Consider the following 57671-nt stretch of genomic DNA (forward strand, 5'->3'; position numbering starts at 1 on the left):
GTCCCATAAGATTCTCCCCCTTTTCTTTCGATTTCCGATAAAAGTAGTTTAACAGAAATCGAATAAAAAGAAAAATTTATTATAAAACGTTGTCGTCAAAATGACGGTGGATAAAAATTGATTTTAGCAACTTATCAAGAATAGTTGTCCACAAAAAATAGCCCAAATTTATTCCTAATAAAGTATTTTAATCAAAATGTAATTAATAGTTCTGTTAGATAAAGGATATTCAAAAAAATGAGGAAGAAACTGTGGATAAGTTCTTCCTCCAAAAAATAAAATTTCTCTGTTTTTTATATTTTAGTTCAGCCGAAGGCTGAACTGTTACTATTTTTATATTTTGTGCATTTTTAATTTTCATTTCCTGCATAATTTTGTATTTTTGCCAAAATACAGAACAAGCGCCTGCAAAATTTGCAAGCGCCTGATTATTTTTATTTAAAATATTTCACTCCAGACTCAAAGATCTTCAGATCCTGTTCTCCGTAAATGTTCATTGCAACGGAACGTCCACGTCTTTCTGAATGGGCCATTTTACCAAATACTCTTCCATCCGGGCTGGTGATACCTTCGATTGCAAGATAGGAACCATTAATGTTCCATGTCTCATCCATAGATACATTTCCCTGTGGGTCGCAGTACTGAGTTGCAACCTGTCCATTTGCGATCAGCTTGTCAAGCCACTCTTTGCTTGCAACAAAACGTCCCTCTCCGTGAGATGCCGGGTTTGTGTAAACTCCGCCAAGCTTTGCTCCGGAAAGCCATGGAGACTTGTTGCTGACTACTTTCGTGTACACCATCTTAGAAATGTGGCGTCCAATTGTATTGTAAGTCAGTGTCGGAGAATCCTCTGTCTGTCCTGTAATTGTTCCATTTGGAACAAGTCCCAGTTTTACAAGAGCCTGGAATCCATTACAGATACCAAGTACCAGTCCGTCACGCTCCCCAAGAAGTTTCTCAACCGCCTCTTTCATCTTCGCATTCTGGAATGCAGTTGCAAAGAATTTCGCAGAACCATCCGGTTCATCACCAGCGCTGAATCCACCTGGGAACATGATCATCTGAGACTGCGCGATTGCTTTTTCAAATACATCGACAGAATCTACAATATCGGAAGCACTCATATTGCGGAATACTTTTACGATTGTTTTTGCTCCTGCTCTCTCAAAGGCTCTCTTACTGTCATACTCACAGTTTGTTCCAGGGAATACCGGAATAAATACAGTCGGCTGAGCGATCTTGTGTTCGCAGATATGTACTTCTTTTGTATCAAAAAGACCTGTGTCGATCTTCTCGTCCTGTCCCTCTGCTTTGGAATTTGTAGCAAATACGCTCTCTAGTGTACTCTCCCATGCTTTTTGGGCATCTGCAAGGGCAATCTTTGTATCTTTGTATTCAAAATTCTGCTCTTCTGTCACTTCACCGATGACTGTGTAATCAATCGTCAGTCCATCCAGCTTGTCAGCCGGAACTTCAGCGATCAGATCTCCAAATGCAGGTGCGAACAAGTCTTTTGCCTCTACGCTCGCATCTAATGTTACACCCATGCGATTACCAAATGCCATCTTGCTGACAGCCGGAACGATTCCGTGTCTGTCAAGTGCATAAGCTGCCACAATCTTGCCGTCATGGATATCAGCAGTAAATTTACCATACTGGTCCATAACTTTTTCATAAACCGGAACATCATACTCGTCTGTCGGAATCTGAAGCCATACAAGCTTATCTCCTGCTTTCTTAAGCTCCGGTGTAATAATATCTTTTTCTGTTGCCACATCCACTGCAAAAGAAACCAGTGTCGGTGGTACATCAATATGCTCAAATGTTCCGGACATACTGTCTTTTCCACCGATAGAAGGAAGACCAAATCCAAGCTGTGCACTGTAAGCACCAAGAAGTGCTGCGAATGGCTGGCTCCATCTATGTGGATCCTCTGTCATACGGCGGAAGTACTCCTGGAATGTGAAACGGATCTTACTGTAATCTCCTCCTGCTGCCACAATTTTTGCTACAGACTCTGTCACTGCGTAAATAGCTCCGTGGTACGGACTCCATGTTGACAGATACGGATCGAATCCGAAACTCATCATTGTAACCGTATCGCAGTCTCCTGTCAGTACAGGAAGCTTTGCAACCATAGCCTGTGTCTCTGTCATCTGATACTGTCCGCCATGCGGCATAAATACAGAAGATGCTCCAATGGAACCGTCAAACATTTCCACAAGACCTTTCTGTGAGCACACATTCAGATCTTTTAATGTCTCCATCCACTTTTCTTTGACATCTGTCACTTCTTCTCTTACGAGGATACTGTCTTTGCGGCTTGGAATATCTACAGCTACTTTTGTCTCCTGATGAGCACCGTTAGTATCTAAAAATGCTCTGGATAAGTCTACGATCTTCTTACCTCTCCAGGATAATACAAGTCTTGGCTCCTCTGTTACGACAGCTACCTTTGTTGCCTCTAAGTTCTCTTCCGCTGCATATCCCATAAATTCATCTACATCCTTCGGGTCTACAACAACAGCCATACGCTCCTGAGACTCAGAAATTGCAATTTCTGTTCCATCAAGTCCTGCGTATTTCTTCGGTACTTTGTCCAGATCTACCTGAAGTCCGTCTGCAAGTTCTCCGATTGCAACAGAAACTCCTCCGGCTCCAAAGTCGTTACATTTCTTAATTAATTTGCTGACTTCCTCTCTGCGGAACAGTCTCTGGATCTTACGCTCTGTCGGCGGATTACCTTTCTGTACCTCTGCTCCACAAGTCTCGATAGACTCCTCTGTATGTACTTTAGAAGATCCGGTTGCTCCACCGCAGCCGTCACGTCCGGTACGTCCACCGAGCAGGATAATGATATCACCAGGATCTGAAGTCTCACGGATTACTGCACGTCTTGGTGCTGCTCCGAGAACAGCTCCGATTTCCATACGTTTTGCCACATAATTCGGGTGATAGATTTCCTTAACTGCACCAGTTGCAAGTCCGATCTGGTTACCATAAGAACTATATCCATGAGCTGCCTCACGAACCAGTTTCTTCTGAGGAAGCTTTCCTTTCATTGTATCTTTGATAGATACAGTCGGATCTGCTGCTCCGGTCACACGCATTGCCTGGTATACATAAGTACGTCCTGATAATGGATCTCGGATTGCTCCGCCAAGACATGTAGCAGCTCCACCAAAAGGCTCAATCTCTGTCGGATGGTTGTGTGTTTCATTTTTAAAGTTCACAAGCCACTCTTCTTCCACGCCATCTACCTTAATCGGTACAACAATACTGCAGGCATTGATCTCATCTGACTCTTCCTGATCCTGAAGCTTGCCTTCTTTTTTCAGCTTTCTCATAGCCATCAATGCAAGATCCATCAGACATACAAATTTGTCCTCACGCCCTTTAAAAATCTCGCTGTGATTGCGAAGGTACTGCTTGTAAGTATCTTCCATCGGTTTTCGATAATCTCCGTCTCCAAAGGAAACTTCTGTAAGTTCTGTTGAAAATGTTGTATGACGGCAATGGTCTGACCAGTAAGTATCCAGTACGCGGATCTCTGTCATGGAAGGATCGCGGTGCTCTTCCCCTTTGAAATGATTCTGGATATGCTGGAAGTCACGGAATGTCATTGCAAGTCCAAGAGAATCATATAATTTCTTAAGCTCTTCCTCTTTCATATCCTTAAATCCGTCAAATACAATAACATCAGCAGGCTCGTCAAATTTTGTCACTAGTGTCTCCGGCTTCTCCTCTGCTGCTTCTCTTGAGTCTACCGGGTTGATGCAGTGTTCCTTAATCTTCTGAAGTTCTTCTTCTGTAATAGCTCCATTCTTACCATGAATAATATAAGTCGTTGCAGTACGGATGACCGGCTGCTCGTCCTCTTTTACGAACTGGATACACTGAACAGCAGAATCTGCTCTCTGATCGAACTGACCCGGAAGAAATTCTACGGAAAACAGACTGTCTCCGGAACCAACAGGAGCCTCCTCGTTCCAAAGGACATCTACCGGCGGTTCAGCAAAGATACCATTGCATGCTCTTTCAAATGTCTCATCTGATACGTTCTCCACATCATAACGATTCAGGATACGCACATACTCTACGTCTTTGATTCCAAGATAATTGCGAATCTCATGTGCAAGTGCCTTCTGCTGGACATCATAGCTGCCCTTTTTCTCAACATACACTCTTCTTACATTACTCATTCGTCTTCCTCCATTGTGTTTATATTTTTATTTGGTAATAGTTCTGTTACTTTAAATCTTCATTATTTATTTCATTGTAACATACCCACCATTATTATTAAAATTAATATATTTAAATCCTTTTATAAGTTTTACTAATTTCTTTCTTTTTTCCATTTCCAGTTGTACACGACCGCTGCAACTCCCGGCACGGCAAGTAATACGATAAATATCACGCCGACCCGGATTACCATGTCCAAGAAAAATCCTTCTGGCAGCATGCGGATCATATAATCTGTCTCCGGGTCAAAGATCCAGAGATTATTTGTAAAAAACAATTTATGAAACAGCGTAAAACAGCTTGTAAAATCAATGCTCATGGCAACTCCCAGAATTGCCGCCAAAATAAGATAAACAAACAGCGCCTGCAAATATCCTAGCGGAACCAGTCTTCGGAAATCTGCTTTTTTTGTCCTAAGAACAATCATTAAAATAGTTGCAAGAATCACCGCATAATTCCGAAGCTTCAAACCTCCCAGAAACAAATTCCTCACATCTGCCATGTGAAGCCTGTCCTGTTCATTGAAGAAATCCTGATGCTCACCGTCCACATCTGTGACAATTGACAGCTTTTCTTCCTTTCCAATCAGATAAGCCATCATATGTTCTGTCACTGCCATCACATTGTCAATCTTCATATTCAGATCGTCCGTGACCCGGTACTTTTCATATTCCTTTTTATAAAATCCGTAATGGCTGTCTCCATAAACTGCAAGCTGAAATCCAGTAATCAGCAATGCAAAGATTACCAGGAGCATCGTAAATGTAATGGTAACTCTGTACCAGATCTTCATGTTATCTTCCTTTTCTTTCCTAAACTACCTGCGCATTTTTTGCGATCCAGGTTTTTATCTCTAGTATTATACCAAGATATCTCATATCTGTATAGAAAAATCACTTCAAAACAAATTCTGCCATTGCATTTTGCATTAATTTACCTTATAATCAAATTAGTATTTATTAGGGAGTCTTATTATGGATATTAATTACGAATTATATAAAGTGTTTTACCACGTAGCAACTACACTAAGTTTTTCGGAAGCTGCGAATAAATTATTTATCTCTCAGTCAGCCGTAAGCCAGTCTATCAAAGCGTTGGAAAAAAAATTAAATCAAAAGCTTTTTATCAGGAGTACCAAAAAGGTACGCCTGACACCGGAAGGCGAACTGCTTCTTCGTCATGTGGAACCAGCTATGAATCTGATTCACCGTGGGGAAATCCAGCTTTTAGAAGCTTCTGAAGGTGTAGGACAACTTCGCATCGGTGCCAGTGACACTATCTGCCGTTATTTTCTTGTTCCTTACCTGGAGCGTTTCCATAAGGAATTTCCGGGAGCTCACATCAAAGTAACAAATGCAACTTCTATCCACTGTGTAGAACTATTAGAAAATGGACAGGTTGACCTGATTGTTGTCAATTCTCCAAATCCATATCTCGGAAACTGTGAAACAAAACATATCCGCTCTTTCCAGGACGTGTTTGTTGCAAATCATTCTTTTGATAAACTTGTCGGAAGATGCTTAAGCTACAAAGAACTTTTAGAACATCCGATTCTGATGCTGGATAAAAAAAGTACAACCAGCGAATTCCTGCATAATCTCTTTTTACAGCACCAGTTAGATCTCGTGCCGGAAATTGAGCTGAGCAGTAATGATCTTCTCATTGACCTTGCAAAAATCGGGCTCGGCATTGCATGTATACCCGATTACTGTGTTACCGGAAAAGATCTGGAAAAATTATTTATTGTTGAGACAAAAGAAAAACTGCCGGTGAGAGAACTGGTCATTGCTTACAATGACCGCGTTCCCATCTCCAAGGCAGCTACAGAATTTCTGAAATATTTTTAGCAGTTCCTTTTAAGGATCCCTGCACCATCTGAGGTTTTCCACCGCCACGGCCCTGGAAAGCCTCATTTAATTTTTTGCTGATCACTCTTACATCTTCAGAATGGCTTCCGATAACATAACGATATCCTTCTTCATCATTTCCTGCAAAAATTGCACAAATCTTTGCACCTCTCTCTAATAGAAGGTTCATTAGTTCTCTCGGTTCATTTCCACTAAGTTCACTGTCAAATACCTTTACCAGTTCCGGAGTAACGTCAATCTCCTTTGCCTGATAAGCCAGTAATTTTTGTTTGAGAGCAGACACCTGATTTTTCAGGTCAAGCTGCTCTTCTTTTAATTTTTCTACAGCTTCGGCAACTTCTGTATCCTTTGCACAGAGCAGTGCGGAAATCTTCTTCACGCTCTCCTCTTTCTGCTGATGATCTGTAAGTGCACGGCTTCCACTTAACATAGTGATGCGTTCGCCGCCTTTGTATGACACCATATCCACCAGTTTGATATTTCCAATCTCCCCAGTTCTATCTACGTGTGGTGCACAGCATGCACAGACATCCACGCCCGGAATATTCACAATACGGACCTGCCCTTCAATTTCAATCTTACTTCTGTAAGTCAGATCTTTCAACTCTTCCTTTGTCGGGTAAAGAATCTCTATATTCAAATTCTTGTAAACGATGCGATTCGCCTCTTCTTCGATTTCTTTCAACTGCTCCTTTGTAATCGGTCCGTCAAAATCCATCGTACAGTAATCAGCTCCAAGATGGAATCCTACATTGTTGTATCCGAATCTTCCATGTACAATTCCTGAAATGATATGCTCGCCGCTATGTTGCTGCATACTTTCGAATCTCTTTTCCCAGTCAATTTCGCCTTTAACGATCTCGCCCGGTGTCAGTGCGCCATCTGTGTAATGATAGATAATTCCATCCTTCTCCTGCGCGTCCAGCACATGAACCCCTCCAAGAATTCCTGTATCTGCATACTGTCCGCCGCCTTCCGGGAAAAATACTGTCTTATCCAAAACTACTTTGTATCCTTCTCCTTCCGGCTCACATGAAATTACCTGTGCCTCAAAATCTCTTCTATGACTACTTTCGTAGTACAACTTGTCTGTCATGTTACCTATAAATCCTTCCTGTAATATATACTACTCTTCATGATACCTTCAGATTGCTCCGTGCTATGCACTCCCACAATCCGACCTTGTTATCATTACATTCTCTCTGGTGCTTCGAATCCAAGAACATCAATGCAGGACTCCAATACTTTCTTTGTCAGTATAAGCAGTGCAATGTATCCCTGTTTCTTTGCTTCGTTTTCCTCTGCCAGAATTTTGGTTTCATGATAAAAATGATTGAATGCATTTGCAAGATCATAAATATACGCACAGATTTTATGTGGTGCAAGTTCTTCGTAAGCATTTTCCATCATCTCGTTATATTTTACCAGCGCAAGCATCAATGCTTTCTCGCTCTCGCCGGACTGCTGATTTACCTTAAGTCCAGTGACCGCTTTTCCTTCTTCCTGGTATTTGTTCAGGATAGATTTGATACGCACGATGGTGTACAGAATATACGGTCCTGTGTTTCCCTCAAAGGAAGTAAATCTGTCTACATCGAAGACATAATCTTTGGAAGCCTGATTGGACAGATCCCCGTACTTGATTGCAGCCATACCTACCGTTTTCGCAGTGTTCTTCGCTTCCTCTTCCTCTACAGTACGGTTGTCTGTGATCTTCTTGTACATTTCCTCCTGAATCTCAGCGATCAGATTCTCCAGACGCATAACACCACCTTCTCTTGTCTTAAATGGTTTGCCGTCTTTTCCATTCATGGTACCGAAACCTAAGAATTTCAGTTCTGTCTCAGAAGGAACGATTCCTGTCTTCTTTGCTGCACGGAATACCTGTACAAAATGTAACTCCTGACGCTTATCTACAACATAAATGACTTTGTCCGGATGGTAATCTTCCACTCGTTGAACCAGCGTTGCAAGGTCTGTCGTTCCGTAGAGAGATGCTCCGTCTGACTTTTGGATCATGCATGGTGGAATTTCCTTTGTGTCTGACTCTTCCTGTACATCAATCACAAGAGCTCCGTCATCGACATGTGCAAATCCTTCTTTTTTCAGCCGCTCAATCATATCCGGAATGTAAGCCTGTGCATCAGACTCACCTTTCCACAGATCAAAGTCCACATTCAGGTTCGCATAGTTCTTCTTCAAATCATTTACAGATACATGCATAATGTGGTTCCAGATTGCTGTATAACCTTTATGTCCGTTCTGGAGTAAATATGTGGCATGCAATGCACGCTCTCTGTACTCCTCATCCTCTTTTGCTTTTCCACTTGCTGTCGGATAGATCTCCTCCAACTCAGATATGGTAAATGGAGCCTCTGCCGGATATTCTCCTTTAAAACTCTCATCAAAATATGGAAGTTCTGGTTTTCTTTCCTTTAATTCCGTAATGATCAGTCCCATCTGATATCCCCAGTCTCCCAAATGGATATCTCCAAGAACATTATGTCCCATTTTTCTTGCAATTCGTTTTACGCTCTCACCAATAATTGCAGAACGAAGATGTCCTACATGAAGCGGTTTTGCCACGTTCGGTCCGCCGTAGTCGATCACGATCATCTTAGGCTTGTCAGTCTTATTCAGTCCGAGGTCTTCATCCGTCTCCATCTCATCCAGATAATCTGCTACAAATCTTTCGTCTAATTTCAGATTGATAAAGCCCGGATTTACTGCCTGAACATCGCAGAAGCAACCACTTCCTTCTAATTTTGCCACAACATCCTGTGCAATCATGATCGGTGCTTTATGATAAGCTTTTGCTCCTGCCATAGCACCATTACACTGATACTCGCAAAGATCCGGGCGGTTCGACAATGTTACTTTTGCATAATTCCTGTCATATCCTGCTGCTTCGAAAGCTGCTGCCAGTTCTTCCGCTATAAAATCTGATATTCTCTTCATGCTCTCTACCTCTTATTTATCGTAATTTTTCATTTACAAAATATGTCACATTGTATTTTAGCACAAGAAAATAAAGCCAACAACCTTAATTCTTTTCACACACAAGATTTTCAACGCTTTTTTAGAAAGTCTGGTTGCTATTCCAGCAAATCTATGCTATTATAATAGTAATAATTACTGTTATTATACAAGATGGGAGGTTACCTATGAACAAAAAAGTACTTCGAAATTTATCTTATGGTGTATATGCCGTTTCGGCACTTGGGGAGAATCGTATGTCCGGCTGCATTGCCAACAGTATTATGCAGATTACTTCTTCCCCTGCAACTTTAGCTGTCAGTATGAATCATGATAATTATACGCATGAATGCATTGAAAAAAGTGGAATGTTCGCAGTTTCCATACTTTCTGAAAAGACTGACCCCAATATCATCAGCCAGCTTGGATTTCAGTCTTCCAGAGATGTGGACAAGTTTATGAATGTTTCTTTTATTACAAAGCATAATATTGCCGTTGTCGATGATGCATGCGGTTATCTTGTCTGTAAGGTCATCGATAAAATGGAAACAAATACCCACACAGTCTTTCTTGGGGAAATCATTGACTGTGATATGTTGAATCAGGAAACACCTATGACCTATGCCTACTATCACAATATCATCAAAGGCAAGAGTCCGAAAAATGCACCGACTTACCAGCCGGAAGATCTGGATACGGTAGATTCTGCTTCTTCTGACTCTTCAATCACTTCCAGTAATTCCTCCGGAAATGGCAAATGGGTGTGTAGTATCTGCGGATATGTCTATGATGGTGATATTCCATTTGAAGAACTTCCAGACACATTTGTCTGTCCAATCTGTAAACAGGGCAAGGATAAATTTAAGCAGCGATAACTTGTCTGACAGACACATTTTATATTAAATTAAAGGTTAGGTTACATCTATGAATTTAAAACTTGGATCTCATGTCAGCATGAGCGGAAAAAGCATGCTCCTTGGCTCTGCAAAAGAAGCTGAATCCTATGGAGCAAATACATTTATGTTCTATACCGGAGCACCACAAAACACCAAAAGAAAAGAGATTTCTGAACTCAATATTGATGCCGCCTGGAACTATATGAACGAAAAAAATATTTCAGATATCGTCGTTCACGCTCCTTATATTATCAATCTTGGTAATACCGTAAAACCTGAGACATATGAACTGGCCGTGGAATTTCTGGCAAAAGAAATTGACCGCGCGGCCGCCTGCAAAAGCCAGACTCTGATTCTGCATCCTGGTGCCCACGTCGGTGCCGGAGTTGAAACCGGACTTCAACAGGTCATAAAGGGGCTCAATGAAGTCTTGACAAAAGACACGCCTCTTCATATTGCACTGGAAACCATGGCGGGAAAAGGATCGGAACTTGGCCGGTCTTTTGAAGAACTTGCAGCAATCTATGACGGCGTAGTCTACAGCGACAAACTGCGTGTCTGTTTTGATACCTGCCACACTCACGACAGTGGTTATGATATCCGTGGTAATTTCGACGGTGTGATCGACGAGTTTGATCATTTGATCGGTAAAGATCAGATTGCGGTCTTTCATATTAACGACAGTAAAAATGTGTGTGGTGCAAAGAAAGACAGGCATGCCAATCTCGGCACTGGAGAAATTGGATTCGATGCCCTCTCCTATATCGTACACCACCCGGATTTTGAACAAATTCCGAAAATCCTTGAAACTCCATATATTCCTTCTCCAACAAAAGAGAAGAAATCTTACGCACCATACAAATATGAGATTGCGATGTTAAGAGCCAGTCAGTTCGATAAGAATTTTCCGGATAATATTATTGCAGAAAATGAAAATTAAAAATATAAGCAGTAAATCTTCATGGTTTGCTGCTTTTTTGTTACTCATTTCCAGCAAACTCTACTGCCAGATTCTTGTAAATGAATCATTTTTCCACAATTGTGCTTGACACTTGCGAGCGTCTGTATTATTGCATTACTCAGATAGTACAATAATACAAAATGAAAGGAGTACATAATATGCCATGGAATTTAGATAGTGACCGTCCCATTTATCTTCAGCTCATGGAACGAATTCAACATGATATTATCTCCGGCACCTATAAACCCGGGGACAAACTTCCTTCTGTTCGCGAACTTGCTATGGAAGCATCCGTAAATCCTAACACAATGCAAAAAGCACTTTCCGAACTGGAGAGAATTGGTCTGGTACACTCCCGCCGTACAAGCGGACGATTTATTACGGAGGACGAAACAATGATAAAACAATTAAAAACAGAGACTGCCACCGAGCATATCCGTGAATTTTTAAAATCAATGGAACATCTTGGATTTACCAGACCGGAAATCCTGGAACTGGTTCAAGATACAATGAAGGAGGAAAAATAATATGAAACCCATTTTAGAATGTAAAGGGCTTTCCAAAAAGTACAATAAAAGTGCCTACGCTCTCCACAATCTGAACCTGACACTGAACCATGGTCAGATCATCGGACTGCTTGGTCCAAACGGTAGCGGGAAAACTACACTGATCAAACTGATCAACGACCTCTTAACACCGACAGAAGGGACTGTTCTTATCGACGGAGAACTTCCTGGTGTCCACAGCAAGAATATCATGTCCTATCTTCCAGACCACAGTTATCTGGACGGTTCCATGAAAATCCAAGATCTGGTTTCTTACTTTGCTGACTTTTATGAAGATTTTTCCAAAATCCGAGCCACTTCGATGCTGAAGGACCTGAACATAGATCAGACAGCACGTTTGAAAACTCTTTCCAAAGGAAATCAGGAAAAAGTAGCACTGATTCTTGTTATGAGCCGTGACGCCAAACTATATATACTTGATGAACCGATCGGAGGTGTTGACCCTGCTGCCAGAGATTACATCTTACACACGATTTTAAATAATTACAATGAACATGCAACGATTTTGATCTCAACACATCTGATTTCCGATATTGAAAATATTTTAGACCGCGTACTCTTTATCCAGAACGGTGAACTCGTATTAAATGCAACCGTCGATGATATCCGGTCAGAACAAAAGAAATCTGTTGACGCATTATTCCGGGAGGTATTCAAATGTTAGGAAAAATCATCAAATACGATATGAAAGCCATGAATCGTTTTTTAATCATCATTCATGCATTTCTGCTTATATATGCATTTTTTATCCGTATACTGATCACAGGCAGACTTACAGCCAACAATGTTCATAACTTGGGTAATACTTACTTCTTAATTCTTGGATTGACTGTTTCTTTTGGTATTATCCTGCTTACCTGTGTTGCTTTTGCAACCTCAATTATCATTGCTGTGCATTTTTATAAGAGTACATACTCTGACGAAGGATATCTGACCCACACCCTGCCGGTCAAAAAAGGAACTCTCCTGTTTGCAAAAGTCATTGCAGGAACAATCTGGTGCATAATCGACATAATTGGACTCTTTGCCGCTATATACATTGCTGCCTGGGTGCCATATGTAAAAGATTCTCTCTCCGTCAATAAAGCTCTCCTAATGGAAATTTTCGGTTTGGAATCCCATCTTGGAGTCTTTGGATCAATTGCCTTTTACATCTTTTTCATGATAGCCGGAACAGTTGCAAATGTTATATTATATTACGCCTGCATCTCTCTGGGACAGATATTTACCGGTCATCGCGTCTTTGGCGCTGTTGCCATGTACTTTATCGTTACATTTGTAGAAAGCATTAGCTGTCTTTTGATTTTTATCCCACTTGGGCTGCTAAACACCCAGACTGTAACTATTGAAACAAGTACAACACTTTATATGTCTACACCATCTCAGTATATGTTCGGTCTTTTGGGAATCTCTCTGGCTTTGATGATTATATGGAGTGTGATTCTTTATATTATTACTTATTATCGTCTGAACCGTAAATTAAATCTGGCATAATCGTTATACAGCAACAGCATTATTCACAACATAGACCAGATGTATATGAATCTGCAAAATCACAGACCGCCTGACGCGAGAAAAACAATGCATCAATATTTATTCTTTTTTCCGGACGGTCTGTGCTTCTTCCTTTTCTTTTTTCCAGAACTCTTCTATCTGCTCTGCCATATTTCCAAGGCTGCAGCTTCTTTGGTTTTCCCATTCTCTTGGAAAAGTCTCCTGATACCGCCTGTCGAAAAAGCGATCATCCAGCAACAATATCACTCCTCTGTCCTCGTCTGTTCTTATGACACGTCCGGCTGCCTGAAGTACCTTATTCATTCCCGGATACAGATAAGCATAGTCAAATCCCCTCTGCCCGTGCTGATTGAAATAATCCTTTAAAATCTCCCGTTCTCGACAAACCTGTGGCAGTCCTGTGCCTACAATCACGGCCCCGATCAGCTTATCCTCCGTCAAATCAATTCCTTCTGAAAAGATACCACCCATGACACAAAATCCAATCAGGCTTTCCTTTCTTTCCTCTTCAAATGTATTCAAAAATTCCTCCCTGCCCTTTTCTGACATAGACTGGGATTGTGTCACACAAGTAATTTGATGATCCAAAGCCGGGAAGGCTTCTAACTCTTCCTTTTCCTGAATCTTTTCAAAAGCTTCATAGACATCTTCCAGAAAACGATAAGACGGAAAGAATACCAGATAGTTTCCTTTCTTTCCATTTGCAAGCTTCCACAGATACCTGGCATATCTCTGATACATCTCTTCATTTCTCCGTGTGTACTTTGTACTTACATCTCCTCCAACCATTAGCAGGCGATGCTCTACATCAAATGGGGATTCTGCATAGATTGCATAATCTTCTTTTCCCGTGGAAAGCAGTTTTTTATAATATGTAATTGGCAATAATGTAGCTGAAAAGAAAATTGTGCTGTTTCCCTTTTGCAGAAATTCTCCCAAATTTCCCGCTGGATTGACACAGAACAGATGTACCCGGAATTTCCCTTCCCCATCCAGTTCACTATAAATCACATAATTCTCATCTAACCGCTCATGTATATCCATAAAGCTTCGAATGTGAAAATAAAACTCCAGAACTTCTTCCCGGATATCTTCTTTCTCACATTCTTCCAGAAAACGTTCCAGTTCTGTCATCAGATTTAAAAGCTTGAGGTAAATATGCGATACACTATTTAGAACTTTATATTCTTCGCATTCCCGTTTCATTGCCAGAAGCCCCCGGTTACAATCTTCCAGTCTCTCTGTTAGCTTCTCATCCTCATACCGGACCTTTTTCTTGATTCCAAGAAAATCTTCTTTGCAGATACTGGCACTGTACATCTGCCTGCCCCGTTCCACCAGATTATGTGCTTCATCAATTAAAAACAGATAATCGCCTTTATTTCCTTCTCCGAAAAATCTGCGCAAATGCGCCTGTGGGTCAAATACATAATTATAATCGCAGATAATTGCATCAACCCAGACCGCCACATCCAAACTCATCTCATACGGACACACCTTCCATTTTCTTGCCTGTTCCTCTAGTATCTCCCGGTTCAGTTCATCAGAAGATGTCAGAAGTTCATAGACTGCATCGTTCACCCGGTCAAAATGTCCTTTCGCATAAGGGCAATGATCTGGATTACAATTTGTCTCTTCACAAAAGCAAATTTTATCTTTTGCTGTCAGAACAATTACTTTCATGCGAAGCGCCTGTTCCCGTAATGTCTCAAATGCCTGCCAGGCTACTGTTCTTGTGATCGTCTTCGCTGTCAGATAAAATATCTTATCACCCAATCCCTCTCCTACTGCTTTCACTGCCGGAAATAATGTTGCGATCGTCTTTCCAACTCCGGTCGGTGCCTGAATAAACAGCTTCTTTTTTCTAAGTATCGTCCGATATACCGATGTTACCAGGTTCTTCTGCCCTTCTCTGTATGCAAATGGAAATTCCACATCCTTGATCGACTTATCTCTCTTTTTCTTCCACTGAATCTGATATCTCGCCCACTTTTCATACTTTCCGATCAGCTCATAAAACCACCGTTCCAAATCTTCGAATATGTAACCACTCTGAAAACGCTTTATCTCCTCTGTCTCCATATTACAGTAAGTCATCTGCACACCAATTTCCGGCAGATTATGAGATGCCGCATAAATATACGCATAACACATTGCCTGTGCAAGATGTACCGGTACCGGCTCTTTAATCTGATTCAGTTCTCTTAACACACCTTTAATTTCATCAATGACAATTCCTTCCGGAAGCTCAATAATTCCATCTGCTCTTCCTTCCAGTTTCAGCGTAAAATCTTTACACGGAATCTCATATTTTAGTGAAATCTCTGCATGATAATCCGGACCCATCTGCTTTTGAATCTTCCTGTGGATTCTGCTTCCAAGCTGCATAGTATCTTTATCTGTCGACGCTATTCGATTGTCTATATCTCCCGCACGAAGTATAAATTCCACCAGATTTCGCACAGAAATGCGAATCACAGGCTGTTCAAGATCCATTGTGTTTCTTCCTTTCCCTGACACTTCTTGTAAACGCCCATATTATAACACATAAATATAAAATATTTTAAAGTAATTTTACACCTCGCCTGCCATCTCAGTCATCTCCGGCCGATATCTGAGTGGAAGATGCTGCATCTGACTTCTTGGATTCTCCCTGGATTCAATAGATATTGTCCTGCAAAAAGCAGTCCACAGACTTGCATACATCTGTTCATTTTCCGATATATGCCCCAGCCTCTCCTCCTGAATCCGTTCATTTTCTACCAATACCCATTCCCTTCCCGCCTCATGCACTGCATACATATGATGTGTCTTATCATGGATCAGCCAGTTTTCCTGTGGAAGCCGGTTAGCAAAATGTGGAGCAATACAAGTCAGTATCCTGTTCTTTGGTGCAATCCCTCCATACAAAATCCCGCCAGACAACTCCCGAAATCTCAAAAATCCTTTATAATTATGGGCTTCACTTCCTACCTTCCTGCTCAGTTCAAATACACGTTCCACTTGTGGGTGGCTCAAATGTTCCATAACCTTTTTACTGTCACGAAGCCTTCTTGCAGCCAGCATTGTCCCATAAATTGCATCTGCCTTATCCCTATCCGAAGCAAGAGATGCATGCCAGATATCAGCATAAGCCTGTCCTCCCAGATGTTTTCGGATCAATCGTTCTACTGCCTGTTCCTTGTGAAGATTCTCCTCCACCAACATGTACTCACAAAAAAGCTCCTGTTCTAACATTCCCTTTATTGCAATCCCACACTCTTTTTCTTCTCTTCCTTCTTTCCATGCATCATAAATTGCAGAAAATATTCCTGTGATCGTATCATTACACACATAAATCTTTTTCATAGAAATTCTCACGGAACCTGACATCATCAAATAATGAAAGCTGTCTGTAACCGAGATTTCTCACCTCCTGTGGCAGTTTTTCTCTGGAATCCAGAAGATTTCTGGCTATGGATTCCTCTTCTATCCTGAGCGGATACATGGTCTTCCCATTACAGGTAATAAAATACACCGCCCGTTTCAGTACTACTCCAAGTTTCTTAAGATCTGCAAAATCCAGCATTCCAAGTCTTCTCGCTTTCACAATTCTTGTTGCTGATTTATATCCAAGACCCGGTACACGGAGCAGCATCTCATAGTCTGCCCTGTTGATCTCCACAGGAAAATACTCCAGATGCTTCAGCGCCCAGTTACACTTCGGATCAAACAGAACATTAAAATTAGGTTCCTCCTCCGACAGTAATTCATCTGCCTGAAAATGATAATAACGAAGCAGCCAGTCTGCCTGATAGAGCCGATGTTCCCGGAGAAGCGGCGGTCCGTCATCTGTCCTTGCCGGAAGTGCTTTATCTTCATTCACATGTACGAATGCAGAATAAAACACTCGTTTCAATTCAAACTTCTTATACAGACTCTCTGTCACCTTCATAATCTGATAATCCGATTCCAAAGTTGCTCCGATAATCATCTGGGTACTCTGCCCTGCCGGTACAAATCTCGGTGCCTGACGGTATAATGACAGTTCACGGCTATTTTCATTCCTCCCTTCTTGGATGAGCCTCATCGGTGCGAGGATATTCTTTCTGGATTTATGCGGTGCCAATAGTTTCAATCCTTCTGCTGTCGGAAGTTCCAGATTCACACTCATTCTGTCCGCCAGAAATCCTGCTTTTTGGATCAGTTCCTGACTTGCTCCCGGAATGGCTTTCACATGGATATATCCCTGAAAATTACACTCTTTTCTCAGCTTATAAAGTGTTGCACAGATTAACTCCATCGTATAATCCGGACTTACCAGAATGCCGGAACTTAAAAATAGTCCTTCAATATAATTTCTCCGATAGAATTCCATTGTAAGCGTACAAACTTCATCAGGTGTAAAAGAAGTCCTCACTACATCATTACTTCTTCTGTTCACGCAGTACTTACAGTCAAAAATGCATTCATTCGTAAACAGGATTTTTAAAAGTGAAATACATCTGCCATCTGCAGAAAAACTGTGGCAGATTCCACACTGTGTACAGTTTCCCATTCCGGAACCATCACCTTTTCTCTTCGTTCCACTGGAAGTACACGCCACATCATACTTTGCTGCATCCGATAAAATATTTAATTTTTCATAGATAGACATGGAATTCTGTATCTTCATATTCTTTCCTGCTTTCCTAATATCATAATGCGAACATCTGTTCTGTTTTTATTATAAGAACATTTGTTCGATTTGTCAATTTATATTTTAACGATGCCAGGGTCAAAAGGTCTTTCATCCACATGAGCTTGCTCATAAGTGGATGAAAGACCTTGGGGCCCGCCCCAATATGAGCCTAAAAGTGGGATGACAATCCCACGATATGCGAATAATTGGGAGGATTGTGGGAGTGCAAAGCACGAAACAATCCGTAGGCATCATAGTTGGAGCTTTTGGTACCAACATTATTTTAATTACATGAAATTAGGATAAAAAAAGAATAACCAACTGATATCTTTCTTCTCACATATCAGTCGGTTACTCTTTCTTTTATTGTTACATGAAGTACATCTCTGCACTCTTATTAGCAAATATTTTTCAAAATATTCCTTGTAATCTTCTTATATTTTATTTACTGCATCTGCCAGGTACTCATTCGAAACTTCATAGAACTTCTCATTCTCTACCATCTCAGAAAGAGCCGGATCAATCGGCATCTTACCAAGAACCGGAATACCTAACTCAGCTGCCACTTCATCGATATGGCTTTCTCCAAATACGGAAATCTTCTTTCCACAATCCGGGCAAGTCAGATAACTGTAATTCTCTACGATTCCGAGCACTGGAATATTCATCTGTCTTACCATCTTGTAAGCTTTCTCTACGATCATACGCACAAGATCCTGTGGAGATGTTACGATCACTGCTCCATTCACCGGAAGAGACTGGAATACTGTAAGTGGAACATCACCAGTTCCAGGCGGCATATCTACAAAGAGATAATCCAGATCTCCCCAGATAACATCTGTCCAGAACTGAGTTACAACACTTGTAATAATCGGTGCTCTCCAGATTACCGGATCCGATTCATTCGGTAAAAGCAGGTTGACAGACATAATCTTTGTTCCGTCTTTTGCAATCTCCGGAAAGATTCCATCATCGCTTCCTTTTGCTGTATCATGGATTCCATACATCTTCGGAATAGACGGTCCTGTAATATCTGCATCCAGAATTCCTACAGAAAATCCTTGTTCTCTCATCATTCTTGCCAATGATGCAGTTACCATCGATTTTCCGACTCCGCCCTTTCCACTGACAACTGCGATCACATTACGAATGTGTGATTTTGCATTCGCCGGTTTATGAAAATCCTGCGGTTTACTGTTACAAGTCCCTGCATGTGCACACCCCTGGCAATCGGATGGTGAGCATCCTTTCTGATTCTCTGACATAACTAAAACTTCCTTTCTGGCCTCTTTTACTCTTCTACTGCTGCGATTACTTCAATCTCGCAGAGTGCTCCCTTAGGGAGATCTTTCACTGCAAAACAGCTTCTTGCCGGTTTTGATGTGAAATATTTTGCATAAACTTCATTGAATGCTCCGAAATCAGCAATGTCAGCCAGGAAACATGTTGTTTTAAGTACATGCTCATAATCTGTACCTGCTGCTTTTAAAATCTCTCCTACATTCTTGCAAGACCACTCAGCCTGCTCTTCGATTGTATCTCCGCCAAGATTTCCTGTCTCAGGATTGATTCCAAGCTGTCCGGATGTATAAAGAACTCCGTTATTAACATATGCCTGTGAATATGGTCCGATTGCTGCCGGTGCTTTTTCTGTTGCGATTACTTTCATAATCCTATACCTCTCTTTCATTATTCTGAAACTGCTCTGTATTTCTGAGCTCTGAATCTATTGTACTACCTTTTCAGGTAATTTATCAACCTTGAATTCCCTTTAATCTTTGCTTTTACCCCCTTTTTCACAGCTTTAAATTTCCAGGTTATTCCTCGTGACATCTTTGAGCCATTTGTAACTGTGGTACCTCTTTAGCGTAAGCGGTAATTTCACCAGCTCATCACTCATCAGAAGTATATAAACGACCGGTACACTTGCGTGTAAGAAAAATGCTGCGACTGCACCCAGCAATATAGAAAATCCCCACATCGTCGACACATCCAGAATTAATCCGAATCTCGTATCTCCTCCTGAACGAAATACACCTACTACCAATGTTGTATTGACTGCCTGTGCAATGACAAAATAAGACATGACGCCAAACATCATATAAAGATATTCTTTTGCCTCAGGCGATAATACAAGAAATGTATTTGCAATCGGAGCACAGATTAAAATTACACATGCACCACAACAACCCATAATAAGTGCCAGCCGAATAAATCTTTTTGCATAAGCCTTCGCATAATCGAATTTGCGCTCCCCGATCGTCTTACCTAGATAGACGGCTGTCGCATTTGCAATTCCAAATACAACGACCTGGGCAAGCTGTCTCGCTACTTGTGCAACTGAATTTGATGCAACCGCCGCACTCCCAAGATGACCGATGACAGCAGTATTCGCAGAGACTCCAAGTCCCCACATCATTTCATTTAACACAACCGGCATGGCATAGATTAGATAATCTTTTGCAAGTACCCTGTCAATCTGTATCATAAATCGAGGACGAATTTTCACATCCCGATTCATGAAATGTGCATAAATAAGCACGATCAATGTCTCTGTCATTCTGGCACATAATGTGCCGATTGCAGCTCCTTGAATTCCAAGTGCCGGAAATCCCAAAAGTCCAAAAATCAAAATTGTATTCATAATTGCATTGACAACCAAAGACATAAAATATACAAAAGTAGCAATCATCACCCGTTCAATACTTCTCATAATATTCAGATAAACCTGCGTTACCGCTATGAAAAGATAAGATATTCCAACAATCCGTAAGTATTTCACTCCCTCTGCAATTACTTCCGGATCCGATGTAAAAATACGCATCAAAGGGCCCGGAATAGTCAAGGCCAATGTCATAAAAATTACCGCAATTGCAAGTGAGATTGTAAGTCCCATACCAAGAATCTTCTCAATAGTTCTGATATCTTTCTTTCCCCAGTACTGCGCTGTCAGTACTGTTGCTCCAGATGTGATGCCGAAAAAAATCAGCATCATAATAAACTGGATCTGTCCTGCCAGCGAAGAACCAGACAACACTTTTTCTCCCACTCTTCCAAGCATCATAACATCAACTGCAGTCACTCCGACGTTGATCAGATTCTGGAGCGCCATTGGAATAATTAAGGCAAATACATTTCTGTAAAATGCATGCCAGTCAATATTTAGATTATCTGTGGTTTGCCTTTTTATAAATCTCATATAACTCTTTTTCCCCCATTTTCTGGAAAGCGCCCACTTTCATGGTATCCCCTGCAGTCGCCTTGCCAGCCATTTCTTTTAATACTTCATCCGGCTGTACACCCATTTTTCATATCTCCCAGACAAGTCGGCATATGCAAAGACCGGAAGAATTCTTCGGTTTTCTCAATCGTTGCCACAGACGTTTTTTCATCATTTTCCTCATCCATGTTCCATACTTTTCTTCCGTAATTTGCAAATCTTGCCTCATCCAGATGATAGACATATCTCGCCCAGCTTCCCCAGACTGCAGATAATGTTGCACCGTGGGCTTCGTCAAATTTTGCACCAAGCTGATGTCCCAGCTTATGGCACAGAAAATCCTTTGGTCTTCCAAGTCCGGTAATTCCGTTATAGGAAATACTTCCGCACCACATGATTTCACTCATAGCATCATAATCTTCTTCCAGAACTCCCAAATATCTGTGCCCGGATTTGCAGCACCTATCGCAATTCCTTTTGCTGTATCGATTGCACTTCCACCGCCATATACAAGAAATACCTTCGTTATCCCAAATTCACTGACCAGCTTTCCAGCTTCCTTCTGTGTGGCTTTTCCAAATACAACTTTCGTTGGGGTATACTGTACAAAACTCTGCATCATCAATTTCTCCTTCTTTTTTTCTATATTTTTCATCCACAGCTGCAATTCTGATATTGCCAATGATTTTATGTGCAATTTCTGAGATAAAAAACTGCAAGCTGTGTACGGTCTCTTAAATTCAATTTATCCAAAATCCCACTGATATAATTTCGGATCGTTCCCTCGCTTAAAAACATTTCCCCTGCAATTTCTTTATTGCTCTTTCCGTCTGCCACAAGCTTCATAACAGCGCGTTCTTTTTCTGTAATCTCATAAGTCTCATAATCAAAAGCACTCTTTCGCTCTAAAAGTTCCGGCAGTCTGGATATGATCTGAGTTCCGAACACCGTCTGCCCCGTGCACACTGCCCGGATTGCCGGCAGAATACTTGCATAATCCTGTTTTAAAAGATATCCTTTCACACCACATTTCAACGCTTTTACAATATACTCGTCATCAGAAAATGTTGTAAGGAGCAATATCTTTGCCTCTGGTTTTTCTTTTAAAATCTCTTCCGATGCCTCCAGACCGCTCATTGGACTCATGCGGATATCCATCAGCAACACATCCGGCTCATATTTCCGGTAAAGTTCTATAGCTTCCTTCCCATTTGAGGCAATGCCCTGAACTTCTATATCCTGATCTTTTTCCAGAATCGTCCTAAGTGCCCCTGATACAAGCATATCATCATCTGCAATCACGATTCTCATTTTAAGATACCTCCTTGGGAATCGTAATAAAAATACGAAATCCCTCTTTTCTTACAATTTGCATCATGCCTCCAAGCATCCGGACGCGGTCGCTCATATTGCGAAGTCCCATACCCTGTCCAGACTGATATTCTCTGGATACAGCTTTTACTCCGCCACTTTGTATTGGTTCTTTCACAGTCCCATTATCCTCCACGATCAGCTGATAAAGCGCTGGGTGCTCCCGCATGACTATCTTCACTTTACTTGCATCACTGTGCCTTACAATATTGTGAAGTGCCTCTTTTACAATTGCGATAAAGCCGTATTTAATCTCTCTTGGAACATCATATCCCATATCATAAGATAAATCTACCGGGCAAAATGTAAACTCTCCCACCAGTTCTTCCGTCACTTCTCTCAGATTCACAGAATCATCATGAAGGTCATGGACACTCTCCCGCACACTGGTCATGGCTGTATTCAACGACTCCTCCAATTGTTCAATGGAAGAGGACAGTTTTTTGTCTTCATTTACACTCTTCATTGCACCCACTATAAGGATGCATCTTGATAGCAAATGTCCCACATTGTCATGAATTTCTCTTGCAATGCGATTCCGCTCCTGAAGTGTTGCCGTATAAATTTCATAGTCCTGCTTCTCAATCAGGCTGCGATTCTTTTCTTGTAAAAGCAGATTCCTTTCCTTACTGTCATCACGGGTTTTCCGGTATTCCTGTTCCAACTCCTCATAAGCCTCTTCTTTTAACTTCAACACAAGCGACAGTAAAATTCCAACTATCAAAAGATACATTTGTCCATGACTTAGATTCACATTCCCTGACGCACCTGTAAATATCCCTCCTGCCACAGCGAGTATCATGATACCCCGTTTCTCTTTCGTCCAGAATCCATAAAAAAGAACCGGCAGGAATTCACAGATTCCCACACAGTACCAACTTCCGGCTAAAATACATATTAACAGAACATACCTTTCCCAGTCATCTTTTAAGAACATCTGCATGCCAATACAGATCAATGACACCAGAAAGCCCACCACAAAATTCAAGTCAGCCGGCGAAAGCAACAAAAAAAGAAAACTATATAAAATTAACAGAAGCTGCCCTGTCATTCTTCTCATATTTGTTCTCTCCTAACTTTTCTAAAAAGCAAAACATGACATTTGTCACATCGTTTTATGACGTCTGCCACTAACATTATAAGCATAAGACATTTATAATTACAAGTAAGAAATATGCAAGTCTCAAAACTAAGAACTGGAGGAATTTCCTATGATTCATATTGAAAATCTTGTAAAAAGATATGGTGATCTGATCGCACTGGATCACCTGAACCTGGACATTAAAGAAGGTGAGATCTTTGGACTTCTGGGACCAAACGGCTCCGGAAAATCCACCGCGATCGGCTGTATGCTGGCGTTGTTGAAATATGACAAAGGTACGATTCAGATTTTTGGCAAAAACATGACCCCGGACAGTTACGATATCAAAAAAGAGATTGGTGTTGTCATGCAAAATGTGGCTGTGTTTCATCAGATGAGTGTCCGTGAAAATGTAGACTATTTCTGTGGTCTGTATGTAACTGACAAACAAAAGCGTAAAAAGCTGGTGGACGAAGCACTGGATTTTGTTGGACTTACGGAATATGCAAAAAAACGTCCCGGAAAATTGTCCGGCGGTCTTCTTAGAAGACTCAACATTGCCTGCGGTATTGCCCACAAGCCAAAGCTTATCATCATGGACGAACCAACGGTAGCTGTCGATCCACAGAGCCGGAATCGGATCCTGGAAGGAATCTTAGAACTGAACCGTCAGGGATCTACAATCATTTATACTTCCCATTATATGGAAGAAGTTGAACAGATCTGCAGCCGTATTGCAATCATTGATCATGGCCATGTACTTGCGACCGGAACATGTGAAGAGCTGAAAAATATGATCAAAACCGGTGAGACGATCACCATCGAAGCTATAAACCTAAATCCGGAAACACTCTCTGAAATCCGTACGATGCCAAATGTATTTGAACTGACCTATGAAGAACAGGTATTAAAAATCCGCCTAAGTGGAGGGAAACACAATCTGATCAGCCTCTTAAAATACCTGGGTGATCACAACATTTCTTTCGGGCGCGTATTTTCAGAACTTCCAACACTCAACGATGTCTTCTTGGAAATCACGGGAAAAGAACTTCGGGACTAAGGAGGAATTTTTATGTGTCATTTAATAAAATATCGTTTTTTACAGATTACAAGGAATCGGCCTATGATGTTCTGGGCACTTGCATTCCCAATGATTCTCGGCACACTGTTCTACATTTCCTTTGGAAATATCGGCATATCTGCCACCGGAGACTCCGACTGGGATCCGGTACCCGTTGCTGTTATCAATAAGCTTGAAACGAAGTCATCCGGTACATTTTTTGCAGATTTCCTTGACGCCATGAACGGTAGCGTTCTAGATATTCAAGACGTAAAGAATGAAAAAGACGCGAAAAAGAAACTGGAAAATGATGAGATTCTTGGAATCTACTATGTAAAAGAGACCCCGTCTCTTACAATCACAAAAAATGGAGTCAGCCAAAGTATTCTGACTTCTCTTTTAAATACTTATAACCAGAATGCACATCTGTTCAAAGAGATTGCCAGAACTCATCCGAAGCGTCTGACTGATGCTGTTGCTTCCTTGCAGACGAATGGCAGTTTCATCACGGAAAAAAGTGTCGGTGGAAAAACATTAAATCCGACTGTATTGTATTTCTTCGCCCTGATTGCCTATGCTTGTATGTCCGGTGCATATCTAAGTATCGAAGCAGTACGTGATACCCAGGCGAACTTAAGTCCCTTAGGAGCCAGACGAAGTATCACCCCTTACCGAAAACAATTTCTTATTTTTATTGATATGTTGGTGCTGATTTTTATACATTTCATAAATGTAATGATTCTGACTTTTTATTTGAACTGTATTCTTGACATTGACCTGGGAAATAATTATCTGGCTATCCTTGCCACGAATTTTATGGGAAGTCTCATCGGAATCTGCCTGGGACTCATGATCGGCTGCATCGGAAAACTTACATTTTCAGCAAAAATCGGCATCTGTACCTCCACAACTTTACTGACCGGTTTTTTGTCTGGTCTGATGTTTGGCAATATGAAAGATGTAATAGAACAGAATGCCCCCATTCTGAACCGTATCAATCCGGCGGCTGTTTTAAGTGATGCTTACTATTGCATCAGTGTCTACAATGACACGTTACGATACCAGAGATGTATGATTACTCTGCTGATCATGAGTATTCTTTTCCTTGGTATTGCATTCTTAGGAGTAAGGAGGGAACGTTATGACAGTATTTAAAGGATTTTTGACAATTACAAAAAGAAATCTCGGATATGTTTTCATGTATATTATCATTTTTCTCACAATTACAATTGCTGTACAAAAAAGTGAACTTACAGATACCGATAAAATGTTTGAACAGACAAAACTCGACATTGCAGTCATTGACCATGACAAAAGTCCGGTGTCCGAAGCCCTGACCGATTATCTGGCTTCCCGGCACAATCTGATTGATATTCCGGATACCAAAACTGCCATTCAGGATAACCTGTTCTACCGGCACGTCTATTATGTATTGACGATTCCAAAAGATTTCACTCAAAGCTGTAAAAGCAAAACTGCAAGTCTTACCGTCACAAAAGTTCCGGGCAGTACAAGTGGTTACTATGTAGACAGTCAGGTCAATGCATGGGTTCAGGAAATGCATATGCTTCTTGCCTCCGGTTATTCAGCCGAAGATGCCACTGTAATGCTTAAGGAGGCTATGACAGAAGAATCTCATGTAACGATGCTGGATCAGAACGGATATGGTGGAAATATTCCGATGCACGCATACATGTATCAGTATATGCCTTACATTATTCTGTCCATTCTATGCTATGTCATTATAACAATCATGATGTCATTCAACAATCCAGAAGTCCGCTCACGAATACTGTGTACTTCCATTTCCAGCCGGAAGTACAACCTGCAGCTTGCGCTCGGCTGCACAGTCATCGGACTTGCCGTCTGGTTTTTATGCACACTCCTTCCAATCATATTGTATGGAAAAACATTTCTGGCAGATACAAATCTTACATACTATCTGATCAACAGCTTTATGATGGCTCTGTCCGCACTAAGCCTGGCATTCTTTGTCTCCACATTTACAGACAAAGAACAACTGATCAGTGCAGTCGTCAATGTGGTCAGCCTTGGAATGTCCTTCCTGTGCGGAGTCTTCGTCAGTATGGATATCCTCGGAAAAAGTGTACAGAAAATTGCCCAGTTTCTTCCGGTCTACTGGTACGAAGTTGCAAATAACCTGTTGAAAAGCCACAACACATTCAGTGGAACACAGATTCACACCCTGTACACCTGCTACGGCATCCAACTCCTCTTCGCCCTCGCATTCTTAAGTCTCGCCCTCATTGCAGGCCGTATGAGAAGACAAACTGCTTAGTGGGTGATTCATTTTTCTGACACAACGGGAAGAAGCCCCTGATGAACTTAATCATCAAAGGCTTCTTTTACTTTATCCATAAATCCTTTTTTCTTCTTTTCCGGCTTTTCTTTCTCACCGTCATTTTTTCCTGCCTGATTTAGTGTATTTCCCGCCAGTTCATCGAACTTACGAAGTGCTTCTTTTGCCTCATGGCTCAACTTCTCCGGTGTCTGGATCACCAGTGTTACATAGTGATCACCGCGAACCTGCGGATTACGAAGTGATGGAACACCCTTTCCTTTCAAGCGTACTTTCGTATCTGTCTTAGTACCTGGTTTCACATTGTAGATAACTTCTCCATCTACTGTCTTGATGCGGATATCTGCACCAAGTGCTGCCTGTGCAAAGGAAATCGGAACCGTTGAGAAAATGTGTACATCCTGACGCTGAAAAATTGGGTGTCTGGATACTGTGACCTGCACAAGAAGATCTCCTCTTGGTCCGCCATTCACTCCCGGTTCACCTTTATCACGAATTCTTACACTCTGTCCGTCATCAATTCCTGCCGGAATCTTGACAGAAATCTTCTTCTTACTGGAAATATATCCTGTACCGGCACAATCCGGACATTTCTCACGAATAATCTTACCAGTTCCGTGACAATCCGGACAAGTCTGTACATTCTGTACCATCCCAAACAGTGACTGCTGGCTGTATACAACCTGACCTTTTCCGCCGCACTTTGAGCATGTCTCCGGAGTCGTTCCTGGTTTTGCACCTGTTCCATTACATTTTGGGCACGGATCCTTTAAAATTACATCAATCTTCTTCTCACATCCAAATACTGCTTCTTCAAATGAAATTCTTACTGCCTTACGGATGCTTGCACCCTTCATCGGTCCCTGGCTGCGGTTTCTGCTTCTTCCACCACCAAATATGTCACCAAAGATATCACCAAATATGTCACTGAAATCAGCTCCATTAAAATCAAAGCCGCCATATCCGCCGGCTCCTCCTGCTCCTCCTTCAAATGCTGCATGACCAAACTGATCATACTGACGTCTCTTTTCAGGGTCGCTAAGTATAGCATATGCTTCCGAAGCTTCTTTAAACTTCCTCTCCGCCTCTGCATCTCCCGGATTCATATCCGGATGATACTTTTTGGCAACTTTACGATATGCCTTTTTCAAAGTCGCTTCATCGACATCCTTACTGACGCCGAGAACCTCATAGTAATCTCTCTTTGCTTCTGCCATTACTTTCTCTCCTTAACAAAAGGAAGTTCCGCGAAACCTGACCTCCTTAAAATTCAGTCACATTCCGCGGAACAGCCTTCGCATTCGATGCGGTATTATTCCGCCTTTTTATGCTTTAGACTTCTTTATAATCTCCGTCTACTACATCGTCTCCCTGGAATCCATCCGGTGCCGGTCCTGCCTCTGGTCCTGCCTGAGCACCTGCTCCCTGTGCTCCCTGTGCAGCTGCTCCTGCCTGCTCATACATCTTTGTGAACAGTTTCTGAGCACTTTCAGAAAGCTTCTCTTTACCAGCTTTAATCTCAGCAATCTGAGCGTCTGTAATATCGTCCATATTTACTTTTTCAAGAATCTCTTTCAGTGCTTTGCAGTCAACCTCTACACCAGCTTTATCGTTAGCATCCAGTTTATCTCCAACTTCCTGGATAGCTTTCTCTGTCTGGAACACTAAAGCGTCTGCCTCATTCTTTGTATCGATTCCCTCTTTACGTTTCTTATCTTGAGCCTCAAATGCTGCAGCCTCTTTTACAGCCTTATCAATCTCATCATCAGACATGTTAGATCCTGCTGTGATTGTGATGTGCTGCTCTTTACCTGTTCCAAGGTCTTTTGCAGATACATTTACGATACCATTGGCATCGATATCGAATGTAACCTCAATCTGCGGTACTCCTCTTGGAGCTGGTGCGATTCCATCAAGCTGGAATCTTCCGAGAGACTTGTTGTCTTTTGCGAACTGTCTCTCACCCTGTACAACATTGATGTCAACAGCTGTCTGGTTATCTGCTGCTGTTGAGAAAATCTGGCTCTTCTTTGTAGGAATTGTTGTATTTCTCTCGATCAGTCTTGTAGCAACTCCACCCATAGTCTCGATAGACAGTGACAATGGTGTTACATCAAGAAGAAGGATATCTCCAGCGCCTGTATCTCCGGCAAGTTTACCACCCTGAACAGATGCTCCAAGTGCTACACATTCATCTGGGTTCAGAGATTTGCTTGGCTCTTTACCTGTCAGACGTTTTACCTCTTCCTGTACAGCAGGGATACGTGTTGATCCGCCAACAAGAAGTACCTGACCAAGTTCAGATGCTGTAATTCCTGCATCAGACAGAGCTCTCTGTACCGGCTCAGATGTCTTCATAACAAGATCATGTGTCAGTTCATCGAATTTAGCTCTTGTAAGATTCATATCAAAATGCTTCGGTCCTTCAGCAGTTGCTGTGATGAACGGAAGGTTGATGTTTGTTGTTGTTGCGGAAGACAGCTCTTTTTTCGCTTTCTCTGCAGCTTCTTTTAATCTCTGAAGTGCCATCTTATCTGTAGATAAGTCAACGCCTTCCTGTTTCTTGAACTCAGCAATCATGTAGTCTGTAATCTTCTGATCGAAATCATCTCCACCAAGTCTGTTGTTACCTGCTGTTGATAATACTTCGATAACTCCATCACCAATCTCAATAACAGATACATCAAATGTACCACCACCAAGGTCATATACCATGATCTTCTGCTCATTCTCATTGTCAAGTCCATAAGCAAGTGCTGCTGCTGTAGGCTCATTGATGATACGTTTTACATCAAGTCCTGCAATCTTACCAGCATCTTTTGTTGCCTGACGCTGAGCATCGTTGAAGTAAGCAGGTACTGTGATAACAGCCTCTGTTACTTTCTCTCCTAAGTATCCTTCTGCATCTGCTTTCAATTTCTGAAGGATCATAGCTGAAATCTCCTGTGGAGAATATTTCTTATCATCGATTGTTACTCTGTAATCAGATCCCATCTCTCTCTTAATAGAAGAGATTGTTCTCTCTGCATTTGTAACTGCCTGACGTTTTGCAGGCTCACCAACAAGACGCTCACCTGTCTTTGTAAATGCTACAACTGATGGTGTTGTTCTTGCTCCTTCTGTATTTGCGATAACTGTTGGCTGTCCACCTTCCATAACGGCTACACAGCTGTTTGTTGTTCCTAAGTCAATACCAATAATTTTGCCCATAATCTATTCCTCCTTAATTTGCTACCTTTACCATACTGTGTCTCACTACTGAGTCACGATACATATAACCTTTCTGGAACTCTTCTGCGACTTCATTCTCTCCGAAGTTTTCATCTTCCACATGCATCACTGCATTATGGAAATTCGGATCGAACTGATTGCCAAGTGCCTCTATCGGCTTAACCTCAACGCTCTCCAGAACTGTCATAAATTGTTTGTAGACCTTTTCCATTCCCTGAATGAACGGGTCTTCTTTTTTCTCTTCCGGAACTGCATCTAATCCTCTTTCGAAGTTATCTACCACCGGGAGAATCTTCTCTATGATATCTTTCGCTCCTACTTCGTACATCTGGGATTTTTCCTTTTCTGTACGTTTGCGGAAGTTATCAAACTCTGCCATCTGACGAGTAAGTCTGTCTGTCAGTTCTTCAATCTTCTCGTCCTTTTTGTCTTTCTTATCCTTCTTGCCGAAGAATTTTTTTGAAGCTTTTTCTTCTGTCTGATCCTCTGTCCCTGCTTCCTGTTCTTCAGAAACTTCTTCTGTCTTGGCTTCTTCTGCTTCATCTTTTGAAGCTTCTGCTTCTTTCTTTGCCTCTTCTACGGCTTCTTTTACCATATCTTCCTGACTTTTCTTTTCTTTATCTTCCAAGGATCAATTCCACCTTTCTATTCCTCTTTATGAAACATCTGATCCAGTTCACTCTGGAGACGCTTCATTGACTTTAACACATTCTCATAATCCATTCTTTTCGGTCCGATAATACCTATCGTTCCCTTTACACCGTCCCCTAATTCATAAGTGGCGGTGACAACACTGCAATCTTTCATAGTCTTCACCGGAGCCTCATCTCCGATATATACCTGAATGCCTGTGTTCTCTTCATTGGATAAGGTCTGCGTAACGAGATCTGTAAGCTGCTGCTTTTCTTCGAATGCACTGATAATTTCCTGCGCACTCTGCTTATCACTGAGTTCCGGATATTTAAAAATATTTGTTGCACCGCTTGTGTAGATCTGCATGTCTTCATCGACCTGAATAACATCTGCGACTGCATCCAATACATTCCCCACAACCTCGCTGTGGATTCCGGCTCCTTCTTTCAGTCTCGCGATCAGTCCAAGATTAATCTCTTCTATAGACATGCCATTAAGTGTTGTGTTCAGAAGCATGTTGAGTTTTAACAAGTTCTCATTGTTGATTGGCTCATCTACATGTATAATCTTATTCTTGATCACATTTCCATCAAGCACGATCACTGCAATCATCTGTTCCTCATCAACCATCGTAAGCTGTATGAACTTAATCCGGTTGCGATTGTTCATCGGTGAAGAAACCAGTGTCGCATAGTTTGTACTGTTCGCCAGAACTTTTGCTGCCTGTTTCAAAAGCTGATCCATCTTATCTGCTTTCTCAAGCATCTGTTCCTGCATCTCACTTAGTTCCTGTTCTTTCTGCTCCATCAGCATATCTACATAGAGTCTGTAGCCTTTATCCGAAGGAATACGTCCGGCAGACGTATGAGGCTGTAAAATATATCCAAGTTCTTCCAGATCCGCCATCTCATTACGAATGGTTGCTGAACTTAAGTTCAGATCCGTGTACTTGGAAATTGTTCTGGAACCCACCGGCTCGCCTGTCTCCAGATAATTCTTAATGATTGCCTGAAGGATCTTTAATTTTCGTTCGCTCAGTTCCTGTTCCTGAATCATCATATGCCTCCTTCTTTCGGATTTGTTAGCACTCATTATATTGGAGTGCTAACACCTTTCGACTATTAATGTATCACTCGATTTGACTTTTGTCAACAACATTTCTTACTTTTTTTGTGAAATAAATATGAAAAAAAATAATCTTTCCATTATACGAAAGAAACTGACAGATGCAATTGGGAAAAATTGCATCTGTCAGTTTCTTTATTACAGATTTAAATTCTTTTGTTTTCAGCTACTTTGATTTTTTATATTAGCTTAACTCGATCTTCTCTGCCTCTTCTGGCTTGAAGTCGTTCTGTAAATCGTAGATGTTGTGTCCTGTAGACTCGCTCAGAACCCTTCCTTTGTAAGAATAGCAGCGGATAAATCTCTGCTTGTCAATGCTTGACCAGTGCTCAACATCCCATGTCAGATATCCATCTGCATCAGATTTCTCTCCTTTAAGATAAACATCTACCTGACGTCCAGATACCATGATGTCAACAAGACCCTGTGTTCCGTCTACTTCTACTTCTGTTTTGTTTACTGAATCGTATACCTTCATTTTATTTTTCCTCCTGATAATAACATACACTCTGGCGCCACATTTCTGACGACAGTACAGATTCTGCTTCGATTATACGTTTTCTCTATAAAAAATTCAAGCTTTTCTATGAATTCTTCTTTAAAAACTCCATCCATTCTTTTATTTCTTTTTCATGTCCATTGTCACTCGGCTCATAAAACTTTGCTTTTTGGATTTCGGAAGGCATGTATTGCTGTTCCACATAGTGGTTCGGATAATCATGTGCATACTTGTAACCCACACCATGTCCAAGTTTTTGTGAACCCTTATAATGAGCATCCTGCAAATGCGCCGGCACCGTAGTTTTATAATTTCTTACGTTTTCCATAGCGGCACTGATTGCTTTGACTGCTGCATTACTCTTTGGTGCTGTTGCCACATATGTCACTGCCTGAGATAAAATGATCTGCGATTCCGGCATTCCGATCCGCTCTACTGCCTGGGCTGCTGACACAGCCACTTGTAGCGCCATCGGATCTGCATTTCCAACATCTTCCGATGCACAGATCATGATCCTTCTGGCAATAAATTTCACGTCCTCCCCTGCATATAGCATTTTTGCAAGATAATATACTGCCGCATCAGGGTCTGACCCCCTCATACTTTTGATAAATGCAGAGATTGTATCGTAATGATTGTCTCCTGTCTTGTCATAGCGCACTACACGTTTTTGAATGCACTCGGACGCCACGTCAAGTGTAATATGGATCTTTCCGTCCGCACTTCGCTCTGTCGTGAGAATCCCGAGTTCAATAGCATTCAATGCATTTCTCGCATCTCCTCCTGCAATGTCTGCAAGGAACTCCAGTGCTTCCTCGTCAATTTCCGCATGATAGCTTCCCATACCTTTTTCCTGATCATAGACTGCCCGCTTCAAAAGTGTTTTGATATCTTCTTTTTCAAGCGGATGAAGTTCAAAGATACTGGAACGGGAAATTAATGCTCCATTGACCTCAAAATAAGGATTCTCCGTGGTAGCTCCAATCAGAATAATTGTTCCGTCCTCCACAAATGGAAGCAGATAATCCTGCTGTCCTTTGTTAAAACGATGAATCTCATCTACAAAAAGAATGGTCTTCTTCTGATACATGCCCAGCGTCTCTTTCGCTTTCTGTACCACTTCTTCCATATCTTTCTTGCCCGCCACCGTTGCATTGATCTGGGTGAATTCTGCACTTGTCGTATGGGCAATCACTTTCGCCAGTGTCGTCTTACCGGTTCCCGGCGGCCCATAAAAGATAATAGAACTTAACTTATCTGCTTTGATTGCACGGTACAACAACTTGTCTTTTCCAATAATATGCTGCTGTCCTACCACTTCCTCCAGCGTTGTCGGCCGAAGCCTGGACGCCAGCGGTGCCTCCTGATCCATATTTTTCTGTCTTGCATATTCAAACAAATCCATGCTTTTTCTATCTCCATTCTTCCTGATTTCTTCTGGTTTTCCTTACTCAAGAATCAGTTTATCTACTGTCACAAATTCAAAGCCTTCTGCCTTTAAAAGATCTACGATCCGAAGCGCCGCCTCTACCGAGGATTTATAACAATCATGTAATAAAATAATATCATTCTCCTTCGCCTGCGACACTACTTTATTCACAACTTCATCTGCATTTTCCGTAGTCCAGTCCAAAGGGTCTACCGTCCACATGACAGGTAATACGTCCAGATAATTCTCCAGTTCTCTCTTCCAGACCCCAAAGGGCGGACGGATATACTGCACGCGCTGTCCGGTAATTGCCGCAATCAGCTCATCAGTCTTGTTAATTTCATACATTGCTTCTTCATCAGAAAGTTTCGTAATCTCAACATGATGATACGTGTGATTTCCAATTAAATGTCCTTCTTCATAAATTCGTTTCACAATATCCGGATAGGTCTCAACATTTTCTCCTACTAGAAAAAATGTTGCCTTCACACCTCTCTCTTTTAATCCGTCAAGAAGTGCCGGTGTGCACATACTGGGTCCGTCATCAAATGTAATGGCAATCTGAGGCAGCTCTGTCTGTATCTGCTCATTCAAAATCCGGGATATTGTTTCCCGTGTTTCTGACTCCATTTGCAGATTTGAATCTCGTCTGTTCGTTTTTGATTCTTTCTTATTAATATCAATTGTTTGCATTGTTTTCATAGAAATTCCTGAAACATTTAAAACAACTATCATTGCCAGACACGCTGTAAGAATCTGTATCACTTTTTTTAATTTCCATTCTTTCATAATAAAGAGACCTGTTACCTTTGCACTACCAGTCTCTTTATATATATGAAATCCTGCGCTTTATTATTTTTTCTTTTTCACCTTTTTCTTCTTTTTCACACTGTAGCCAAATGTTCCAAGTGATTTTCCAAGATCAAAATATTCCCCGTGGGAATATGCCAGAAGTCCTGTTTTGTTCAGTGCAAATTTTCCATTATCCTGCATGAACCGGTCATCCACCTGCACGCCGGTCACTTTTGCAAGAAACATGTGGTGTGAACCCAACTCTTCGACTTTCACGACCTGACACTCAATATTGACTGGGCTTTCCTCAATTATCGGAGCATAGATAAGTGTCTGAGCATTTCCGCGAGTCAGATGCATTTCACTCCATTTGTCCACATCTCTTCCTGAACGCACCCCGCACCAATCCGTCGCTTTTACCAGATCTTTTGTCGTCAGATTCACTACAAATTCTCCGCTTTCCCTAATCAAATGATAAGAATATCTCGTCGGACGCACGGATATATATAACATTGCCGGATTTGTACAGATTGTCCCTGTCCATGCAATTGTAATGATATTGTCATGCCCTTCTTTGTCCGCACAACTTACCATAACCGCTGGGAGCGGATACACCATATTCCCCGGTTTCCATAATTCTTTTCCCATAGTACGCTATCCTTTCTACATCTGCTGCATGGTCTCGACCAGCACTGGTATCAGCTGTTTCTTTCTGGACACAACTCCTTTTAATATCAGACTCTTTGCATTATCCGGAAGATCAAATGCGCTGAGGGCAATTCCTCTCGCACCGGTTCCCACACACAAAAGCTCCGTGGATTCTGCCAGAATATCTGTCAGCATAAAATAAATCATATTCAGGTTATGTGCTTCCAGTACCTTTGGCAAATGCTCCGTCATCATATCGCGAATAGCTGCCAGTTCTTCTTTGCTCATGGACGTGATCTGTCCTACACCAAATATCGTGTCGTTGACTGTAAACTGCTTGAAATCCTGGAAACAGATATCCTCTGCACTCTTGCCTTTCAAGTTGCTTCCTGCATTGAACATTTCCTGCGCCATCTGCTCCAGGTCAATATCTGAAATTTTTGCCAGTTTTTTCGCAGTCCTTTCATCTAACGGCGTACAGGTCGGTGAACGGAACAATAATGTATCCGAAATAATTGCGCCACATAAAAGCCCGGCAATCTCTCTTGGAACTTCGATCTCATTCTCCTCATACATCTGGTTAATAATCGTCGCCGTGCATCCCACTGGCTGATTACGGAACGTAATCGGGCTGACTGTCTCGATATCTCCAAGTCTGTGATGATCAATAATCTCAATGATTTCTGCTTCCTCAATTCCATCAACTGCCTGTGACCGTTCGTTATGATCCACCAGGATTACTTTTTTCTTGCTGGCACCAAGGAAACGACGTCTGGAAATGAATCCTTTAAATCTGCCATGACGATCCAGAATCGGAAAATCGCGGAAACGCTTTTTCGCCATAATATCTTTAATATCATCAACATAATCATTCATCCGGAACATAGTCAGTGGTCCAGAGGTCATATAAAACTTCACCGGAATGCTCTGATTAATCAGTCTTGCTGTCGTAAATGTATCATACGGAGTCTGAATGATCACTATACTCTGTTCTTTTGCCTTCTGAATCAATTTCGGAGAAACTTCTGCATCTTTGCAGATAACCATACAGCTGGCATCAATATTCACGGCACATGCCTGCGCTTCCTCACGATCTCCTAATATCACCAGATCGTCCTTTTCAATAAACTCTTCCATAAGATTCGGACTTGAGGCTCCGATTGCTACTTTTCCTCTCATAAAATACCCATGCTCATTACCTGTTATCATTGTACCGTCCAGTGTCTTGATAATATTCCGATATTGGGTTCTCGCTTTTGATAATATCTCACTATCATACACATCCATATAAGATTTTGCAATATCTCCGGTAGATACAACTCCTACCAGCTCATCATCCTTCACGATTGGCAGTGTCTTTGCCTGCTCCTGCCGCATACGCTCCCATGTATCACGAATGGACGCATTGGGCTTAAGCCCCGGCATCTCGTGAATATCCAGATCTCTCACTTGAAGTCTGACATCTGTAAGAAGCTTAGGAGCCTCTACCCCAAAACGATCCAGTACATAAGCAGTCTCATCATTCACTTGTCCTGCCCGCTTTGCCTCATGAACCTGTCCGGTCACTTTCTGCCTCAGATCTGCATAGGCAATCGCGGAACAGATAGAATCTGTATCCGGATTCTTATGTCCGATCACATAAATCTTTTCTTTTTTCTTTCCCATATATATCACCTTATTATCTTCTTGCTAATTCGAGCAGTCCATATCGGTTTTTCTGATTGCATTCAGCTATACTCATCATTTTTCCAATAATTCGTATATCTCACTCGAACTGTTACTTATTTTCTACAACATATTCTAACATAGTTAATTTTCTTTGTACAAGCAGTTTATTTATGCTATACTAAAAGCAACAATTTTACTGATAGGAAGGAATATACTATGAGCGAAGAATTCAACGAAGAAAATGTAACTATGGCAGATCTGGAAGATCATTTTGATGATGCCAATCCATGGAATGTAGTTCAGTCCTACCTCGAAAAAGGAACTGTGCTCCCTGTAAAAATCGAAGGAATTGTAAATGGCGGTGCTATCGCAATGGTAGAAGGAATCCGTGGATTTATTCCTGCTTCCCGACTTTCTTTATCCTATATCGAAGATCTGGAATCTTATCTGTTAAAAGATATCGAAGTTCAGGTCATTGATGTAGATCAGGCAAATAACCGGCTGGTACTTTCCGCCCGTGAACTTCTCAAAGAAAAAGAGAAAAAAGAGCGTGAAGAAAAAATTGCAAACATCGAAGTAGGAAGCGTTCTTACCGGAACCGTAGAATCCCTCCAGAACTACGGTGCATTTGTACGTCTGGAAGACGGACTTTCCGGACTTGTACACGTTTCCCAGATCAGCCAGAAACGTATCAAATTCCCAAAAGATGTCCTGAATGTAGGTGATGAAGTTCAGGTCAAAGTCATCGGTGTCAAAGATGGCAAGATCAGCCTGAGCATGAAAGCTCTTGAGGAAGCCATCCAGGAGGAGGAAGAAGTTAAGGTTGAGATTCCAAAGAGCGAAGACATCGGAACAAGCCTTGGCGATCTTTTCAAAAACATCCAATTATAAAACTTTTCATTTACTTGTAAAACTAAAAAAGGTCCACCGGACCTTTTTGTCGTATGCTTGGCAACAAAAAAGGAACATTCCCGTAATCTTTATAATTCGGCTATGTTCCTTTTTTTGATCTCTTATTACCTTTATAGACGTTATTTCCCCGCCTCTTTTTCAAGATTCTGTATCCACAATGCTACACACGCATCACTTGGCATTCTCCAGTCGCCTCTCGGAGACAATGCAACCGTTCCGACCTTCGGACCATCCGGCAGACAGGACCTCTTAAACTGCTGTGAAAAGAATCTCCAGCAAAACGTACGAAGCCATTTATAAATTGTTTCGTCGTCATACTCCCCGGCAAAGGAAAGCTTCGCGATCCGGTAAATCTTTCCTGGCTCATATCCCATTCTCAGGAAATAATACAGGAAAAAGTCATGAAGTTCATATGGTCCTACAAGATCTTCTGTCTTCTGCGCGATTTCACCATCTTTTGGCGGCAGAAGTTCCGGGCTTACCGGCGTATCAAGCACATCATAAAGCACTTCTTTCAACGATGAATCTTCACAAGTGTCTGCAAAATAATGAACCAGATGTCTGACCAGCGTCTTTGGCACGGAAGCATTTACTCCGTACATAGACATATGATCTCCATTGTAGGTTGCCCAGCCAAGTGCCAGCTCCGACATATCTCCGGTTCCGATTACAAGTCCTCCCGTTTGATTAGCAATATCCATAAGCACCTGTGTCCGTTCCCTTGCCTGTGAATTCTCATAAGTTACGCTGTGGTCTTGTGGGTCATGTCCAATATCTTTAAAATGCTGCATAACTGCATCACCGATTCTGACTTCTCTGAGAGTTGCTCCGACTTTCAGAGACATTTTACATGCATTCTGATACGTTCTGTCTGTCGTTCCAAAACACGGCATGGTCACTGCCGTAATACCGCTGCGCTCAAGTCCCAGTGCATCAAATGCCTTGGCTGTCACAAGCAGTGCCAATGTAGAATCCAGACCTCCGGATATTCCAACTACTGCACTTTTTGCATGAGTATGTGCAAGCCGCTTTTTCAGTCCCATCGCCTGAATTGTTAAAATCTCCTCACAGCGCTTTGCTCTCTCCTGATCATCACGAGGAACGAATGGTCTGGACGGAAATGTTCTTGTAAGAATAGTTTCTGTCTGTTCTAATCCAAACGAAATCCTCGGAAGTACATGTTCCTGTGTCTCTGTAAATGTCGTATTTTTTCTGCGTTCATTCGCAATTTTCTGTACATCAAATTCTGTATAAATAATCCCGTTCGAAAATCTCTTCGCCTCTGCCAGAATCGTTCCATTTTCCGCGATCAGATTATGTCCGCCAAATACAAGATCTGTAGTCGATTCACCTTCTCCTGCGTTGGCATAGATATACCCGCTGATCAGCCTTGCAGACTGCCCGGAAATTAATGCCTCCCGGTAAGAAGCCTTTCCAATCGTCTCATCACTGGCCGAACAGTTGACGATCACAGTCGCTCCCTCTCTTGCCGCCTCAATGCTCGGTGGAACCGGTGACCACACGTCCTCACAGATTTCTGCTGACACGATCAGATTAGCCATCTGATTTTCCACAAATAAAAGCTGCGGTCCAAATGGAATCTCTTTTCCGCCAAACAGAATTTTCTCTGCTTTTTTCGGTCCCGGACGGAACTGGCGCATCTCATAGAATTCCCCATAATTGGGCAGAAAGCTCTTCGTTGTGAAACCTAATATATTTCCATGGTTCAAAGCTGCTGCTACATTATAAAGTTCCCCGCCAACTGCAATAGGGACTCCCACAAACACAAGCGCATCCAGATTTTTTGTATGTTCTGCAATTTTTACAAGTGCTTTTTTCGCACTATTTAATAAAATATCCTGAAGGAAAAGATCACTGCATGTATATCCTGTAATACAAAGCTCCGGAAATACAATAATCTTGGCACCTGCTTCTGCTGCCTCATCCATCTGCTTTATAATCTGCCCTTTATTGTAATCCACATCCGCTACCCGGATATCCGGTGTTGCTGCCGCGACTTTTATAAAACCATGTCTCATAATCTTCCTCCATATAAATTTACATCTAATATCTTATAATGAATTGCGGTCATAAATTGACCGCAATTCTATCTCTCTACTATTCTATTATCCGGTCTATTCACCTGATTATTTCTTACTTCTTTTCAGAATGTTCTTCAAGTCTTCGACTGTATAGTTATATGCCGTATTGCAAAAATGACATTTTACTTCAATGTCTTTTCCTTCATCGATCATTTCCTGAATGTCTTTCTTTCCGATACTTGCAACTGCCTGCTCTACGCGTTCTTTCGAACAATTACAGTAAAACTGTGTTGGAATAGTATCTGTGATTTCAAGATCCAGATGTCCGATCAGTTTCTCTAACATCTGCTCCGGTGTATAGCCCTTGTCCAGAAAATCTGTAACAGAAGTCACATCCTTCAGATTCTCCTCCAACTGGCTGATAGTCTCTTCTGTTGCAAATGGCATCAACTGAATAATAAATCCACCTGCACAGCGTACAGTATTATCTTTATTCATCAGAACACCAAGTCCCACTGAGGAAGGTACCTGCTCGGAACTCGCAAAATAATAAGTCAGATCTTCTGCAATCTCACTGCTTACAAGAATTGTCTGTCCCACATAAGGCTCTTTCAGTCCCATATCTTTAATCACCTGTAAAAGACCGATACCAACTGCTCCTCCGACGTCCAGCTTGCCATTCTTTGGCGGAAGCATCACGTCCGGATTTCCAACATATCCTTTTACATTTGCATGGCTGTCTGCAGTTACAGTGATGCCCTCGATTGGGCCGTCTCCACGAATCTGAAGTGTCAGCATATCTGTATCATTTTTCATCATACTTCCCATGATTGCCCCTGCTGTCAGTGTCCTTCCAAGTGCCGCAGTCGCAACCGGGCTTGTATTATGATGCACTCTTGCAGACTCTACAAGGTTTTTCGTTGTCGCAGCAAATGCACGCATCTGTCCTCCTGCTGCCGTCGCTCTTACAATATAATCTTCCATCATCTATCTTATGCCAATCCTTTCCCATGTTCTCTTGCCACGACGCAGATTCTCTCACTCCGGTCATGTGGACTTTCTTTTGTATAGTCATCGTAGGCAGTTACATATTCAAGTCCTGCCTCCGTAAGCATATGTCTGATCTGCTCCAGCGTATATGCTCTCTGAAAATGTTCTTCCTGATACTTACGATAAAGCTGTGGTTGTTCTTCGTCCCGCACAAAAAGAGTCAGTTCATATTCATTGATCCGTTCGTCTTCATCGTAATAATTATCCCAGATAAAGCTGCATTCCTCACGGTCTTCTGCAATTGTCTGTTCTCCAAGTATCTCCCGATACTTATACTCCGTATTAAAATCAAATACAAACAGCCCTTCCGGATCCAGATAATTATTCACCAACCGGAAAACTTCCGTCAGGTCCTCATCGTCCGTAATATAGTTCACAGAATCGCAGGCACTTATAACCGCTCTGACCGTTCCGTATAATTCAAATTCCCGCATATCCTGAAGAAGATACAAAATATCATGTCCACTCTCGACCTTCTTCTCCATGGCAATCTCCAGCATCTCTTCTGCATTATCCACACCGATCATATCATAACCGGATGAAGCCAGCATTTCTGTCATGCTTCCAGTTCCACAGCCAAGATCCAGAACAAGCCCGTCATCAATTCCATATTCCTTTAATATTTTCCCCAGATAATCCGCCCACTCTTTATACGGCACATTATCCATAAAGATATCATATACCCTCGCAAAACTCGTATAAGCTTCCATATTCAGAAAGACTCCTTCTATACTTTCGTATCATATTCCAGGTAGCGCATCCGTTACCATCGTCCATTATATCTTATTTTTCCGGATATGCCAACTAGTAAACAATGCAGATTTTGCTTCTGAAAACTATCGAAAACTACTAGTATATATATTAAACATGTCGTCTACAGCCCCAGTTCTTTTAAAAGCTTCGCCTGATGCTCGGAATTTGTTGCTATAGCTTCTGCTTTCTTTTTGCAGATAAATGTCTGTTCAAAAGAAAATGCTATGATTTCTATTTATAGATTAACATATACTTTCAGTATATTCCAGTATATGAACATAATTTCACATCATTTTTTAACTTCATTTATCTGTCTACTTATCATCACTTTGGGAATTACTGCCGATTCTTCCGGCTCCGAAAATGAATGAAATTAATATAGATACTTTGCAGATAATTAGAACCATCGTCTGCATGTAGATAGAATCGCATAGTCATGTGATGAACACAAGAAGTGTTTTCTTATCTTTTCCTTAAGAAATAAACAAACACAGGACGGAAGTCGTTTCACTCCCGCCCTGTGTTTGTTTATTTTTCTTTACATTTGTAATAAAGAAATAACTAGTCATCGATACCTTCTGTCTCGATGATGAATTTTGTTGTTCCGGATACTCCGTCACTGATTCCTGCAAATGATTTATACTCTTTTGCAAGGTTAGTCATTGCATCAATTCGATCTGTCACACCGCTAATATCTCCATTAAAGAGATCTGTCAATTTATCAATTGCTTCTTCTTTGTACTCCTGCATTCCATCTGCCAGAGTCTGGTTTCCATCTGCTAATGTGTTGGCTCCATCTAATAATGTCTGAGTTCCACCAGCCAATGTTCCGGCTCCGTCAGCAACCTGATTAGCACCACTTGCTAACTGGCTAACACCATTTGCAAGCTGGGCACCACCGTCTTTAAGAGTTGTCAAACCAGCATTTAATGTACTGCTATTATCATGAAGCTTTTTAGCACCTGCCTGAAGTGCTCCAATTCCTGTCTGTAATTGTCCAACACCTTCTTTCAGTGATGTGCTTCCGTCTGCAACTGTTGCTGTTACTGTTCCAAGCTGCTCCATATTTCCAGATAATGCACTAAGTCCTGTTGCAACACCTTCTGCACCTTTTGTAATGGTTGGCATTCCTATCTGAACTTGTTTCAACCCTCCTAATGCTTGAGAGGCGCCATTTGCAATTGTTTTTCCAGTATCATTTAACTCAACTGTACCCTGTTGTACTTCTATTGCACTCTCGTCTGATACCTGGGCATAAACTGCATTTGCAAGAGCATTAATCTGATTCGCCGATAATGTGGAGTCTGTATCTTTTATTTTAGCTGCAATCTCATCTTTTGTAATAGTTATTTTAGCTGTTGCGCCTGTTGAAGTCACACTTGCTTTTATACTATCTTGGGTAATAGACTGCAATGCACTTACCCCTCCATTAACTGCAGCACTAATTCCTCCTAAACCATTATTTACTGATGTCGCATATCCAGCAAGTGTATTTACAGAGTCACTCACTCCACCCTCTCCATTAATTGCTTGATTTATTCCAGCAGCTCCTGTTGCCACTCCTGCAGCTCCTGTTGCTGCGCTTTCTGCTCCTACTGCCAGTTTATTACTTCCAGCATATAATTCTTCTACTCCACCAGTGTATGCCTGCACTCCGCTCGCCAGTGTGTTCACTCCGCTGACCAGTGTTCCACTCTTTTCATCCAGTGTATTCACACCGTCCGCCAGTGTTCCGGCTCCACTTGCCAGTGTTCCGGCTCCGTCATTCAATGTTCCAGCTCCGTCTGCCAGCTCTTTTGATCCATCTGCTGCTTCCTTTGATCCATCTACCAACTGATTTGTTGCATCTTCCAGATCATCGATAGAATCCTGCAAGTCATCAAAGCTGTCGATGTCGTCCAGTCCGAATTCATTCATCAGCTCTGCGGAAGCCATTGTAATACTTGTTCCGACTGTTGCATCTTTGACATCTGCTGTAATTGTTACTGTCTCCGGAATATCAATGTCCATATCCAGATCTTTCAGATTCAGATTATTTGCAAGTCCCGGGAATGCAACTCCGACTACAATATTTTTATCTCCGTCAGAAATAAGTTTTCCATTTTCAACAGACACATTGCTGTACTCATCAGAGGAAAGCATCATTGCACTGACCATGGTAAATGGTGTGTACATTTCTACATCTTCACCATTTACATTGACCGTCTGTTTTGATTTGTTGTCATAGCTAAACTGAATCTCAACCTTTCCGCTTTTACCTTTCAGATCTTTCGGGGAAATGCTCTTTCCATCCAGTTTGTAGGATACTTTCACATCTACCGGGAGCTCTTTATCTATTGTTCCCTGATAGTAAATGTCATTTCCTTCAGACTTCCAGCTTACGTTGTTGTTGCTTCCTGTCTCAAATGTTTCGTCACCTTTTACATTTTTAATATCTTTCAATTCAGATGTGTCAGAAATGGTTCCTTTTTCCGGATTTTTCAGCCATTCAGATACCGTCGTTTTCTTTACATTTCCACTTGCATCTGCTTTTACATACACAGATTCCTCTTTTGAAAATCCTGTATCCTCAGAATCTGTTGTGTGGTCTGCCAATACATTTTCCGCAGTCTCCTTTAATTCCTGAGTGTCTTTGTCCTTTTGCTCTGCTGCCTGTACCTGCATAGCATTACTGTGATATTCATATGTTCCGGCAAGTCCGGCAGCCATCATGACAGCCATAGATCCTGCTACAATTTTTTTTGCGATTTTTTTATTTCCGTTCATAGTGATCCCTCCTGTGAATCTTATGCCTCTTTCGGCAGAAAACCTTTACTTGTTTTTACGATTACTTTGTCAAATACCATAAACATGGATGGCAGTACGAAGATTACGACTACCATACTGATCAGTGCTCCCCTTGCCATCAGGATACACAGCGAACTGATCATATCAATGTTGGAATAAAGTCCGACTCCGATGGTCGCTGCGAAGAAGCTTAAGGCACTGACCATAATGGACTGTGCTGATACACGGTGGGCTGTCGTAATGGCATCATGTTTATTTGCCCCATGGTTTCGTTCACGCTTATACCTTGTCGTCATCAGGATTGCATAGTCAACCGTAGATCCCAGCTGAATCGTTCCGATAACGATAGAAGCAACAAACGGAAGCTTCGTGCCTGTGTAATAAGGAATTCCCATATTTACAAAGATTGCAAATTCAATAACACCTACCAGAATGACCGGAAGTGAAATGGATTTGAATAACACAAGGATAATGACAAATATAATTCCAATGGATACTGCACTGACTGTCTTAAAATCCTGATCTGTAATATCAATCAAATCTGCGGTCAGCGGTCCTTCACCAATCAGCATTCCGGTCTTATCATATTTGTGCAAAATCTTATTCAATGTCTTAATCTGGGCATTGACTTCATCAGATGCTACCTTATATTCAGAGTTTACAAGAAGCAGCTGATATTTATCATTTTTCAGCATACTGGATACGGACTCCGGAATCATATCAGACGGAACTGACGGACCTACAAGAGAGTCCAGCCCAAGTGCCCATTTGACACCGTCTACCTTATCCATTTCTTTTATCATTTTATTGACATCTGTTGAAGATACGGAACTGTCCACCAGAATCATGTGCGTTGTATTCATATCGTAATCTTCTTTTAACTTTTCATTTGCAATGATACTTGGCAGATCCTTTGGTAATGTCTCGTCCAGGTTGTAATAAACTGCTGTATGGTTATTTCCATAAATTGCAGGAAATAAGAATAGCAAAAACAATACTACATATACCAGGTATCGTTTCGTAACCTTGTCAGAAATTCTTCCAATATCCGGGAGAAATGGTTTGTGTTTCGTCTTCTCAATGATTTTGTCACAACAAAGAATCATAGACGGAAGAATGGTCACACATGCAATCACTCCAAAGATAACTCCTTTTACCATAACGATTCCAATATCCAGTCCCAGTGTAAAGGACATAAAGCATAATGCAATGAATCCGGCAATTGTTGTAATGGAACTTCCCATAACAGATGAAAATGTCTGGGAAATCGCATGTGCCATGGCACGCTTCTTATCTCCGTCGTATCTCACCTGCTGTTCTTCATAACTGTGCATCAGGAAAATGGAATAATCTAACGTAACACCTAGCTGCAATACCGCTGCCAACGCTTTCGTAATATAAGAAATTTCTCCCATAAAATAGTTACTTCCCAGATTGTAAATGATTGCCATTCCGATACTCAGCATAAAAAGTAATGGTACGAAAAATGATTCCATTGTCAGTCCAAGTACAATGACCGCCAAAATAACGGCAATCAGTACATAGACCGGAGTCTCTTTTTCTGCCAGATTCTTCGTGTCCGTAACTACTGCGGACATTCCACTTAAAAAACATTGCTTGCCGGCAATTTTCCGAATCTGTGCAATTGCATCCATCGTTCCATCTGAAGATGTTCCCTCATCAAAGAAAATCGCCATCATCGTTCCGGTATCGGAATTAAATACATCGTAAATGTCGTCCGGCAACATACTCATCGGCACGGAAATATCTGCAATAGAGTCGTACCATATTACATTTGCCACATGATCGACTTTTTCAATCTTCTCTTTCAGTTCCGCTACATCTTTCTCTTCCATACCATCAACAATGAACATAGAAAATGCTCCGGTTCCAAAATCATTCACTAGAATATCCTGTCCTTTCATCGTCTCGATATTGTCTGGAAGATAAGTCAGCACATCATAATTGACCCGGGTATTCAGATAACCGAAGACTGACGGAATCAGCAACAGCACGCCAAGTATCAGTATCAATACTCTGTATTTCACCACTTTCTTTCCAAAGTTAACCATAACTCCTTCTCCCTTTCATTTATGACCGTTAGTCATTTTCTTTTTCAAACAGAATAATACACCAAAAATGACCAATAGTCAATATATTTTTTTGACTATTAGTCATTTTTGTGCTAAGATATTTTCATCAACAAAAATATGACACATTACTTTTACAATCATACATTAGAAATACACTCACGTTTTCTACCTTTAAGCAAAAAATTAACTTGCACATTACCTTGCCGTACAGTTATAATTGCTGTTGAACAGAAAAGAGGATAATCATGGGAAAAGTAGACGAAAATAAAAAGAAGAAAAAAGAAGCCCTCTTCAACACCGCATACGAACTTTTTACCACAAAAGGTATCCATGCTACTGCTATTTCTGATATTGTAGAAAAAGCCGGTGTTGCAAAAGGAACTTTTTATTTATATTTTAAAGACAAATATGATATCAAGAATAAACTTACCGCTTTCAAGACTCATGAACTATTTGAGAAAGCAGCAAAAGCATTACGGAAAGCAGACATTTCCGGGCTGGAAGAACAATTAATCTTTATCATTGATTACATTATAGATGCTCTCGCCAGCAATAAGGCATTGTTAAACTTTATTTCCAAGAATCTAGTCATGGGCGCACTTCGCTCCGCCCTTCTCACCGAAGAACGGACCGAACCAGATTTTTATGAAGAATTTCTCAATCTCGTTAATGAAGATTCTTACAAATACGAATGTCCGGACGTTATGCTATTCACCATCGTAGAACTGACCGGATCCACGGCATATAATTCGATTTTATATAACGAACCACTGTCCATCGAAGAATATAAGCCTTATCTGTACCGGACAGTACGGCTGATAATTGCAAGCCACAGACAATAAAACTGCATTTTTTAAAAATTGGGGACGGGGTTTTTCTAAAAAAACCCCGTCCCCAATTTTTTTACCATCACGTATTCTCAGTCTTTACTGTTTCTCACACCTGTCCCTTTTTAAAATTCGCGCTTTTTCATTGCTTTCATTGCGCACACTAGTGAAATGCAAATTAATATAACCGAAACTGCAAAAATCAGTAAAATCACAATTCCATCACTTAATTTTTCAGCTCGACTTATGATTTTCATTATCGACCCATTTCGTTCTTTTGATATTTTTATTCCCAGGTACAGTATTAAAAATATGGCTGCCATTCCGCTTACTGACACAATTCTGCTCTTTTCCATTCCGAACTTTATATACAACGGAATCATATAGCTTATCATAATAATTGATACAAAGCAGGCACCGGCCAAACCTGAATACATATCACTTTGTGATATCGCCAGTCCACGGATTTTAACGACACCATATGCCATAGCATACATGATCACTCCTGTCACGATGCTATTCACCAATGCAAATGCATACTTTTCTAATACATATATGTTTCTACTGATTGGAAGTGTGAACAAATAAGCCATTCCATTTTCATATTCATCATAACTTAGTGTACTAATTGTAAACATAGTACACATGACCGTAATGAATACAACAGCAAATGTAGGGTTTTTATAAATAGCGAGATATAACACCGCCATAAGAGCTGCCATTCCCAAAAAGGATTTTTGTCCCAACATGAGTTTGTAATCTTTGATCAACAATCCTTTCATTCTTGCTGCCCCCTTTTCATCATAATGATCACATCATCAATTTTCCCTTTTTCAATGGTGATATCCGGATAGTTTTCCTGATAATACTGCCGTTCATTTGTCAGGCAGCTATAACCATACTCTTCTTTCTTATGCGCCAGAATGTACTCCTTTTCAAGCGCCTCGTACTGGTCTGCCTTCACCTTTAAAAGTCCATACTGATCCAAAAGTTTGTCGGTCTCTTCATGCAAAAGAATCTTTCCTTCATCAATCATATAAATGTCATCACAGATTCCTTCCAGATCTGTGGAAATGTGTGAACTAATCAGAATAGAACGTCCCGGAGTTTCCATATATTCTCTTAAAATTTCCAGCATATCATCTCTTGCCATAACATCAAGTCCTGCGGTCGGTTCATCCAGAAGCAACACATCTGCGCCATGTGAAACTGCCGCTGCAATCTGTAATTTACGTTTCATTCCCGTTGAAAACTCCTTGATCTTTTTGTCTAATGGCAACTGGTATTTTTTGCACATTTCCAGGAAATCTTCTTTCTGAAACTTATGGTACATACTTTCAAGCATCGGAAGTATATCTTTCACACGTAAATATCCACTGAAACCGGAATCAGCCAGAACAACTCCAATCCACTCTTTATCCTGCACTGTAAAATCTTCTACATTTTTTCCCAGCATCTTTACAACACCTGCGTCTGGTCTGATCAGACCTAATGCTGCTTTAAACGCTGTACTTTTTCCTGCACCATTGGCTCCGATCAGTCCGGTAACATAACCTTCCGGTACTTCCAGGGTAAGATCCAGTTCAAAATCTTCATAGTGCTTTTTCACACCCTCAAATTTCAACATACTTATCAATCCTCCAAAACAATCTGAAACAACTCCAGTAATTCCTGATCCGTCATTCCACAGCTTTTGCCTTTTCGGATGGCCATCTCCAAATCAGCTTCCACTTCCTTTTTCTTTTTCTCCAGCATCAGCCCCTGATCTGCAAATGCTACGAAACTTCCTTTTCCATGAATCGTAATTACAAATCCTTCTTCTTCCAGAGCATCATATGCTTTTTTCACGGTCAATGCACTGACCTTAAGTTCTTTAGCTAAAGTACGAACTGACGGGAGCGGGGTATCTGCTTTTAATATACCATGCATGATCTTTTCTTTTATCTGATTTCCAATCTGTTCATAGATTGGCTGCATGGATGAATGGTTTACTATGATATCCATAAAACTCCTCCTTCGTTATAAACAGTATAAAACAGTATATAACAGTTGTCAACTGTTTTATACTGTTTTATACTGTTTTCTTCTCATTTTATTTTTTCGGAATATTAAAAACTCCTGGCACTGGATATCAATGTCAGGAGTTCTCTTATCTTAGATTATGTAATAATGCATGATGCATGCGGATTACTCCATGCTTTGCACTCCCACAATCCGCTCTGGCATCATTACATTAATTTTCTGAACAAATTCTTCAGATCTTCAACGCTTGCGTCTTTCGGATTACCCGGAGCGCATGCATCTGCGTGTGCAGACTCAGCTAAGAAGTCAAGATCTTCTTCTTTTAACGCTTCCAGTTTTGTTGGGATTCCAACGTCGATAGAAAGCTGCGAAACAGCGTCTACTGCTGCTTTTCTGTATTCTTCTACAGACATATCATCAACACCTTTGACACCCATAGCTCTTGCGATCTCTTTGTATTTCTCGCCTGTGCAGTCAGCATTGTACTCCATAACGATTGGAAGCATCATAGCACATGCAACACCATGTGGTGTGTCATAAACAGCTCCAAGTGTGTGAGCCATAGAATGAGCAATTCCAAGACCTACGTTTGAGAATCCCATTCCTGCGATATACTGTCCAAGAGCCATTCCCTCACGACCCTCTTTCTCATTTGCAACTGCTCCTCTTAAGGATTTGGAAATAATCTCGATTGCTTTGATATGGAACATATCTGTCATCTCCCATGCAGCCTTTGTTGTATATCCTTCGATTGCATGTGTAAGCGCATCCATACCTGTGGAAGCTGTCAGTCCTTTTGGCATAGAGGACATCATATCCGGGTCTACAACTGCGATGACCGGCATATCATGTGGGTCAACACAGACAAATTTTCTCTTCTTCTCTACATCTGTAATAACGTAGTTGATCGTAACCTCTGCTGCTGTACCTGCTGTTGTCGGAACTGCAATGATCGGTACACAAGGTTTCTTAGTTGGCGCAACACCTTCCAGACTTCTTACATCCTCGAATTCCGGATTAGCAATAATGATACCGATTGCTTTTGCTGTATCCATGGAAGATCCTCCACCGATTGCTACAATGTAATCAGCCTCAGCACTCTTGAATGCTGCAACACCATTCTGTACGTTCTGAATCGTAGGATTGGCTTTGATGTCAGAATAAATCTCATATGCGAGTCCAGCCTCATCTAATACATCTGTCACTTTCTTTGTTACCCCAAATTTAATCAGGTCTGGATCAGAGCATACAAATGCTTTCTTAAATGCTCTTGATTTTGCCTCTGTTGCAATCTCCTTGATTGCTCCTGCTCCGTGATAAGATGTCTCATTCAGCATAATTCTGTTTGCCATTTCAATCTCTCCTTTTCTTACATGACATAATTTGCTCTTATTCAGCTTTTATGTTTTTATTTTAACAATGTTATTAAAAAAATGAAAGTTACAAAATTATGAAAATGTAACGTGACCGGATCATAAAAGATCCAGTCTTTCAAACACCCCCGCCAGTTCTTCCGGCATTGCTTTCACGAGATCTGCTGCCAGTTCCTCCGGCGTGCGTTTCACCCTTCCAAACACCCATTGTACAGTCATGTAAATAGAACCCTGGCAATACATTTCCAGCAGGAATTTTAAATCTTCCGACAATGGCTTTCCGGATTTTTCCTGGATCCGGTCTGAATAAAATGCCAGAATCAGTTCAAAATCATGGTCTCTCAGACAGTTCTGATCATCAGATTTAAATGCCATTTTAAAGAAAAGTTTCTCTTTCTGAATATACTGAAATTTTTTCACCAGTCCTTCATAGATGGTCTCGCCTTCTCCCATATGTTCAAATGATTCCAGAATGATCTTATCAAAATACCAGTTAACCAGGTCGTATTTATCCTGAAAATGCCGGTAAAATGTCTGTCTGGTCGTTCCGCACGCATCTACGATTTCCTTTACCGTAATCTTCTCCACCGATGTCGTCTTCATGCAGACTTTCACAGCTTCCGCCAGGCGATATTTCATTTCTTCTGACTTACACTCCTCTTTGCACATGCAAAATCTCCTCTAACTTGGGCATTACCCGAAGCGCCCCTTTTCTTGTTGTTACAATAGATGCTGCTGCATTGGCAAACTCCAGCATCTCTCCAAGTTCCTTTTCATTTCTTGCCCATAGATAACAGAATCAATGGAATATAATACACTCACAGTTTCTATTTATATTGCGAAAAGAGCGGGACAGATTTTCGCGTTTCTGTCCCGCTCCATATGTCTTGACATTATTTTACAAAATTCTCATTTTCCCGTCAACCTCATCTCGCATATGAATCTTATATTATCTGAAAACAATGTAGAGTCTGTGATTGTTCTTGTGCCTGGCTTTTTCTCAATCCTAGCAAATCTTGCAAATCCAGCCCTCTGGTGCTTCAATGTGACCCATCTGGATTCCTGTCAATGTCTCATACAGCTTCTTTGTAACTGGTCCCATCTCTTCCATTCCACTTGGGAAGCAGATTTCTTTTCCATGATCTACAATCTTGCCAACTGGTGAAATAACTGCTGCTGTTCCACAAAGTCCACACTCTGCAAAGTCTTTTACTTCATCAAGGTATACTTCTCTTTCTTCTACTTCCAGTCCAAGATAATGCTCTGCTACATACATCAGAGAACGTCTTGTAATAGAAGGAAGGATTGTAGATGACTTCGGTGTTACGACTTTATTGTCTTTTGTTACGAAGATAAAGTTTGCCCCACCTGTCTCTTCTACTTTTGTTCTTGTTGCAGCATCCAGATACATATTCTCATCGTATCCTTCTCCATGTGCTGTCACGATTGCATGAAGGCTCATTGCATAGTTAAGACCTGCTTTTACATGACCTGTTCCATGCGGTGCGGCACGGTCAAAGTCTGAAACCTTAATTGTGATCGGCTTAGCGCCGCCTTTAAAGTATGGTCCAACTGGTGTAGCAAATACACGGAACTGATACTCCTCTGCAGGTTTTACTCCGATAACCGGACTGGAACCAAACATATACGGTCTTACATAAAGTGTAGCTCCTGACCCGTAAGGCGGTACATATGCTGCATTAGCTGCTACGACCTGTTTGATTGCATCTACGAATCTGTCCTCTGGGAATACCGGCATCTCAAGTCTTGCTGCTGAATCAGCCATTCTTGCTGCATTTAAATCCGGACGGAAAGTTACGATATGTCCGTCTTCTGTTGTGTAAGCTTTCATTCCTTCAAAGCATGTCTGCGCATACTGAAGTACACCTGCGCACTCGCTGATTGTTATGGTTGCGTCGGAGGTAAGAGTTCCTTCATCCCATGCTCCGTCTTTGTAGTTGGATACATATCTCTTATCTGTCTGCATGTAGCCAAATCCGATGTTTGACCAGTCAATGTTCTTTTTCTCCATGATAATTTCCTCCGTTCATCTATATAACTTTAATTTTTAACTATTCTACTGACATTATTATAATACCATCATATCCGAAATTCAAGAGTGCGCTCTGTTTTTTTTGGATTATCTTTCCATCATACTAATAGACTCAATTCCAACGCTTCCTCCACGCACAACTTCAATACTCTTGAACTCTTCTTTCATCAGCTTGATAACTGCGTCATTTTTGGTTCCTGTCTGTACAAATTCCAGCAAAAGACTATCTCTTCCGTAGTCGATAACTTTTGCCTTGAACGTCTCCGCGATCTGGAAACATTCCACCTTATCCTCCGGTGTACATTTTTGAACTTTAATGTACATAATTTCTTTCATTCTTACAAAAACATCTGTAAAATCAATGACTTTAATAACCTCTACCGTACGGTTGAGCTGCTTTTTGATCTGTTCAAACGTCTCATCGTCACTGACCGTTGCTATTGTCATTCTGGATACAGTCGGATCTTCTGTTGTTCCTACAGTAAGGCTGTCCAGATTATATGACTTTCCAGAAAAGAGTCCGGAAATTTTAGACAAAACACCTACCTGATTTTCTACATAAAGTGATATCCAGCGTTTTTTCATTCCATTATTTGTTCCACTCATAATTCCTTTCTCCTTTCTAACAATCCATGATCAGCTCTTCCAGAGTTCCGCCCGGTTTGATCATTGGGTATACAAGATCCTCCGGATCGATCATAAACTCGATAATCGTCGGTCTGTGTTTATTTTCAAGTGCTGCTCTGAATGCAGGCTCAATATCTTCTTTTTTCTCCACACGGATTCCTACTGCGCCATAACTTTCTGCCAGTTTGATAAAGTTCGGTGTATACTCCGGATATTCAAAATTCTCATCATCTGCTACCCTTCTGCTTGCAGCACCGGATCGTAAATTCGTCATAGAGTAACGTTTTCCATAGAATAATTTCTGCCACTGGCGAACCATTCCAAGGTTATAATTATTAAAAATACAGCTAATGATCGGAAGTTCCTCTAATACTGCTGTTGCAAGTTCCTGAATATTCATCTGCATCCCACCGTCACCGGAGATGGAAATGACCGGTACATCCGGATTACCGATTTTAGCACCAATCGCTCCCGGAAGTCCATACCCCATTGTTCCAAGTCCACCTGACATAAGAAGTCTCTTCTTCTGTGTAATCTCAGCAAACTGAGCCGTGAACATCTGATGCTGTCCTACATCAGTTACAATAATTGCTTCATCAAACATACGGTTGATCGTCTCGATAATATCCTGAGGTGTCATGATCGGTTTTTCTTTCATTTTCAGAGGATGTTCCTCTTTCCAGCTTTCAATCTGTTCCAGCCACTTTGATGTCTCATTCGGCTCTACATACTCTAACATCTTCTCGATCGCATCTTTTGCATCTGCAACAATCGGAATATCTACCTGTACATTTTTTGAAATTGCAGCTGTATCAATATCGATATGTACAATCTGTGCATTCGGTGCAAATGAATGCAGCTTTCCGGTAATTCGGTCATTGAACCTAGTTCCGATTGAAAACAGCAGATCACAATCACTGACAGCCATATTGCAGGCATATGCTCCATGCATTCCAAGATTTCCGATGTAGAGTGGGTGGTTTGTCGGAATTGCCCCGCGTCCCATTACTGTTGTTACGACCGGAATATTCGTCTTCTCCACCAATTTGGTAAATACTTCGTTTGCACGGGAAATAATCACACCTCCACCTGCTAAAAATAATGGTTTTTTTGCACGTCCAAGCATTTTGATCGCACGTTTTAACTGTCCGATATGTACGCTTGTATTCGGCTTATAACCACGGATATTAACAGTTTCCGGATATTCTGCGCTTCCAAGTTCTCCCATAACATCTTTTGGAAGATCGATAAGGACCGGACCTGGACGTCCTGTTCTTGCAATGTAAAATGCTTCTTTTAATATTCTCCCAAGGTCTTCTCTATTTCGCACCGTTACTCCATATTTGGTGATACTTCTTGTAATTCCTACAATGTCAACCTCTTGAAATGCATCATTTCCAATCAGATGTCTGGACACCTGACCGGTAAAGCACACAAGCGGAACACTATCATAATATGCTGTTGCAAGACCTGTTACCAAGTTCGTTGCTCCCGGACCACTTGTGACAAGGCAAACACCGACTTTTCCGGTAGATCTTGCATAGGCATCGGCCTCATGGACAAGTGCCACTTCCTGCCTTGGCAAGATTACTTTCGTAAAATCCTGCTTGTAAAGTTCGTCACTGATATCAATGGTACATGCCCCAGGATAACCGAACAGAGTATCTACTCCTTCTTCTTTTAAGGCTTTTACTAATAACTTATTGCCACTGATTTTCTTCATAAATGTCTTCCTCCTTTAACATTCCCAGATTTTGCTTCGTCATGATATCCAACAGAGTATGCATTTCCCGTCAGATATAGAAAAACGCCCTAAGCGAAATAGCTTAGGGCGAATATCCCATCCGTGTTACCACCTAAATTCAGAGAATTCTCTCTGCACTCATGTCAATACGGGAAACCATAACGATTATCCGATATTGCTCCCTTGTAACGTCGGGACAGACGTTGAAGTCTACTCAGATCATGTAACTATAGATGCTTTCTTTCAAAAGCACTATCAGCCATTCATCTTTTCGGTTCACTGCTCAGAGGCTACTTCCATAAACCCTTCATGAAAACTTACACCACCCGTCTTCTCTCTTAGCTTCCGGTATTTATGTACTCCTCCCCGTCATTGCATTTCACAAAACTGTTTTATCGAATATTTTTATATATTATAATCATAACTTTGTGTTACTGTCAATGACATTTTTCATCTGTTTTCTTGATATATTTTATGATATCAGAGATAATACTTTCAGCACTTCGCCTGCAATTTTTGTCCAGGAAAGTCCGCTGACATCTACTTCTTTTGTTTTACCTGCCTCCACAGACTCCCAGATTCTCTGACCGATCCGCCTTTCAAAATCCGGCAGTGTCGCAGGAACTGCCTCATCCACATTACGCATCAATGGCAGTGTCACATATCTTATATCTGCCCCCGGCGCATAAGTGTCAATCCATTCTTTCACTCCGGGCAAGTCTGTCATGACTACTCTGTCTCCGCATGCAAGCGCCTCAATGACCGTAAGAGGCAGTCCTTCAGAGAATGACAGAAGTGCAAAGATGTCACAGGAATTGTAGACCTTTGCCAGCTCTTTCTGTGGAAGATTTCCTAAAAATGTCACCTTATACGGACATTTTTTCGCAAGCTCTACTATCTGCTCATACTCTTCTTTATTCCCGGCTCCTCCGGCAAGCAAAAGCTCAATCCTTTCCTTTTCATATTCCAGATAATCCAGGCTCCGAATCAGGCTTTCCACTCCTTTTTTCACCGAAATCTTTCCGGCAAATGCAATTCTTGTCACACCGTCATTCACACGCAGGCTTTCATTCTTGAAAATATGGCTGTTATACCCCATTCCAATCACCTGTATTTTTTCTTTCGGCACATCATAAATATCCTGAATGGTCCGCTTCTGCTCTGCATGCAGTGCAAAAATCCGATCAAGTCTTCGAATCTGCCCCGTAATGTACTCCCGTTCCAAATCTGTCTTCTGCATCTGCCGCAAATCTGTATTATGGCAAAAGCCAAAGACCTTCCGGTCTGGAAAATGTTCCCGTACGATGGCAGTCAAAAGATAAAGATGATGGCACAAAATCAGATCTGGATTCAAATCTCTTACTGCCTCATCCAGCTGTTTCAAAAAACTTTCTTTGAATGCCGCTTCCATCTTTGGTGTCATATCCCGGTATCTGGTACTCGGATATGGCATCTCGTCTGACATTCCTACAATCGGAAAGTTCAGTTTCCCCTGTTCAAAATATACCGGATAAAATGTAACCCGATCCGGTACCGGTGTTTCCTCCTCAGGATACACACCGGCTACCAGTGCCTGTGTGTGTCCCTTATTTGCAAATTCCGTCATAAGCCCCGACAGAAAAATCCCACTGCCGGTGCTGTTCGGTTTCTGCGCTGTTACATTTAAAATTCTCATGATACCCTCTCGTAAATTGTAAATACATACTCCAGATCAAAATACGTCTGCTCATCACTGATCTTGGTCATCTGCCACTGTGGGTCCTGATCCAGATCCGGGAAAAATGTATCCGCCTGGTAAGCGTGATCGATCTTTGTAATATATGCCGTCTTACAGTATGGCAGAAGCTGTCTGTAAATGCTCTCTCCCCCGATCACAAAAATATCTTCATCGTTATATTTTTTCAGTTCTTCCACCATTTCGTCAATGCTGTGGACCACAACAGTTCCTTTCACATTGTATTTTTTATCTGATGTCAGAACAACATTGACTCGGTTCTTTAAAGGCTGTCCGCCCGGAAAACTTTCCAATGTCTTTCTTCCCATGGCAACGACCTTCCCCTTTGTCGTTTCCCGGAAGAACTTCATGTCCTGCGGAATACTTACAAGTAACTTATTGTCCATTCCAATTGCCCAATTCTTATCCACTGCCACAATCAAATTCATGCCGGTTTCCCCCTGTTTTTTATTACTTTATTTTTATCTTAAACTGCCACCGGAATATTTTTAATCTGCTCATGTGTCTCATAATCGATCAGTTTCACATCATCCGGTGTAAAAGCATAGAAATTCTTCACTTCCGGATTTAACCAGAACTTCGGTGCCGGAAGCGGCTCTCTTTTTATTAATTCCTCCACGAGCGGAATATGGCGGTCATAAATATGTGCATCTGCAATCACATGTACCAGTTCCCCGACTTCCATATCACACACCTGTGCCAACATATGAAGAAGCACTGCATACTGACATACATTCCAGTTATTCGCAGTGAGTACATCATTGGATCTCTGATTGAGCATTCCATTCAGCGTAAGCTTCTCATGTCCTTCTTTTTTCGTAACATTAAATGTCATACTGTACGCACACGGGTACAGGTTCATCTCATGAAGATCCTGATGTACATAAATATT

The 57671-nt window shown here is 41.4% G+C and carries 51 protein-coding genes, 1 pseudogene and 1 other annotated feature (1 of these 53 running past the window's edge); of the genes and pseudogenes, 11 read left to right on the forward strand and 41 right to left on the reverse strand.

Annotated elements, in window-relative coordinates:
- Positions 1-434: 434 nt before the first annotated feature.
- A complete protein-coding gene (locus G593_RS0112300; RefSeq protein ID WP_029731873.1) occupies positions 435-4202 on the reverse strand; it encodes a phosphoribosylformylglycinamidine synthase in 3768 nt (1255 codons plus the stop codon).
- Between the two features lie 134 nt (positions 4203-4336).
- Positions 4337-5035, reverse strand: a complete 699-nt coding sequence (locus G593_RS0112305) for a TIGR01906 family membrane protein (protein ID WP_022278651.1) — start codon at positions 5033-5035, stop codon at positions 4337-4339.
- 181 nt (positions 5036-5216) lie between these two features.
- Between G593_RS0112305 and G593_RS0112310 the strand changes: the two genes are divergently transcribed.
- The gene (locus G593_RS0112310; protein WP_005339204.1) at positions 5217-6089 is read left to right on the forward strand and encodes a LysR family transcriptional regulator; all 873 of its coding nucleotides are present in this window, start codon (positions 5217-5219) and stop codon (positions 6087-6089) included.
- Here G593_RS0112310 and G593_RS0112315 read toward each other — a convergent pair.
- A complete protein-coding gene (locus G593_RS0112315; protein ID WP_029731874.1) occupies positions 6064-7206 on the reverse strand; it encodes a serine-tRNA(Ala) deacylase AlaX in 1143 nt (380 codons plus the stop codon). The two genes, G593_RS0112310 and G593_RS0112315, sit on opposite strands and share 26 nt — an antisense overlap.
- A gap of 95 nt (positions 7207-7301) precedes the next feature.
- Positions 7302-9068 carry an arginine--tRNA ligase gene (gene argS / locus G593_RS0112320; RefSeq protein ID WP_029731875.1) on the reverse strand — a complete coding sequence of 589 codons (1767 nt, stop codon included), beginning with the start codon at positions 9066-9068 and terminating at the stop codon, positions 7302-7304.
- A 206-nt stretch (positions 9069-9274) separates the two neighbouring features.
- Between argS and G593_RS0112325 the strand changes: the two genes are divergently transcribed.
- From G593_RS0112325 to G593_RS0112345, 5 genes are all read left to right on the forward strand, one after another.
- Positions 9275-9961, forward strand: a complete 687-nt coding sequence (locus G593_RS0112325) for a flavin reductase (protein WP_029731876.1) — start codon at positions 9275-9277, stop codon at positions 9959-9961.
- Positions 9962-10010: 49 nt separating this feature from the next.
- Positions 10011-10922 carry a deoxyribonuclease IV gene (locus G593_RS0112330; protein ID WP_029731877.1) on the forward strand — a complete coding sequence of 304 codons (912 nt, stop codon included), beginning with the start codon at positions 10011-10013 and terminating at the stop codon, positions 10920-10922.
- 179 nt (positions 10923-11101) lie between these two features.
- Positions 11102-11470 carry a GntR family transcriptional regulator gene (locus G593_RS0112335; protein ID WP_005339195.1) on the forward strand — a complete coding sequence of 123 codons (369 nt, stop codon included), beginning with the start codon at positions 11102-11104 and terminating at the stop codon, positions 11468-11470.
- Position 11471: 1 nt separating this feature from the next.
- Positions 11472-12173, forward strand: coding sequence for an ABC transporter ATP-binding protein (locus G593_RS0112340; protein ID WP_029731878.1), 702 nt, complete (start codon positions 11472-11474; stop codon positions 12171-12173).
- Entirely contained in the window at positions 12167-13003 is an 837-nt protein-coding gene (locus tag G593_RS0112345; RefSeq protein WP_029731879.1) for a hypothetical protein, read from the forward strand. Before G593_RS0112340 ends, G593_RS0112345 begins: the two co-directional genes overlap by 7 nt.
- 99 nt (positions 13004-13102) lie before the next feature.
- Here the strand turns inward: G593_RS0112345 and G593_RS0112350 are convergent, their stop codons facing one another.
- From G593_RS0112350 to G593_RS0112395, 11 genes are all read right to left on the reverse strand, one after another.
- On the reverse strand, positions 13103-15520 hold the full coding sequence (locus G593_RS0112350) for an ATP-dependent DNA helicase (protein ID WP_029731880.1): 2418 nt from the start codon (positions 15518-15520) through the stop codon (positions 13103-13105).
- Between the two features lie 78 nt (positions 15521-15598).
- Positions 15599-16372 (reverse strand): TIGR03915 family putative DNA repair protein, encoded by a 774-nt coding sequence (locus tag G593_RS0112355; protein ID WP_029731881.1) that lies wholly within the window; start codon positions 16370-16372, stop codon positions 15599-15601.
- Positions 16350-17678, reverse strand: a complete 1329-nt coding sequence (locus G593_RS0112360) for a putative DNA modification/repair radical SAM protein (RefSeq protein WP_022279829.1) — start codon at positions 17676-17678, stop codon at positions 16350-16352. Before G593_RS0112360 ends, G593_RS0112355 begins: the two co-directional genes overlap by 23 nt.
- A gap of 440 nt (positions 17679-18118) precedes the next feature.
- The gene (locus G593_RS0112365; protein ID WP_005331498.1) at positions 18119-18949 is read right to left on the reverse strand and encodes an Mrp/NBP35 family ATP-binding protein; all 831 of its coding nucleotides are present in this window, start codon (positions 18947-18949) and stop codon (positions 18119-18121) included.
- 26 nt (positions 18950-18975) lie between these two features.
- Positions 18976-19353 carry a RidA family protein gene (locus tag G593_RS0112370; RefSeq protein WP_005339187.1) on the reverse strand — a complete coding sequence of 126 codons (378 nt, stop codon included), beginning with the start codon at positions 19351-19353 and terminating at the stop codon, positions 18976-18978.
- Between the two features lie 135 nt (positions 19354-19488).
- On the reverse strand, positions 19489-20883 hold the full coding sequence (locus G593_RS0112375; RefSeq protein ID WP_029731882.1) for an MATE family efflux transporter: 1395 nt from the start codon (positions 20881-20883) through the stop codon (positions 19489-19491).
- Positions 20852-20989 carry a hypothetical protein gene (locus G593_RS20180; RefSeq protein WP_155961812.1) on the reverse strand — a complete coding sequence of 46 codons (138 nt, stop codon included), beginning with the start codon at positions 20987-20989 and terminating at the stop codon, positions 20852-20854. Before G593_RS20180 ends, G593_RS0112375 begins: the two co-directional genes overlap by 32 nt.
- On the reverse strand, positions 20970-21311 hold the full coding sequence (locus tag G593_RS18635; RefSeq protein ID WP_049946488.1) for an iron-containing alcohol dehydrogenase: 342 nt from the start codon (positions 21309-21311) through the stop codon (positions 20970-20972). Before G593_RS18635 ends, G593_RS20180 begins: the two co-directional genes overlap by 20 nt.
- Positions 21308-21523 (reverse strand): hypothetical protein, encoded by a 216-nt coding sequence (locus G593_RS20845; RefSeq protein ID WP_242827089.1) that lies wholly within the window; start codon positions 21521-21523, stop codon positions 21308-21310. The genes G593_RS18635 and G593_RS20845 overlap by 4 nt, the downstream gene beginning before the upstream one ends.
- 68 nt (positions 21524-21591) lie before the next feature.
- On the reverse strand, positions 21592-22215 hold the full coding sequence (locus G593_RS0112390; RefSeq protein WP_005339183.1) for a response regulator transcription factor: 624 nt from the start codon (positions 22213-22215) through the stop codon (positions 21592-21594).
- 1 nt (position 22216) lies between these two features.
- Positions 22217-23335: a sensor histidine kinase gene (locus tag G593_RS0112395; RefSeq protein ID WP_029731884.1), complete on the reverse strand. Its 1119-nt coding sequence runs from the start codon at positions 23333-23335 to the stop codon at positions 22217-22219.
- Between the two features lie 151 nt (positions 23336-23486).
- On the opposite strand from G593_RS0112395, the gene G593_RS0112400 reads away from it, so the two are divergent.
- Genes G593_RS0112400 through G593_RS0112410 form a run of 3 tightly spaced genes read left to right on the forward strand, consistent with a single transcriptional unit; the run spans position 23487 to position 26715 of the window.
- Positions 23487-24416, forward strand: a complete 930-nt coding sequence (locus tag G593_RS0112400; RefSeq protein WP_029731885.1) for an ABC transporter ATP-binding protein — start codon at positions 23487-23489, stop codon at positions 24414-24416.
- A 12-nt stretch (positions 24417-24428) separates the two neighbouring features.
- A complete protein-coding gene (locus G593_RS0112405; RefSeq protein ID WP_029731886.1) occupies positions 24429-25571 on the forward strand; it encodes an ABC transporter permease in 1143 nt (380 codons plus the stop codon).
- On the forward strand, positions 25558-26715 hold the full coding sequence (locus tag G593_RS0112410; protein WP_029731887.1) for an ABC transporter permease: 1158 nt from the start codon (positions 25558-25560) through the stop codon (positions 26713-26715). The genes G593_RS0112405 and G593_RS0112410 overlap by 14 nt, the downstream gene beginning before the upstream one ends.
- A gap of 47 nt (positions 26716-26762) precedes the next feature.
- Here the strand turns inward: G593_RS0112410 and dnaJ are convergent, their stop codons facing one another.
- The 9 genes from dnaJ to G593_RS0112460 all read right to left on the reverse strand — a co-directional run bounded on the left by dnaJ (position 26763) and on the right by G593_RS0112460 (position 36758).
- Positions 26763-27953 (reverse strand): molecular chaperone DnaJ, encoded by a 1191-nt coding sequence (dnaJ, locus tag G593_RS0112415; protein WP_022279819.1) that lies wholly within the window; start codon positions 27951-27953, stop codon positions 26763-26765.
- Between the two features lie 115 nt (positions 27954-28068).
- Positions 28069-29946: a molecular chaperone DnaK gene (dnaK, locus tag G593_RS0112420; protein WP_029731888.1), complete on the reverse strand. Its 1878-nt coding sequence runs from the start codon at positions 29944-29946 to the stop codon at positions 28069-28071.
- A 13-nt stretch (positions 29947-29959) separates the two neighbouring features.
- Positions 29960-30562 (reverse strand): nucleotide exchange factor GrpE, encoded by a 603-nt coding sequence (gene grpE / locus G593_RS0112425; protein WP_173789658.1) that lies wholly within the window; start codon positions 30560-30562, stop codon positions 29960-29962.
- Positions 30563-30612: 50 nt separating this feature from the next.
- The gene (hrcA, locus tag G593_RS0112430; RefSeq protein ID WP_005339161.1) at positions 30613-31656 is read right to left on the reverse strand and encodes a heat-inducible transcriptional repressor HrcA; all 1044 of its coding nucleotides are present in this window, start codon (positions 31654-31656) and stop codon (positions 30613-30615) included.
- 253 nt (positions 31657-31909) lie between these two features.
- On the reverse strand, positions 31910-32203 hold the full coding sequence (locus tag G593_RS0112435) for a hypothetical protein (protein WP_005339159.1): 294 nt from the start codon (positions 32201-32203) through the stop codon (positions 31910-31912).
- A gap of 106 nt (positions 32204-32309) precedes the next feature.
- Complete coding sequence (locus G593_RS0112445) at positions 32310-33629, reverse strand: replication-associated recombination protein A (RefSeq protein ID WP_029731889.1); 1320 nt, start codon at positions 33627-33629, stop codon at positions 32310-32312.
- A 42-nt stretch (positions 33630-33671) separates the two neighbouring features.
- Complete coding sequence (locus tag G593_RS0112450; protein WP_005339155.1) at positions 33672-34442, reverse strand: polysaccharide deacetylase family protein; 771 nt, start codon at positions 34440-34442, stop codon at positions 33672-33674.
- Positions 34443-34505: 63 nt separating this feature from the next.
- Positions 34506-35093, reverse strand: coding sequence for a flavin reductase family protein (locus G593_RS0112455; RefSeq protein WP_005331528.1), 588 nt, complete (start codon positions 35091-35093; stop codon positions 34506-34508).
- Positions 35094-35108: 15 nt separating this feature from the next.
- Positions 35109-36758, reverse strand: coding sequence for a putative manganese-dependent inorganic diphosphatase (locus G593_RS0112460; protein WP_029731890.1), 1650 nt, complete (start codon positions 36756-36758; stop codon positions 35109-35111).
- A gap of 219 nt (positions 36759-36977) precedes the next feature.
- On the opposite strand from G593_RS0112460, the gene G593_RS0112465 reads away from it, so the two are divergent.
- Complete coding sequence (locus G593_RS0112465; protein WP_029731891.1) at positions 36978-37652, forward strand: S1 RNA-binding domain-containing protein; 675 nt, start codon at positions 36978-36980, stop codon at positions 37650-37652.
- 140 nt (positions 37653-37792) lie between these two features.
- On the opposite strand, the gene G593_RS0112470 is transcribed toward G593_RS0112465, so the two are convergent.
- From G593_RS0112470 to G593_RS0112490, 5 genes are all read right to left on the reverse strand, one after another.
- A complete protein-coding gene (locus G593_RS0112470; protein ID WP_029731892.1) occupies positions 37793-39712 on the reverse strand; it encodes an NAD(+) synthase in 1920 nt (639 codons plus the stop codon).
- 108 nt (positions 39713-39820) lie between these two features.
- Complete coding sequence (hslO, locus tag G593_RS0112475) at positions 39821-40699, reverse strand: Hsp33 family molecular chaperone HslO (protein WP_029731893.1); 879 nt, start codon at positions 40697-40699, stop codon at positions 39821-39823.
- 8 nt (positions 40700-40707) lie between these two features.
- The gene (locus G593_RS0112480; RefSeq protein ID WP_005339126.1) at positions 40708-41475 is read right to left on the reverse strand and encodes a class I SAM-dependent DNA methyltransferase; all 768 of its coding nucleotides are present in this window, start codon (positions 41473-41475) and stop codon (positions 40708-40710) included.
- A gap of 604 nt (positions 41476-42079) precedes the next feature.
- Positions 42080-44284, reverse strand: a complete 2205-nt coding sequence (locus G593_RS0112485; protein ID WP_029731894.1) for a hypothetical protein — start codon at positions 44282-44284, stop codon at positions 42080-42082.
- Positions 44285-44304: 20 nt separating this feature from the next.
- Positions 44305-46377, reverse strand: a complete 2073-nt coding sequence (locus G593_RS0112490; protein WP_029731895.1) for an efflux RND transporter permease subunit — start codon at positions 46375-46377, stop codon at positions 44305-44307.
- 266 nt (positions 46378-46643) lie between these two features.
- On the opposite strand from G593_RS0112490, the gene G593_RS0112495 reads away from it, so the two are divergent.
- Complete coding sequence (locus G593_RS0112495; RefSeq protein WP_005339117.1) at positions 46644-47240, forward strand: TetR/AcrR family transcriptional regulator; 597 nt, start codon at positions 46644-46646, stop codon at positions 47238-47240.
- A 110-nt stretch (positions 47241-47350) separates the two neighbouring features.
- On the opposite strand, the gene G593_RS0112500 is transcribed toward G593_RS0112495, so the two are convergent.
- From G593_RS0112500 to thyA, 12 genes and pseudogenes are all read right to left on the reverse strand, one after another.
- The gene (locus G593_RS0112500; RefSeq protein ID WP_029731896.1) at positions 47351-48007 is read right to left on the reverse strand and encodes an ABC-2 transporter permease; all 657 of its coding nucleotides are present in this window, start codon (positions 48005-48007) and stop codon (positions 47351-47353) included.
- Positions 48004-48852, reverse strand: a complete 849-nt coding sequence (locus G593_RS0112505) for an ABC transporter ATP-binding protein (protein WP_005339114.1) — start codon at positions 48850-48852, stop codon at positions 48004-48006. Before G593_RS0112505 ends, G593_RS0112500 begins: the two co-directional genes overlap by 4 nt.
- Before the next feature lie 5 nt (positions 48853-48857).
- The gene (locus tag G593_RS0112510; protein WP_005339112.1) at positions 48858-49229 is read right to left on the reverse strand and encodes a GntR family transcriptional regulator; all 372 of its coding nucleotides are present in this window, start codon (positions 49227-49229) and stop codon (positions 48858-48860) included.
- A gap of 224 nt (positions 49230-49453) precedes the next feature.
- Complete coding sequence (gene fucO / locus G593_RS0112515) at positions 49454-50599, reverse strand: lactaldehyde reductase (protein WP_022279808.1); 1146 nt, start codon at positions 50597-50599, stop codon at positions 49454-49456.
- A gap of 120 nt (positions 50600-50719) precedes the next feature.
- Positions 50720-51289 (reverse strand): TetR/AcrR family transcriptional regulator C-terminal domain-containing protein, encoded by a 570-nt coding sequence (locus G593_RS0112520; protein ID WP_005337708.1) that lies wholly within the window; start codon positions 51287-51289, stop codon positions 50720-50722.
- Positions 51270-51395: pseudogene (locus tag G593_RS21525) on the reverse strand (carbohydrate kinase); the annotation flags it as partial. The pseudogene G593_RS21525 and the gene G593_RS0112520, both read right to left, overlap by 20 nt.
- A gap of 231 nt (positions 51396-51626) precedes the next feature.
- Positions 51627-52652, reverse strand: coding sequence for a branched-chain amino acid aminotransferase (locus tag G593_RS0112530; protein WP_005331563.1), 1026 nt, complete (start codon positions 52650-52652; stop codon positions 51627-51629).
- A 108-nt stretch (positions 52653-52760) separates the two neighbouring features.
- The gene (ilvN, locus tag G593_RS0112535) at positions 52761-53279 is read right to left on the reverse strand and encodes an acetolactate synthase small subunit (protein ID WP_005331564.1); all 519 of its coding nucleotides are present in this window, start codon (positions 53277-53279) and stop codon (positions 52761-52763) included.
- 16 nt (positions 53280-53295) lie between these two features.
- Positions 53296-55023, reverse strand: coding sequence for a biosynthetic-type acetolactate synthase large subunit (gene ilvB, locus G593_RS0112540; RefSeq protein ID WP_029731897.1), 1728 nt, complete (start codon positions 55021-55023; stop codon positions 53296-53298).
- 101 nt (positions 55024-55124) lie between these two features.
- Positions 55125-55426 (reverse strand) — a binding site (T-box leader).
- Positions 55427-55516: 90 nt separating this feature from the next.
- Positions 55517-56719 (reverse strand): glycosyltransferase family 4 protein, encoded by a 1203-nt coding sequence (locus tag G593_RS0112545; RefSeq protein ID WP_029731898.1) that lies wholly within the window; start codon positions 56717-56719, stop codon positions 55517-55519.
- A complete protein-coding gene (locus tag G593_RS0112550; protein WP_005331567.1) occupies positions 56716-57207 on the reverse strand; it encodes a dihydrofolate reductase in 492 nt (163 codons plus the stop codon). Before G593_RS0112550 ends, G593_RS0112545 begins: the two co-directional genes overlap by 4 nt.
- Before the next feature lie 38 nt (positions 57208-57245).
- A protein-coding gene (thyA, locus tag G593_RS0112555) for a thymidylate synthase (protein WP_029731899.1) crosses the window boundary here: on the reverse strand, positions 57246-57671 show its 3' portion. It continues 423 nt past the right edge of the window; the window shows 426 of its 849 coding nt (coding positions 424-849); its start codon lies off the right edge, out of view; its stop codon occupies positions 57246-57248.

Origin of the sequence: Dorea sp. AGR2135, assembly GCF_000420885.1 — a bacterium.
Lineage (GTDB): Bacteria > Bacillota > Clostridia > Lachnospirales > Lachnospiraceae > Dorea > Dorea formicigenerans.

Bases quoted from the DNA above. Each gene is read 5' to 3' on its own strand.
- G593_RS0112300 (WP_029731873.1), bottom strand. From the start codon at position 4,202: ATGAGTAATGTAAGAAGAGTGTATGTTGAGAAAAAGGGCAGCTATGAT.
- G593_RS0112305 (WP_022278651.1), bottom strand. From the start codon at position 5,035: ATGAAGATCTGGTACAGAGTTACCATTACATTTACGATGCTCCTGGTA.
- G593_RS0112310 (WP_005339204.1), top strand. From the start codon at position 5,217: ATGGATATTAATTACGAATTATATAAAGTGTTTTACCACGTAGCAACT.
- G593_RS0112315 (WP_029731874.1), bottom strand. From the start codon at position 7,206: ATGACAGACAAGTTGTACTACGAAAGTAGTCATAGAAGAGATTTTGAG.
- argS (WP_029731875.1), bottom strand. From the start codon at position 9,068: ATGAAGAGAATATCAGATTTTATAGCGGAAGAACTGGCAGCAGCTTTC.
- G593_RS0112325 (WP_029731876.1), top strand. From the start codon at position 9,275: ATGAACAAAAAAGTACTTCGAAATTTATCTTATGGTGTATATGCCGTT.
- G593_RS0112330 (WP_029731877.1), top strand. From the start codon at position 10,011: ATGAATTTAAAACTTGGATCTCATGTCAGCATGAGCGGAAAAAGCATG.
- G593_RS0112335 (WP_005339195.1), top strand. From the start codon at position 11,102: ATGCCATGGAATTTAGATAGTGACCGTCCCATTTATCTTCAGCTCATG.
- G593_RS0112340 (WP_029731878.1), top strand. From the start codon at position 11,472: ATGAAACCCATTTTAGAATGTAAAGGGCTTTCCAAAAAGTACAATAAA.
- G593_RS0112345 (WP_029731879.1), top strand. From the start codon at position 12,167: ATGTTAGGAAAAATCATCAAATACGATATGAAAGCCATGAATCGTTTT.
- G593_RS0112350 (WP_029731880.1), bottom strand. From the start codon at position 15,520: ATGGATCTTGAACAGCCTGTGATTCGCATTTCTGTGCGAAATCTGGTG.
- G593_RS0112355 (WP_029731881.1), bottom strand. From the start codon at position 16,372: ATGAAAAAGATTTATGTGTGTAATGATACGATCACAGGAATATTTTCT.
- G593_RS0112360 (WP_022279829.1), bottom strand. From the start codon at position 17,678: ATGAAGATACAGAATTCCATGTCTATCTATGAAAAATTAAATATTTTA.
- G593_RS0112365 (WP_005331498.1), bottom strand. From the start codon at position 18,949: ATGTCAGAGAATCAGAAAGGATGCTCACCATCCGATTGCCAGGGGTGT.
- G593_RS0112370 (WP_005339187.1), bottom strand. From the start codon at position 19,353: ATGAAAGTAATCGCAACAGAAAAAGCACCGGCAGCAATCGGACCATAT.
- G593_RS0112375 (WP_029731882.1), bottom strand. From the start codon at position 20,883: ATGAGATTTATAAAAAGGCAAACCACAGATAATCTAAATATTGACTGG.
- G593_RS20180 (WP_155961812.1), bottom strand. From the start codon at position 20,989: ATGGGTGTACAGCCGGATGAAGTATTAAAAGAAATGGCTGGCAAGGCG.
- G593_RS18635 (WP_049946488.1), bottom strand. From the start codon at position 21,311: ATGAGTGAAATCATGTGGTGCGGAAGTATTTCCTATAACGGAATTACC.
- G593_RS20845 (WP_242827089.1), bottom strand. From the start codon at position 21,523: ATGCAGAGTTTTGTACAGTATACCCCAACGAAAGTTGTATTTGGAAAA.
- G593_RS0112390 (WP_005339183.1), bottom strand. From the start codon at position 22,215: ATGAGAATCGTGATTGCAGATGATGATATGCTTGTATCAGGGGCACTT.
- G593_RS0112395 (WP_029731884.1), bottom strand. From the start codon at position 23,335: ATGAGAAGAATGACAGGGCAGCTTCTGTTAATTTTATATAGTTTTCTT.
- G593_RS0112400 (WP_029731885.1), top strand. From the start codon at position 23,487: ATGATTCATATTGAAAATCTTGTAAAAAGATATGGTGATCTGATCGCA.
- G593_RS0112405 (WP_029731886.1), top strand. From the start codon at position 24,429: ATGTGTCATTTAATAAAATATCGTTTTTTACAGATTACAAGGAATCGG.
- G593_RS0112410 (WP_029731887.1), top strand. From the start codon at position 25,558: ATGACAGTATTTAAAGGATTTTTGACAATTACAAAAAGAAATCTCGGA.
- dnaJ (WP_022279819.1), bottom strand. From the start codon at position 27,953: ATGGCAGAAGCAAAGAGAGATTACTATGAGGTTCTCGGCGTCAGTAAG.
- dnaK (WP_029731888.1), bottom strand. From the start codon at position 29,946: ATGGGCAAAATTATTGGTATTGACTTAGGAACAACAAACAGCTGTGTA.
- grpE (WP_173789658.1), bottom strand. From the start codon at position 30,562: ATGGTAAAAGAAGCCGTAGAAGAGGCAAAGAAAGAAGCAGAAGCTTCA.
- hrcA (WP_005339161.1), bottom strand. From the start codon at position 31,656: ATGATTCAGGAACAGGAACTGAGCGAACGAAAATTAAAGATCCTTCAG.
- G593_RS0112435 (WP_005339159.1), bottom strand. From the start codon at position 32,203: ATGAAGGTATACGATTCAGTAAACAAAACAGAAGTAGAAGTAGACGGA.
- G593_RS0112445 (WP_029731889.1), bottom strand. From the start codon at position 33,629: ATGGATTTGTTTGAATATGCAAGACAGAAAAATATGGATCAGGAGGCA.
- G593_RS0112450 (WP_005339155.1), bottom strand. From the start codon at position 34,442: ATGAAAGAATGGAAATTAAAAAAAGTGATACAGATTCTTACAGCGTGT.
- G593_RS0112455 (WP_005331528.1), bottom strand. From the start codon at position 35,093: ATGGGAAAAGAATTATGGAAACCGGGGAATATGGTGTATCCGCTCCCA.
- G593_RS0112460 (WP_029731890.1), bottom strand. From the start codon at position 36,758: ATGGGAAAGAAAAAAGAAAAGATTTATGTGATCGGACATAAGAATCCG.
- G593_RS0112465 (WP_029731891.1), top strand. From the start codon at position 36,978: ATGAGCGAAGAATTCAACGAAGAAAATGTAACTATGGCAGATCTGGAA.
- G593_RS0112470 (WP_029731892.1), bottom strand. From the start codon at position 39,712: ATGAGACATGGTTTTATAAAAGTCGCGGCAGCAACACCGGATATCCGG.
- hslO (WP_029731893.1), bottom strand. From the start codon at position 40,699: ATGGAAGATTATATTGTAAGAGCGACGGCAGCAGGAGGACAGATGCGT.
- G593_RS0112480 (WP_005339126.1), bottom strand. From the start codon at position 41,475: ATGGAAGCTTATACGAGTTTTGCGAGGGTATATGATATCTTTATGGAT.
- G593_RS0112485 (WP_029731894.1), bottom strand. From the start codon at position 44,284: ATGAACGGAAATAAAAAAATCGCAAAAAAAATTGTAGCAGGATCTATG.
- G593_RS0112490 (WP_029731895.1), bottom strand. From the start codon at position 46,377: ATGGTTAACTTTGGAAAGAAAGTGGTGAAATACAGAGTATTGATACTG.
- G593_RS0112495 (WP_005339117.1), top strand. From the start codon at position 46,644: ATGGGAAAAGTAGACGAAAATAAAAAGAAGAAAAAAGAAGCCCTCTTC.
- G593_RS0112500 (WP_029731896.1), bottom strand. From the start codon at position 48,007: ATGAAAGGATTGTTGATCAAAGATTACAAACTCATGTTGGGACAAAAA.
- G593_RS0112505 (WP_005339114.1), bottom strand. From the start codon at position 48,852: ATGTTGAAATTTGAGGGTGTGAAAAAGCACTATGAAGATTTTGAACTG.
- G593_RS0112510 (WP_005339112.1), bottom strand. From the start codon at position 49,229: ATGGATATCATAGTAAACCATTCATCCATGCAGCCAATCTATGAACAG.
- fucO (WP_022279808.1), bottom strand. From the start codon at position 50,599: ATGGCAAACAGAATTATGCTGAATGAGACATCTTATCACGGAGCAGGA.
- G593_RS0112520 (WP_005337708.1), bottom strand. From the start codon at position 51,289: ATGTGCAAAGAGGAGTGTAAGTCAGAAGAAATGAAATATCGCCTGGCG.
- G593_RS0112530 (WP_005331563.1), bottom strand. From the start codon at position 52,652: ATGGAGAAAAAGAACATTGACTGGTCAAACATCGGATTTGGCTACATG.
- ilvN (WP_005331564.1), bottom strand. From the start codon at position 53,279: ATGAGTGGAACAAATAATGGAATGAAAAAACGCTGGATATCACTTTAT.
- ilvB (WP_029731897.1), bottom strand. From the start codon at position 55,023: ATGAAGAAAATCAGTGGCAATAAGTTATTAGTAAAAGCCTTAAAAGAA.
- G593_RS0112545 (WP_029731898.1), bottom strand. From the start codon at position 56,719: ATGAGAATTTTAAATGTAACAGCGCAGAAACCGAACAGCACCGGCAGT.
- G593_RS0112550 (WP_005331567.1), bottom strand. From the start codon at position 57,207: ATGAATTTGATTGTGGCAGTGGATAAGAATTGGGCAATTGGAATGGAC.